This is a genomic window from Planococcus sp. FY231025 (assembly GCF_052078085.1).
Taxonomy (GTDB): Bacteria; Bacillota; Bacilli; order Bacillales_A; family Planococcaceae; genus Planococcus.
The window spans coordinates 1-55,955 of record NZ_JBQJJG010000009.1; the positions used below are offsets into that span (position 1 = coordinate 1).

55 protein-coding genes, 1 pseudogene and 1 other annotated feature (1 of these 57 running past the window's edge) are annotated in these 55,955 nt (G+C 50.2%); of the genes and pseudogenes, 36 read left to right on the top strand and 20 right to left on the bottom strand.

Going from position 1 to position 55,955, the window contains the following annotated elements:
• Nucleotides 1-109: 109 nt before the first annotated feature.
• Genes ACTL32_RS13550 through ACTL32_RS13560 form a run of 3 tightly spaced genes read right to left on the bottom strand, consistent with a single transcriptional unit; the run spans nt 110 to nt 3,086 of the window.
• Nucleotides 110-919, bottom strand: a complete 810-nt coding sequence (locus tag ACTL32_RS13550; RefSeq protein WP_441341986.1) for a carbohydrate ABC transporter permease — start codon at nt 917-919, stop codon at nt 110-112.
• Nucleotides 920-937: 18 nt separating this feature from the next.
• A complete protein-coding gene (locus ACTL32_RS13555) occupies nt 938-1,813 on the bottom strand; it encodes a carbohydrate ABC transporter permease (protein WP_441341987.1) in 876 nt (291 codons plus the stop codon).
• A 4-nt stretch (nt 1,814-1,817) separates the two neighbouring features.
• Nucleotides 1,818-3,086 carry an ABC transporter substrate-binding protein gene (locus tag ACTL32_RS13560; RefSeq protein ID WP_204892857.1) on the bottom strand — a complete coding sequence of 423 codons (1,269 nt, stop codon included), beginning with the start codon at nt 3,084-3,086 and terminating at the stop codon, nt 1,818-1,820.
• A gap of 208 nt (nt 3,087-3,294) precedes the next feature.
• Nucleotides 3,295-3,506, top strand: a binding site (T-box leader).
• 80 nt (nt 3,507-3,586) lie between these two features.
• Here ACTL32_RS13560 and trpE point away from each other — a divergent pair.
• Both trpE and ACTL32_RS13570 read left to right on the top strand, forming a co-directional pair.
• Complete coding sequence (trpE, locus tag ACTL32_RS13565; RefSeq protein WP_441341988.1) at nt 3,587-4,927, top strand: anthranilate synthase component I; 1,341 nt, start codon at nt 3,587-3,589, stop codon at nt 4,925-4,927.
• Nucleotides 4,924-5,514: an anthranilate synthase component II gene (locus tag ACTL32_RS13570; RefSeq protein WP_441341989.1), complete on the top strand. Its 591-nt coding sequence runs from the start codon at nt 4,924-4,926 to the stop codon at nt 5,512-5,514. Before trpE ends, ACTL32_RS13570 begins: the two co-directional genes overlap by 4 nt.
• A gap of 35 nt (nt 5,515-5,549) precedes the next feature.
• On the opposite strand, the gene ACTL32_RS13575 is transcribed toward ACTL32_RS13570, so the two are convergent.
• Nucleotides 5,550-6,404 (bottom strand): dimethylarginine dimethylaminohydrolase family protein, encoded by an 855-nt coding sequence (locus ACTL32_RS13575; RefSeq protein ID WP_441341990.1) that lies wholly within the window; start codon nt 6,402-6,404, stop codon nt 5,550-5,552.
• A gap of 122 nt (nt 6,405-6,526) precedes the next feature.
• On the opposite strand from ACTL32_RS13575, the gene ACTL32_RS13580 reads away from it, so the two are divergent.
• Nucleotides 6,527-6,949 (top strand): GNAT family N-acetyltransferase, encoded by a 423-nt coding sequence (locus ACTL32_RS13580; RefSeq protein ID WP_441341991.1) that lies wholly within the window; start codon nt 6,527-6,529, stop codon nt 6,947-6,949.
• A gap of 38 nt (nt 6,950-6,987) precedes the next feature.
• On the opposite strand, the gene ACTL32_RS13585 is transcribed toward ACTL32_RS13580, so the two are convergent.
• Both ACTL32_RS13585 and ACTL32_RS13590 read right to left on the bottom strand, forming a co-directional pair.
• Nucleotides 6,988-7,368, bottom strand: a complete 381-nt coding sequence (locus ACTL32_RS13585; protein ID WP_441341992.1) for a nucleotide excision repair endonuclease — start codon at nt 7,366-7,368, stop codon at nt 6,988-6,990.
• 93 nt (nt 7,369-7,461) lie between these two features.
• Nucleotides 7,462-8,109 carry an SDR family oxidoreductase gene (locus ACTL32_RS13590; protein WP_441341993.1) on the bottom strand — a complete coding sequence of 216 codons (648 nt, stop codon included), beginning with the start codon at nt 8,107-8,109 and terminating at the stop codon, nt 7,462-7,464.
• Between the two features lie 167 nt (nt 8,110-8,276).
• On the opposite strand from ACTL32_RS13590, the gene ACTL32_RS13595 reads away from it, so the two are divergent.
• Complete coding sequence (locus ACTL32_RS13595) at nt 8,277-8,555, top strand: DUF6509 family protein (RefSeq protein ID WP_441341994.1); 279 nt, start codon at nt 8,277-8,279, stop codon at nt 8,553-8,555.
• Between the two features lie 43 nt (nt 8,556-8,598).
• On the opposite strand, the gene ACTL32_RS13600 is transcribed toward ACTL32_RS13595, so the two are convergent.
• Nucleotides 8,599-9,324, bottom strand: a complete 726-nt coding sequence (locus ACTL32_RS13600) for a SurA N-terminal domain-containing protein (RefSeq protein WP_441341995.1) — start codon at nt 9,322-9,324, stop codon at nt 8,599-8,601.
• Between the two features lie 141 nt (nt 9,325-9,465).
• Here ACTL32_RS13600 and ACTL32_RS13605 point away from each other — a divergent pair, with 141 nt between their 5' ends.
• The 4 genes from ACTL32_RS13605 to ACTL32_RS13620 all read left to right on the top strand — a co-directional run bounded on the left by ACTL32_RS13605 (nt 9,466) and on the right by ACTL32_RS13620 (nt 13,746).
• Complete coding sequence (locus ACTL32_RS13605; protein WP_441341996.1) at nt 9,466-10,347, top strand: DMT family transporter; 882 nt, start codon at nt 9,466-9,468, stop codon at nt 10,345-10,347.
• 114 nt (nt 10,348-10,461) lie between these two features.
• The gene (hisC, locus tag ACTL32_RS13610) at nt 10,462-11,571 is read left to right on the top strand and encodes a histidinol-phosphate transaminase (protein ID WP_441341997.1); all 1,110 of its coding nucleotides are present in this window, start codon (nt 10,462-10,464) and stop codon (nt 11,569-11,571) included.
• 131 nt (nt 11,572-11,702) lie between these two features.
• A complete protein-coding gene (locus ACTL32_RS13615) occupies nt 11,703-12,632 on the top strand; it encodes an NAD(P)/FAD-dependent oxidoreductase (RefSeq protein WP_441341998.1) in 930 nt (309 codons plus the stop codon).
• A gap of 202 nt (nt 12,633-12,834) precedes the next feature.
• Nucleotides 12,835-13,746, top strand: coding sequence for an NAD(P)/FAD-dependent oxidoreductase (locus ACTL32_RS13620; RefSeq protein WP_441341999.1), 912 nt, complete (start codon nt 12,835-12,837; stop codon nt 13,744-13,746).
• Between the two features lie 17 nt (nt 13,747-13,763).
• On the opposite strand, the gene ACTL32_RS13625 is transcribed toward ACTL32_RS13620, so the two are convergent.
• Entirely contained in the window at nt 13,764-14,501 is a 738-nt protein-coding gene (locus ACTL32_RS13625; RefSeq protein ID WP_441342000.1) for a YwaF family protein, read from the bottom strand.
• A 146-nt stretch (nt 14,502-14,647) separates the two neighbouring features.
• Here ACTL32_RS13625 and ACTL32_RS13630 point away from each other — a divergent pair, with 146 nt between their 5' ends.
• The 14 genes from ACTL32_RS13630 to hxlA all read left to right on the top strand — a co-directional run bounded on the left by ACTL32_RS13630 (nt 14,648) and on the right by hxlA (nt 26,681).
• On the top strand, nt 14,648-14,947 hold the full coding sequence (locus ACTL32_RS13630; RefSeq protein ID WP_441342001.1) for a hypothetical protein: 300 nt from the start codon (nt 14,648-14,650) through the stop codon (nt 14,945-14,947).
• 501 nt (nt 14,948-15,448) lie between these two features.
• Complete coding sequence (locus tag ACTL32_RS13635; RefSeq protein WP_441342002.1) at nt 15,449-15,814, top strand: nuclear transport factor 2 family protein; 366 nt, start codon at nt 15,449-15,451, stop codon at nt 15,812-15,814.
• A gap of 147 nt (nt 15,815-15,961) precedes the next feature.
• A complete protein-coding gene (locus ACTL32_RS13640; RefSeq protein ID WP_441342003.1) occupies nt 15,962-16,966 on the top strand; it encodes a LacI family DNA-binding transcriptional regulator in 1,005 nt (334 codons plus the stop codon).
• Nucleotides 16,967-16,988: 22 nt separating this feature from the next.
• Entirely contained in the window at nt 16,989-17,945 is a 957-nt protein-coding gene (locus ACTL32_RS13645; RefSeq protein ID WP_441342004.1) for a sugar kinase, read from the top strand.
• A gap of 13 nt (nt 17,946-17,958) precedes the next feature.
• Nucleotides 17,959-18,504: a 6-phospho-3-hexuloisomerase gene (gene hxlB, locus ACTL32_RS13650; protein WP_441342005.1), complete on the top strand. Its 546-nt coding sequence runs from the start codon at nt 17,959-17,961 to the stop codon at nt 18,502-18,504.
• Between the two features lie 10 nt (nt 18,505-18,514).
• On the top strand, nt 18,515-19,540 hold the full coding sequence (gene allD / locus ACTL32_RS13655) for an ureidoglycolate dehydrogenase (RefSeq protein ID WP_441342006.1): 1,026 nt from the start codon (nt 18,515-18,517) through the stop codon (nt 19,538-19,540).
• A gap of 35 nt (nt 19,541-19,575) precedes the next feature.
• Nucleotides 19,576-20,580: a TRAP transporter substrate-binding protein gene (locus ACTL32_RS13660; protein ID WP_441342007.1), complete on the top strand. Its 1,005-nt coding sequence runs from the start codon at nt 19,576-19,578 to the stop codon at nt 20,578-20,580.
• 66 nt (nt 20,581-20,646) lie between these two features.
• A complete protein-coding gene (locus ACTL32_RS13665; RefSeq protein WP_441342008.1) occupies nt 20,647-21,144 on the top strand; it encodes a TRAP transporter small permease in 498 nt (165 codons plus the stop codon).
• Nucleotides 21,144-22,415: a TRAP transporter large permease gene (locus ACTL32_RS13670; RefSeq protein WP_441342009.1), complete on the top strand. Its 1,272-nt coding sequence runs from the start codon at nt 21,144-21,146 to the stop codon at nt 22,413-22,415. The genes ACTL32_RS13665 and ACTL32_RS13670 overlap by 1 nt, the downstream gene beginning before the upstream one ends.
• A gap of 11 nt (nt 22,416-22,426) precedes the next feature.
• Nucleotides 22,427-23,446, top strand: coding sequence for a zinc-binding alcohol dehydrogenase family protein (locus tag ACTL32_RS13675; RefSeq protein ID WP_441342010.1), 1,020 nt, complete (start codon nt 22,427-22,429; stop codon nt 23,444-23,446).
• A gap of 11 nt (nt 23,447-23,457) precedes the next feature.
• Nucleotides 23,458-24,078, top strand: coding sequence for a bifunctional 2-keto-4-hydroxyglutarate aldolase/2-keto-3-deoxy-6-phosphogluconate aldolase (locus ACTL32_RS13680; protein WP_441342011.1), 621 nt, complete (start codon nt 23,458-23,460; stop codon nt 24,076-24,078).
• Nucleotides 24,079-24,090: 12 nt separating this feature from the next.
• Nucleotides 24,091-25,149, top strand: a complete 1,059-nt coding sequence (gene uxuA, locus ACTL32_RS13685; protein WP_441342012.1) for a mannonate dehydratase — start codon at nt 24,091-24,093, stop codon at nt 25,147-25,149.
• 11 nt (nt 25,150-25,160) lie between these two features.
• Nucleotides 25,161-25,997: an SDR family oxidoreductase gene (locus ACTL32_RS13690; RefSeq protein ID WP_441342013.1), complete on the top strand. Its 837-nt coding sequence runs from the start codon at nt 25,161-25,163 to the stop codon at nt 25,995-25,997.
• Between the two features lie 51 nt (nt 25,998-26,048).
• On the top strand, nt 26,049-26,681 hold the full coding sequence (gene hxlA, locus ACTL32_RS13695; RefSeq protein ID WP_441342014.1) for a 3-hexulose-6-phosphate synthase: 633 nt from the start codon (nt 26,049-26,051) through the stop codon (nt 26,679-26,681).
• 64 nt (nt 26,682-26,745) lie between these two features.
• Here hxlA and ACTL32_RS13700 read toward each other — a convergent pair whose 3' ends face one another.
• Genes ACTL32_RS13700 through ACTL32_RS13710 form a run of 3 tightly spaced genes read right to left on the bottom strand, consistent with a single transcriptional unit; the run spans nt 26,746 to nt 29,169 of the window.
• Nucleotides 26,746-27,321, bottom strand: coding sequence for a 5' nucleotidase, NT5C type (locus ACTL32_RS13700; protein WP_441342015.1), 576 nt, complete (start codon nt 27,319-27,321; stop codon nt 26,746-26,748).
• On the bottom strand, nt 27,318-28,421 hold the full coding sequence (gene ribD, locus ACTL32_RS13705) for a bifunctional diaminohydroxyphosphoribosylaminopyrimidine deaminase/5-amino-6-(5-phosphoribosylamino)uracil reductase RibD (RefSeq protein ID WP_441342016.1): 1,104 nt from the start codon (nt 28,419-28,421) through the stop codon (nt 27,318-27,320). The genes ACTL32_RS13700 and ribD overlap by 4 nt, the downstream gene beginning before the upstream one ends.
• Nucleotides 28,408-29,169: a GTP cyclohydrolase II gene (locus ACTL32_RS13710; protein ID WP_441342017.1), complete on the bottom strand. Its 762-nt coding sequence runs from the start codon at nt 29,167-29,169 to the stop codon at nt 28,408-28,410. The genes ribD and ACTL32_RS13710 overlap by 14 nt, the downstream gene beginning before the upstream one ends.
• A 255-nt stretch (nt 29,170-29,424) precedes the next feature.
• Between ACTL32_RS13710 and ACTL32_RS13715 the strand changes: the two genes are divergently transcribed.
• The 3 genes from ACTL32_RS13715 (at nt 29,425) to ACTL32_RS13725 (ending at nt 31,461) form a co-directional block, all read left to right on the top strand.
• The gene (locus tag ACTL32_RS13715) at nt 29,425-29,922 is read left to right on the top strand and encodes a ferritin (protein ID WP_441342018.1); all 498 of its coding nucleotides are present in this window, start codon (nt 29,425-29,427) and stop codon (nt 29,920-29,922) included.
• A 61-nt stretch (nt 29,923-29,983) separates the two neighbouring features.
• Complete coding sequence (locus ACTL32_RS13720; RefSeq protein WP_441342019.1) at nt 29,984-30,715, top strand: ABC transporter ATP-binding protein; 732 nt, start codon at nt 29,984-29,986, stop codon at nt 30,713-30,715.
• Complete coding sequence (locus ACTL32_RS13725) at nt 30,712-31,461, top strand: ABC transporter permease (RefSeq protein WP_441342020.1); 750 nt, start codon at nt 30,712-30,714, stop codon at nt 31,459-31,461. Before ACTL32_RS13720 ends, ACTL32_RS13725 begins: the two co-directional genes overlap by 4 nt.
• Before the next feature lie 27 nt (nt 31,462-31,488).
• Here the strand turns inward: ACTL32_RS13725 and ACTL32_RS13730 are convergent, their stop codons facing one another.
• Entirely contained in the window at nt 31,489-32,550 is a 1,062-nt protein-coding gene (locus ACTL32_RS13730) for a saccharopine dehydrogenase family protein (RefSeq protein ID WP_441342021.1), read from the bottom strand.
• Between the two features lie 178 nt (nt 32,551-32,728).
• Here ACTL32_RS13730 and ACTL32_RS13735 point away from each other — a divergent pair, with 178 nt between their 5' ends.
• From ACTL32_RS13735 to ACTL32_RS13745, 3 genes are all read left to right on the top strand, one after another.
• A complete protein-coding gene (locus ACTL32_RS13735; RefSeq protein ID WP_441342022.1) occupies nt 32,729-33,736 on the top strand; it encodes a S8 family peptidase in 1,008 nt (335 codons plus the stop codon).
• Nucleotides 33,737-33,923: 187 nt separating this feature from the next.
• Nucleotides 33,924-34,334, top strand: coding sequence for a DUF485 domain-containing protein (locus ACTL32_RS13740; protein WP_441342023.1), 411 nt, complete (start codon nt 33,924-33,926; stop codon nt 34,332-34,334).
• Nucleotides 34,331-35,866 carry a solute symporter family protein gene (locus ACTL32_RS13745; RefSeq protein WP_441342024.1) on the top strand — a complete coding sequence of 512 codons (1,536 nt, stop codon included), beginning with the start codon at nt 34,331-34,333 and terminating at the stop codon, nt 35,864-35,866. Before ACTL32_RS13740 ends, ACTL32_RS13745 begins: the two co-directional genes overlap by 4 nt.
• Nucleotides 35,867-35,921: 55 nt before the next feature.
• On the opposite strand, the gene ACTL32_RS13750 is transcribed toward ACTL32_RS13745, so the two are convergent.
• The 5 genes and pseudogenes from ACTL32_RS13750 to ACTL32_RS13770 all read right to left on the bottom strand — a co-directional run bounded on the left by ACTL32_RS13750 (nt 35,922) and on the right by ACTL32_RS13770 (nt 42,945).
• Entirely contained in the window at nt 35,922-37,643 is a 1,722-nt protein-coding gene (locus ACTL32_RS13750; protein WP_441342025.1) for a helix-turn-helix domain-containing protein, read from the bottom strand.
• A gap of 447 nt (nt 37,644-38,090) precedes the next feature.
• Nucleotides 38,091-39,308, bottom strand: coding sequence for a M20 metallopeptidase family protein (locus ACTL32_RS13755; RefSeq protein ID WP_441342026.1), 1,218 nt, complete (start codon nt 39,306-39,308; stop codon nt 38,091-38,093).
• Nucleotides 39,271-40,479, bottom strand: a complete 1,209-nt coding sequence (locus ACTL32_RS13760) for an amidohydrolase family protein (RefSeq protein WP_441342027.1) — start codon at nt 40,477-40,479, stop codon at nt 39,271-39,273. The genes ACTL32_RS13755 and ACTL32_RS13760 overlap by 38 nt, the downstream gene beginning before the upstream one ends.
• 18 nt (nt 40,480-40,497) lie before the next feature.
• On the bottom strand, nt 40,498-42,045 hold the full coding sequence (locus ACTL32_RS13765; protein ID WP_441342028.1) for an AbgT family transporter: 1,548 nt from the start codon (nt 42,043-42,045) through the stop codon (nt 40,498-40,500).
• 285 nt (nt 42,046-42,330) lie between these two features.
• Nucleotides 42,331-42,945 (bottom strand): annotated as a pseudogene (locus tag ACTL32_RS13770) (chloramphenicol phosphotransferase CPT family protein).
• Between the two features lie 169 nt (nt 42,946-43,114).
• Between ACTL32_RS13770 and coaW the strand changes: the two are divergent.
• A complete protein-coding gene (gene coaW, locus ACTL32_RS13775) occupies nt 43,115-43,918 on the top strand; it encodes a type II pantothenate kinase (RefSeq protein WP_441342029.1) in 804 nt (267 codons plus the stop codon).
• A 36-nt stretch (nt 43,919-43,954) separates the two neighbouring features.
• On the opposite strand, the gene ACTL32_RS13780 is transcribed toward coaW, so the two are convergent.
• Entirely contained in the window at nt 43,955-44,515 is a 561-nt protein-coding gene (locus ACTL32_RS13780) for a nitroreductase family protein (protein WP_441342030.1), read from the bottom strand.
• Nucleotides 44,516-44,670: 155 nt separating this feature from the next.
• Between ACTL32_RS13780 and ACTL32_RS13785 the strand changes: the two genes are divergently transcribed.
• On the top strand, nt 44,671-46,074 hold the full coding sequence (locus ACTL32_RS13785) for a protoporphyrinogen oxidase (protein WP_441342031.1): 1,404 nt from the start codon (nt 44,671-44,673) through the stop codon (nt 46,072-46,074).
• A gap of 628 nt (nt 46,075-46,702) precedes the next feature.
• On the opposite strand, the gene ACTL32_RS13790 is transcribed toward ACTL32_RS13785, so the two are convergent.
• Nucleotides 46,703-48,169 (bottom strand): catalase, encoded by a 1,467-nt coding sequence (locus ACTL32_RS13790; RefSeq protein WP_441342032.1) that lies wholly within the window; start codon nt 48,167-48,169, stop codon nt 46,703-46,705.
• A 281-nt stretch (nt 48,170-48,450) separates the two neighbouring features.
• On the opposite strand from ACTL32_RS13790, the gene ACTL32_RS13795 reads away from it, so the two are divergent.
• Nucleotides 48,451-49,959, top strand: a complete 1,509-nt coding sequence (locus tag ACTL32_RS13795; protein WP_441342033.1) for a class I adenylate-forming enzyme family protein — start codon at nt 48,451-48,453, stop codon at nt 49,957-49,959.
• Nucleotides 49,960-49,961: 2 nt separating this feature from the next.
• Nucleotides 49,962-50,864, top strand: a complete 903-nt coding sequence (locus ACTL32_RS13800; protein ID WP_441342034.1) for an NAD(P)H-dependent flavin oxidoreductase — start codon at nt 49,962-49,964, stop codon at nt 50,862-50,864.
• Between the two features lie 93 nt (nt 50,865-50,957).
• On the opposite strand, the gene ACTL32_RS13805 is transcribed toward ACTL32_RS13800, so the two are convergent.
• The gene (locus tag ACTL32_RS13805; protein ID WP_441342035.1) at nt 50,958-52,457 is read right to left on the bottom strand and encodes a LysM peptidoglycan-binding domain-containing protein; all 1,500 of its coding nucleotides are present in this window, start codon (nt 52,455-52,457) and stop codon (nt 50,958-50,960) included.
• A gap of 324 nt (nt 52,458-52,781) precedes the next feature.
• Here ACTL32_RS13805 and ACTL32_RS13810 point away from each other — a divergent pair, with 324 nt between their 5' ends.
• The 4 genes from ACTL32_RS13810 to ACTL32_RS13825 all read left to right on the top strand — a co-directional run.
• A complete protein-coding gene (locus ACTL32_RS13810; RefSeq protein WP_441342036.1) occupies nt 52,782-53,177 on the top strand; it encodes a PaaI family thioesterase in 396 nt (131 codons plus the stop codon).
• Between the two features lie 174 nt (nt 53,178-53,351).
• Nucleotides 53,352-53,945, top strand: coding sequence for a DUF4825 domain-containing protein (locus ACTL32_RS13815; protein ID WP_441342037.1), 594 nt, complete (start codon nt 53,352-53,354; stop codon nt 53,943-53,945).
• Between the two features lie 226 nt (nt 53,946-54,171).
• Entirely contained in the window at nt 54,172-54,942 is a 771-nt protein-coding gene (locus ACTL32_RS13820; protein ID WP_441342038.1) for a glucose 1-dehydrogenase, read from the top strand.
• A 19-nt stretch (nt 54,943-54,961) separates the two neighbouring features.
• Nucleotides 54,962-55,955, top strand: the 5' portion of a protein-coding gene (locus tag ACTL32_RS13825; protein WP_441342286.1) for a long-chain-fatty-acid--CoA ligase. 584 nt of this gene lie beyond the right edge of the window; only the first 994 of its 1,578 coding nucleotides appear in the window; it begins with the start codon at nt 54,962-54,964; its stop codon lies off the right edge, out of view.

Here is a 55,955-nt window from a genome sequence, read left to right on the forward strand (position 1 = left end):
GAAATGACAGGATTTCTGTCATCTCGGCTCTTTTGATGCCTCCCGGTGATGTAGAGGGAGGGTTTTTCAGTGGCCTCGGATTTTCCCGACAGCCTTTTTCATATGATCTTTAGCCTTTCACCGCACCTGCAGTCATGCCGGCAACGAAGAAACGCTGCAGGAAGACATAGGCGACGACCATTGGCGCCGATGCGATGATAACTCCGGTGAAGAGCATCGGGTAGTTGGTCGAATACTGCCCTTGGAATTCAAGCAAAGCAAGAGGCAAAGTTTTATAGGCATTGTCTGTGATGAAGAGCAATGGGTAAAGCAAGTCGTTCCAGTGCATGACAAAAAGGAAAATGGCTGTTGCTGAAAGGGATGGTAAGGACAGCGGAATCGCGATTTTTGCAAACATCTGCCAGTTGCCCGCACCGTCGATTGTAGATGCCTCAAACAATTCCCGCGGCAAGGTTTTCATAAAGCCGGTCAAAATGAATACGGCAATCGGCAGTGTCGATGAAATGTTTACAAGGATCAAGCCGACCAAGCTGTTGGTCAATCCGAAATCGAGCATCAACGAATAAAGCGGCACCATGATCACTTGTGCAGGAATCATCATCCCGAGCGTGAACAGGGCGAAAAGGACATTGCCCATCCAGCTGTTAAGGCGAGTGATGCCGTAAGCGATCATCGAAGCAAACAACAGTGTAAGGACCACGGAAAACAGCGTGACGATCGTACTGTTCATGAAATAGCCAGCCATGGTCTGCTCTTGGAAAATAGCTACGTAGTTCTCGAACTTCAATCCGTCCTTTGGAAAGCCGAGCGGGTTGGCGAATGTTTCCTGAAGCGTTTTAACAGATGTCAGCAAAACGACAAGCAACGGAATCAATATTAACAAAGCATAGACGATGAGGGAAAACCTTCGGAAAAGCAAACTGTTTTCCTCCTTTCTTTAATAAGAGACCCGATCCGATCGCAATGCTTTGAATTGCAGGAACGTGATAAAGGCAATAATCAACATGAAAATGACGGAAATGGCGCTGGCATAGCCAAATTGATAGCCATTGAATGCCACACCAAAAATATAAGTGGCAATGATTTCAGTCGAATAGTTCGGTCCGCCGCCGGTCATCGCAAATACCAAGTCGAATGCCTTGAACGATTGGATGGTGGTATACGCGACAACGATTGTGGCGGAAGGGGCAAGCAGCGGCCAGGTCACCTTGCGGAAAGTCTGCCACTTGTTTGCACCTTCGATTTTGGCCACTTCATACATTTCCTGCGGAATCGCCTGAAGTCCAGCGACAAAGATGATGAGCATCTGTCCGGCATGGAACCAGATCTGCGTGATGGCCAAGGAGTAGATGGCGATGTCGGAATTTCCAAGCCAGTTTTGGGCAAGGAATCCAAGGCCGATTGCTTCCATGCCGCGGTTCAAGATGCCCAGAGAAGGGTCATAGATGAACGCCCAGATAAAGGCCACGGAAACAGATGACAAAATCGTCGGGAAAAAGTACAAAGCCCGCAGGAAAACGGTCGTCTTCGTATTTTTCAGGACAATCAGTGCAAACGCGAGCGCAACGAGCGTCTGGAAAATCACCACGACAAACATGAATTTCAAGTTGTTGCCGACGGTTTTCCTGAAAATCGAATCGGCTGTAAGCGCCCGTTCATAATTATCAATTCCTACAAACTGGAACGCTTCACTAAAGCCGTCCCAGTCGGTGAAGGAATAGAAGATTGCGCTGGCTGTCGGATACAGGAAAAAGACGCTGTATAACAGAAGGCCAGGCAAGAAGAATAAATAAATGGTCTTTGAAGTTCTCATGACATCATTCCCTGTTTTCGTCTACGATTTTTTGGGCAGCTTCGGCTGCAGCCTTCGGATCTTCTCCGCCCAGAACGTTTTCAATCGAGCTAAGCACGGCTTCTTCGATCTGTGCATTGGTAATCAGGAAGCGCGGCTGGAAACGTGTTTTCTTTTCATCGATCCAGTAAGCCGTATTCTTCAACGCATCCGATTCGTACGCCACGTCTTTCACCGTTAAATGCTGGCCGGTTTCATTCGCATATTTCGATGCGATTTCGGGCTGGCTTAGGAACTCGATGAATTTCTTGGCTTCTTCTTTTTTCTCCGACTTGCTGTTGACGGCAAGCATGAATGTAGCGGTGTTGATGCCTTCGTAAACCGCTTCACTTTCTTCGACAGTGATCGGAGCCAGCAGATCAAGCTGTAGGTCCGGGTTCAATTTCAATAGGGAGGCCATATGGTAGGAACCAGTCGCAAGCATCGCCGCTTCTTCGTTTGCTACCATCGACATAGCCGCATCCTGGTTGGTGCCGAGGGCATTTTCCTGAATATAGCCTTTGTCCGCCAATAATTTAAAGTCTTCTAAGGTTTTGACCCACCATTCGTTGGTCAAGGATTCCTCGCCGTTCTGAAGCTTCGCAAAAACTTCTTCGTCTGGTGCATTGTTCATCATCATGCTGTTCATGAATTGGTTAGGGCCGATGTCCGCGCCTGGGAAAGCGATTGGCGTTATGCCGTTCTCAAGCAATGTGTCCGCCATTTCCTGGAACTCGGTCCAGCTTTTCGGCACTTCCAATCCAAGTTCTTCGAACATGCCTTTGTTGTAGATCGGCATATTGAAGACCAGCTGATACGGTACAGCAAATTGCTTGCCGTCTTTCTGGCCGACTGAGATGAGGTTTTCATCAAAGTTCGACAGGAATTCTTCGCCGCTCAAATCTTCAAAAAGTCCGGCTCCTTGAATCGATTCGAATTGGGCTCCCGGGAAAGAGGTAAAGACGTCGCCGGTCGCACCGTCTGCAAGCATCCGCTGTGCAGTCCCTTGGTACTGGTCGGAAGGATAGACGTTCATTTCCACTGTGATGTCGGGATTGGCTTTTTCGAATTCGCTGATGATTTCATCGAAAACCGCCTTGTCCTCACCGCGCCAGTGGATAAAGCTGATTTGCGTCTTATCGGCGGAATCGCCGCTGCTGTCGCTATCGCTGCTGCCGCCGCTTTCGCCTGCACACCCCGACAGGATCAGCAATAAAGCCAAAATTCCTACCATCAAAAAAGAATACTTCTTCATCTTGTCTTTGCCCCCTTGTTAAGTGATGGTATTACTTACTACTAGATTACCTTAAAATCACATTCAAAAACAAATTTTCATACTATTTATGCTTTGAGTTGACAAAATCCCGGGGATTACATAAGATAGGAGCAACCTTTTTGTACGGAATAGGGCAGAAGGCGCCGGGAGCGGCGCCGCCTTAGTACAGCAGAGCCGAGCATAGCAGAGCAAATCGCCGAGTAAGAAGAGTAGCGCATACCGACCTCTCAAAGAGAGCCAGTGGCAGGTGGAAACTGGTGGGGTGTATGTGTGAATGGGCTTACGAGTGGCCTTCTGAAATTGGAGTAGGAAGGCCCGTCTCCCCCGCGTTATTGGGGGCCGAGTGGAAGCTATGGCAGCTTTAACATGAGGTGGTACCGCGGTCAATCCGTCCTCTGCAAGGAACAGTCCTGTTCTTTGCAGAGGCTTTTTTATTGGCTGGCGGTGCAGTAGTTGGAGAATAGAGGAGATGAGCAGAGATGGAGATCAGAAAAGTTGAAGGAGATTCACTGACGCCGATTGCTGTGTTCAACCGGCTCGAAGGCCCGAGGAAGTGCCTGCTGGAAAGTTCGTTGAAAACTTCGCTGACAGGGCGCTATTCCTTTATTGGCGCTGATCCGGCAAAGACGTTCATCGGATCCGGTGATCGACTGAAGGAAATCGATTTCAGGACCGGAGAAGAGGCAGTCCATACAGGAAAGCCGCTGGAACTGCTAAAAGAGCGTGTGCCGGTCCGGAAGGCCAATATAGAGAACTTGCCGTTTACGGGCGGAGCGCTCGGCTACATCGGCTATGATGCCATTAGCGCATACGAGCCGATAAAGGCTGCAAAGGAAAATAGCCTGCAGATGCCGGACATTCATCTGCATTTATACGAAACGATAGTGGTGTTCGACCATGTGAAAAATGATGTGACCATCATTTCGTTTGAAGGCAAAGCGGAGGAAGTCGAAGCGCAGCTGCGCGTGCCGGAACCGGCAACGGAACAGGAAGGGCAGCGCCCGCTCGTCTTCCGGTCAAAAACAGATGCTGATTCGTTTAAAGCCAAGGTGAAGCAGGCCAAAAACCATATCGAAAACGGCGATATCTTTCAAATCGTTTTATCGCAGCGCCTGACGGCTGACTATGCGGGCGACGCCTTCAGTTTGTACCGGAAATTGCGGAAGCAGAATCCCTCGCCTTACCAGTTTTACGTCGATTTTACGGATTACGCGGTTGTCGGAGCATCGCCTGAGAGTTTATTGACCATACGGGACGGCCATATGGTGACCAATCCGATTGCAGGTACGCGGAAGCGCGGAAGGACAGAAGTGGAAGATGTGCTGCTGGCCCGAGATCTCGAGCAGGATGAGAAAGAACGGGCTGAGCATCAAATGCTGGTGGATCTGAGCCGCAACGACGTCGGGCGTGTAGCCGCGGTCGGTTCGGTGAAAATCCCGAAATACATGGTGATTGAGCGCTATCAGCACGTCATGCATCTGGTGTCTGAAGTGACAGGCGAACTTGGCGAAGCGATGCATCCGCTTGACGCGCTGGTTTCCTGCTTGCCGGCAGGAACCGTTTCAGGCGCGCCGAAAGTCCGGGCGATGCAATTGATCCAGCATTTTGAAGAAGAACGGAGAGGCGTCTACGGGGGCGCTGTGGGGTATCTCGGATTTAATGGCAACCTGGATGTGGCGCTCGCCATCCGGACGTTCGTCGCGAAGGATGGGCAGGTCCATGTCCAGGCGGGTGCCGGCATTGTCTATGATTCCGACCCGCAAGCGGAGTTTGAAGAGACGCTGCATAAAGCGCGTTCTTTGACGGAGGTGTTCGGATGATCCTCCTGATCGATCATTTTGATTCATTTACTTATAATATCTACCAAGCGGTGGCGGAAATGGGGCAGGATGTAGAAGTCGTCCGCTACGGAGTATTGTCAGTTGAAGAGATTCTTGGGAAACAGCCGGAGGCCATCATCCTGTCTCCCGGACCCGGTCATCCTCAGGCAGTGCCCGAGTCCATCCGGCTTGTCCAGGAAGCCTATCAGGAGATTCCGATTCTTGGCATCTGCCTCGGCCATCAGCTGATCGGTACAGCTTTTGAAGGAAGTGTTGTCCATGCACCGGTCATCCGGCACGGAAAAGTATCGGAAATCTCCCATGGCAATAAAGGCCTTTTTTCTGAAATGGCGGAACCGTTCCCTGCCATGCGCTATCATTCGCTGGTGCTGGAAGCGGAAACGCTCCCGGCTTGCCTCGAAGTCCAGGCTGTGTCAAAGGATGATGGCATGATCATGGCAGTGAAGCATAGAGAGCATCCGGTATACGGCATCCAGTTCCACCCCGAATCGATCGGAACTCCGGAAGGCGCTAAACTGATTGAGAAATTTTTTGAAACTGCCAAGAAAGAAAAATCTTCCCTTTAAAAAAGGATGAACCGCTGAGGCGGTCCATCCTTTTTTTATTTCCGGATCAAGGGCATCGTGCAGCAGCGGAACGCTCCGCCGGATTTAATGATCTCAGAGAAGTCCACTTCGATAACATTAAAGCCGTGGCGCTCCAATTGCTGATTGACGTTTGTGTTCTGCGGCTGGCTGAAGACGCGTCTGTCGCCGATCGATAGCACATTGGTCCCGAGTGCAAACTGCTCTTTCGCATCGACCCGGATCAGGGTATACCGCTCAGCGAGCATCGCGACCGTTTCCGGATTCAACGCCTCCGGGAAAATCAGGGCTTCGGTCGGCGATAAAATATTGAAAACACAGTCTAAGTGAAGGTATTTTTCATTGAACGCGATGGGGACGATTTCAAAATCCGGCAATTTTTTGCGGAGTTCCTGGATGGCATGGCGGGAAGTCCGCGAGCTGATGCCGACAAAAATCGTATCCTGGTCGATGATGACATCACCGCCTTCAACCCGGTGGCTGCCAAGCTGTTGGGAGCGGATGTGCTGGCTTTGGAGCCATTTCTGCAGTTCCACTTCTTCGCCTTGGCGTATGTCAGAAGCCATTTCGCCGATGAATACCGTATCGCCGACTGTAAAACCGATGTCCCGGGTAAAGACTTGCTCAGGGAAATGTTCCGAAGGATTGATCAATGCCGTTTCCACGCCATTCTCTTGCAAGGCTTTGACAAATTGTTCGTGCTGCTGCAACGCTTTATCAACATTTATATTTTCCTTTAGGTACTTTTTCTGGACGTCGTTGATCACTTCTTTGATCTCCATATAATGAGGGGGGCATAACAACACCATTTGAAGCGGATCGTATTCACTCCGGCACCAGGCAGAAGGCGTTTCTTTTGCATAAGACGACATGTTGTTTCCTCCTAAATTCCTAATAATTATTACAGTATTCCCGTTTTGCTGTGGGCTTAAAACATTAAGGCGGCGTATAATAATTTAAGAAAAGGCAATCCTATTTTCAGAGGAGGCACAATATGAAAATCATCCAGCAAGACGGCCAGGAAAACCGGGACTTCATCCGGCAGAAAGTGATTGAACATAATATGGCGAGTTTAGCCGATCAGCCCAAAACACCAAAAGAGGAAGTCGGTTTTATCGCGTACAGCGACGAAGGAGAAATCATTGGAGGCATTACGGGGACTGCCTACTGGGGGCATATGCACATCGATTTCCTGTGGGTGGCCACGGATGCGCGGGGACAGCGGATTGCCGAACAATTGATGCAGCAGATTGAAGAGCATTCACGCATCAGGAAATACCGCCTGATTGTGGTCGACACGTTCAGTTTCCAGGCGCCGGATTTCTATCGGAAGCAAGGGTACCAGGAATACGGCGTGCTCGAGGACCATCCAAAAGGCCATACCCGGTATTTCTTTGAGAAAAGGCTGGCCGACTGAAAAATGCACAATAAAAAAAGGCGCCGGTTGGGCGCCTTTTAATCTTCTTTATAAAACACTTTGTCGACATTGTATTTCGCTTTTTGGGTATTGATCAAATACGTTTCGTAGATGTCGCGTTCCATCGGATCTTCGACAATCGAAACCGTAATGCGGTAAACCTCTTCGCGGTGGTTTTTCAACGGTGATACGTTGTCTTCAAAATGCTTTTTCACGCGCTGGCGGAGCTTGCGGGCTTTGCCGACAAACAAGAGCTCGCCGCTGTGGTTGAAGAATTGGATGATGCCGCCTTTGTCGCGCGGAATCTCATGCAGGTCGATAAATCCGTAAAGCGGCTTGATGATCGCTTCGTCGCCTGTGGTTTCCTGTTTGCGCTGTGTAATGGTGACATCAGCTTTAGGTGGTTGAATATTAATCATGCTTATCACGTCCTCTATTATCGTAAAGCTTATTTTACCATAAAAAAGAGCAAAAAACCATGGGCTCTTTTTTCGTTGATTGCTTACTCAGGCCTATAAGGAGTCAAGCTCTGCGCCGGCTTCATTCTTGCCTTGCAGGACTTCAAATGTTTTCCCGTAGGTGTTCGGGCGGTCAAGCACTTCGACCAGGATATGGGCTACGTCTGCACGCGGGATGGACCGGTCGCCGATAGAAGAAAAGCCTTGGGCTGAAACTTCGATCTGGGCAGTTTTCGCTTCATCGGAAAGCGGGCCGGGGCGGACAATCGTGTAATCAAGCCCTGTTGCCTGCAGCAATTCATCTGCTGTGCGTTTGGCAACCAGGTAAGGCTTCATTTCCTCACCGCCGGAATCGGGGTCTGCAGAACCCATCGAACCAAGCTGCACAAATCGTTTGACGCCTTTTTCTTCCGCGTATTTCGCCGCTTTCGCCGCGCCCCATAAGTCGATGGTCAAGGTTTTGTCAGCCCCTGTAGATGGACCGGAGCCGGCAGCAAAAATGGCTGCATCCACACCGTCAAAAGCAGAACTGAAATCCTGTTCCAAATCGGCAAGGACAACATCTGCAGCCCCCAACTCTTTCAATTTATCCACTTGTTCTTCCTTGCGCACCATCGCAATCGCTTCATGCGGCGTATTGGCCAGCTCCTGAACGATCTGCTTGCCCACTTGCCCATTTGCACCAATTACTAATACTTTCATGTTTTTCCACTCCTCAAATTTTGTCTCTTTTAAGAGTATTCCCCCGAGCAGCATCGTTAAACGGCCACAAGAGGAAAGAACCCTCAACTAGCGTCAGTGTTCCGTTTTGGGCTTAAGCTATCCAAAACCGAGCAGAAAGGCTAAAATAGAAACATGGAGGTGCACTTATGGACATTACAAATTATAGTTTTTTCGCAATAAAAGACCCTACCGGCATCATGGTAGGGGACCGGTATGAGTTTCTGCTTGATGTAGAAGTGGATGAAGAAGATGAATTGTATACCTCTGGCGGGCTTGAACTCCGTGTTATTTTAGCAGTGGACGAAAACGGTCCGCGCATTGCCCACTATAACTTCGCTGACAAATTGTCGAATGAGATTTTGGAATTCGGCCTTGAAGAAGATGAAGAAGAGGAAGTGCTGGCATACTGCCAGAGCAAATTGTAACCAAGCAGAAAACCCCGGCTAAGTGGCCGGGGTTTTTGCATTTTTAGATTTTTACGTCGATTTTCGCTTCTTTTTTCAGTTCTTCAATCCGTTTCGATACGGCTTGCTGGGTCTTGTCCTGTTCGAGCGACTGGCGGATAGCTGGCTCCATTTCTTCCAAAGCCGGAGCTTCTTCAGCCGTTGCGGCATATCCGTCGTATGCTTCCTGAACTTCTTTATCCGTCACTTCCGCCGGTTTCAGTTCTTTGGCGATGTAGTTCTCGTAAGTTACTTGGTCATGGAGCTGTTCTTCCATGTCGTCCAATGTAAAGCCGCTTTGTTCAAGGGCTTCATTCATGGCTTCTTCGCTTTCGAATTGGCCTTTCAACTCTTCGAGCCGTTCTTTAACGGCGGCGTCATCTGCAGTATGGCCTTTTTCTTCCGCATCCTGAAGGATGAGGCGGTTGCCGACCAGGACTTCCATCGCCTGCTCTTTCAGCATTTTGGCATTTTCCGGCGTAGTCGGGTCCTGGCCCTGCGATGTCAATGTGCTTTCCATCTGGCGAGCCACGCTATTGTAGACGTTGCCCAGTACCTCTTCATCGTTGATGACAGCCACTACATCTTTTTCTTCCGGCAACTCAAGTGCGGTTTGCCGCTCGCCCGCTGTCTCTTCCGTGGTTTCTGCTGTCTTCTCTTCTTTTGGTGCTGCCTCTTCGCTATCTGAACAAGCGCCAAGTACTGCCGCAATAAGCAGCGGCGCAAATATGAATTTCATTTTTTTAATCATAGGAAAACTCCTCTTCAAGTTGTCTCGTTACAGTTAACCATATTTAGCGGCAGGATACAAATAAGAGCATGCAATCCATATAACACGGCGTCATTCTGTATAATGGATACAAATCGGTTCGAACGGGTTGGAGGGCGATGGATGAAGAAGTATTTTACCCGGTCAATGGGGCTGTTGCTCTTTTTGGTCATCATTTGGGGCCTCAGCTGGTCTATCTATAAAATGGCGCTTGATTACACGCCGCCAATCCTGTTTGCCGGTATGCGGTCATTCTTGGGCGGGGCGTTGCTGGCGCTGGTGCTCCTGCCGACATGGAGGCGCATCAAGTGGCGGCAGAACTGGCAGGCGTATTCGATTTCCGCTCTCCTGAATGCGGTGCTGTTCTACGGCCTGCAAACTGCGGGGCTCGAGTACCTGCCTGGAGGGCTGTTTTCTGTTGTCGTCTATTTTCAGCCGGTGCTGATTGGCATATTCGCCTGGCTGTGGCTCGGCGAAAAAATGACGGCGTTCAAAATTTCGGGGCTGCTCCTGGGGTTTTCCGGCATTCTGGTCATAAGCGCGGATAGCCTGACAGGGACGATTTCCATAACGGGCCTCGTCATGGCGCTGTTGGCCGCACTCAGCTGGGCGCTAGGGGTCATCTATGTAAAGAAAATCGGCAGCCGTGTCGATTCGATGTGGATGGTAGCGCTGCAATTTTTGATCGGTGGAGCCGTTTTGATGGCAGGCGGAAGCGTATTCGAAAACGGATCGGACATTACGTGGAATGTGCCGTATCTCATCGGCCTCGGGTTTGGGGCAACATTCGGGGTGCCGGTCGCTTTTGTCATCTATTTTCATCTGATGAATCACGGGGAAGCGAGCAAAGTGGCAGCGTTTACGTTCCTTGTGCCCTTGATCGCGGTACTTGCCGGAGCTGTTTTCATGGAGGAGGACGTAACTGGGACGCTCGCTGCGGGATTGGTGCTGATCGTTTTTAGCATTTACCTGGTGAATAGGCGCCCGAAAGCTGCCCCCTATTGAAAAACAAGCAATTGAAGATTTTATGGGTGCCGCAACGGCAGCCGGACTGGTATAGTAAGAAGGTAGTTAAATAAAAATTCAATCAATGATCTCGATCATAATGGAGGCGCTCATATGGAAAACCGCAGAAATATTCAGCCGCGCAGAACTTTGGATATTATCCAACCGTATTCCCCCGGGAAACCGATCTGGGAAGTGCAGAAAGAACTGGGCTTGGACCGTGTCATCAAATTGGCATCAAACGAAAATCCGCTCGGGCCATCGCCTAAGGCGGTAGAAGCGATCAAAAACAGCCTGTCGGAATTGAACCGCTATCCGGATGCGGACGCGACGGCTTTGAAAACGGCCATCGCTGAGCAGTACGGTGTGACGCCGGCGCAGATCATCCCGACGAACGGGGCGGACGAATTGATCACGCTGGTTTCGGAAGCGTTCTTGGAACAAGGGGACGAGATCATCGTCCCATCGCCTTCATTCAGCGAATATGATTTCGGCGCACACATCATGGGCGCGAAAGTGGTGCCGGTGCCATTCGCGGAGAACTTCGAATTCGATGTTGATGCGATTTTGGCGGCTGTTACGGATAAAACCAAAATCATCTATATCTGCACGCCGAACAATCCGACCGGGACGATTATGGCTAAGGCGGATATCGAAAAAGTGTTGAACGCTGTAAATGACATCCTGGTCGTTATTGACGGAGCTTACAGCCATTTCGCCGATTTGCCGGAATATACAGCAGGCGTCGAATTTGCAAAAGCGGGCCATCCGGTCATCGTCTTGCAGACGTTCTCGAAAATCTACGGCATTGCCGGCCTGCGCGTCGGTTTCGGCATTGCACCAGAAGAGATCATCCAGTCGGTCCTGAAAGTGAAGGAGCCGTTCAACGTCAACGCGTTGGCGCAAATAGCCGCTACAGCTGCCATTACGGACACCGAGCACGTGCGCGCTTCCCGTGAAGCCAATAAAGCCGGGCGCGAGCTTTTCTATAAAACGTTTAAAGAACTCGGCTTGAAGTATACCGAAAGCGAGGCGAACTTCGTCTTGGTGGAAGTCGGCCCGAACGGCGAAGAAATCTATAAAGCCCTCATGGCGCAAGGCGTCATTGTCCGCTATGGAAAAACATGGGGCTTGCCGGAATTTATCCGTGTATCCGTCGGGACACCTGAAGAGAATACATTTTTCATTGAAGTGCTGAATGGCTTGTTGGCCAAGCAGGCATAAGTCGGCGGCGCTGAATCTAATGGGATTCAGCGCCGTTTTTGGATTCAGTGGATGGCGCCGCGCCGTTCAGTTTATCAGCAGCCCAAACCGGGAAAATTCATGGAATAAGAAAGTGATGGAGGATGGCTGACATGCGATACGATTGCGTAATAATCGGCGGCGGGCCCGCAGGCTTGAATGCCGCTTTAGTGTTGGGGCGGTCGAGGAGGAAGACGTTGATTTTCGATGACAATCATGGCCGCAACCTGGTAACCCGTGCCTCTCATGGATTTATTACCCGCGACGGCGTCCAGCCTTCGGAACTCAAGCGGCTGGCGTATGAAGAACTTGTTAAATATGAAAGCGTCGAGGTGAAGAAAGACCGCATCGCAGATATCGAACATGTAACGGATACCCATTACAAGCTGACAACGGGAAAAGGGGAAGTCTATCACAGCATCAAAATTCTGATTGCCACAGGGCTGAAAGAAGAACTGCCCAATATACCGGATATTGAACATTATTACGGCACCAGTTTGTTCAGCTGCCCTTATTGCGACGGCTGGGAGCTTCGGGACAAGCCGCTTGCAGTCATAGCGGATAAAAATGTATTTGAAGTGGCCAAGAAAGTCTTTAACTGGAGCAGGGATCTGATGGTTTTCACGGATGGGGAAGGGCGGCTGGAGCTGGAAGACCGCGATAACCTGGAAGCGAAGGGGATCATCGTATACGAAGATGTGATTGACGGCCTCGAAGGGGAGGACGGGCAATTGCGCAGCGTCCGGCTCGAAGACGGCACGCTCATTGACCGGACCGGCGGCTTTGTGACGCCGCATTGGAGCCATGCAACACCGTTTGCCAAGAAACTCGGCATCCGGTTGAACGCACACGGCGGCATTCTGACGGACGGCTATGGGCGCACCAACGTCTGGAACGTCTATTCCGCGGGCGATGCTTCTTTGATCGTCCCTTCACAGCTCATCATCGCGGCAGGCGAAGGAAGTGCCGCCGCCATCGGAATCAATGGAGACTTGACGAACGAATACTTCGATGCCGAATTCCCAAGGGAAGACTGGGATTGAGCCGGTCGGGTTGAAGGCGTAGGCAACAGAGCTTTCCGCAGAAACAGGGATGGATCAGCCGGACATTAAATAAGAAGGAAGGCCTCCGCGGCGGGGGCCTTTTTCTGATGGATCCATGAACAGCGCTGCATTTTCCGGAACGTTTACACTGGCCCCGAATCGGGAAGGTTTAGGGATAATCTCAAAATAAAGGATGGATGATATGCGATATGATTGCGCAATAATCGGAGGAGGTCCGGCTGGCTTGAATGCCGCTCTCGTGCTGGGGAGATCGAGGCGGAATGTGATTCTTTTTGACGATGACAACGGGCGGAATCTTGTGACACGGGAATCACACGGTTTTCTAACCCGGGATGGCATCACCCCCACAGAGCTCAAACGCTTGGCGCATGAAGAGATAGCCAAATACGACTCGGTCACGATCAAGCAGGACCGCGCTTTGACGATCAACCGGGTGTCCGATACCCATTACGAACTGACAACGGCAAGCGGTGAAACGTACCATAGCATCAAAGTGCTGCTGGCAACCGGCTTGAAGGAAGAGCAGCCGAATATTCCAGATATTGAAAAGTTCTATGGCACCAGCCTATTCAGTTGCCCTTATTGCGACGGCTGGGAAATGCGCGATCAGCCATTGGCCGTCATCGCGGACAAAAACGTCTACGAGTTGGCCAAGAAAGTCTACAGCTGGAGCAAGGATCTGGTCGTCTTTACAAATGGGGAAGGCCGCTTGGAGCTTGAAGACCGGGACAAATTGACAGCGAAAGGCATCCAGGTGCGGGAAGAGGCGATCGACGGTTTAGAAGGCGAAAACGGACAATTGCGCAACGTCAGACTTGAAGACGGGACGCTCATTGAGCGGATAGGAGGATTTGTCACGCCGCTTTGGCGGCACGCAGCGGATTTCGGAAAAGAGCTGGGCTGCGAGGAGAATGCATACGGCGGCATCAAAACGGACGGCTATGGCAGGACCAGTGTCTGGAATGTCTATGCTGCAGGGGATACTTCGCTGATCGTCCCGTCTCAGCTAATTATTGCAGCAGGAGAAGGAAGTGCAGCCGCTATCGGCATCAACGGCGATTTGATCAACGAATACTTTGAAGCTGACCTGTAGAAAAGAAGGCTGCCGCTTTAGCGGACAGCTTTTTTTTCTGTGCCGATGAAAAACTTTTTCCAAAAAAGATACTGCCCGGCAAAAAGGAGAAAAGCGGCAATTCCAAGGTTCAGGTAATACCAGATGCCGCTTCCGAAGAAACTTAAAGGCGTAGCGGCCTCCGGCAATCGGGAAAGGTATAAATAATTGGCCCCGGCAGCCGGATTGACGAGAAAACCGATAATGAGTGCATAACCGACAAGCAAGGAATAAACCAGAAACAGGGACCGCAACGAAATGACAGCCGGTTTCCGCAACGCCAAAAATAGACAGGCCCAGGGGATTGCCATGTGGTGAATGAAAAATTTCCAGAACCGGAAATGCTGAAAATCATGGGGCAGCTCGGGCGTGATAAGCGTTAGAACAGCAGGCAGGATGCCGATGAAGAAGGAAATTTGGATCCATAACGGGCGCAGCGTCAAAAGACCGACCATCGCTGTGATCGAGGCGATGCCGCAGAGATGCAAGGGGACGTGTCCACTGAAGCTCCAGACGCCATTTGAAATCGCCCATGCCTGATAGGAGGTTTCTGAAACGAGCAGCAGGACGAACAAGGTCCAGCGGAGGCGCGAGAAAAAAAGCGGCGATTCACGGAGCTGGTTTCTTTGGGCCAATAGGAAAACAAAGCCGCCGATCGCCGCGACGAGCATCAATAGATGACTGATTGAAAAAGGCACAAAAACGGAAGGGGAAGTGGCGCCGAACCAATTGTCCATCAAGACCGCTCCTTTACGGTATATATAAGTACGAAAAGTGTACCATTCTGCTGTTTTACCGTCTAATTGGCAAAGGCCGGACTTTTGCATGCAGAAAGGGAAATGGGCTATACTCAGGGCAGCGCAACGGAAGGAGGAGAGCCGGCATGCACCATTCAACGTTGCTGTCATCGATCACATACACGGACACCGAACGGCTTATTGAAGCAGGGGAAATGAAAATCATCCACCGTGAAAGCCGCCTTCAATTGTTCGAGCACGGGGTAGCCACGCCGGAATCCGCCTTTCCGTTATCGGCTGTCTGGGATGTCTCCTATAAATCGCTTTCTACAGACGCCAACATGCTCTACTTGCATACACACCGGGGAGTCATTACGTATCAAGTATATGAAGATCCGGCGCAGTTCGTTAAGGCATTTAAAAAACTGAAAAACGTCCATTACTAAAAAGCCCATTTGCCAATGAGCTGAGCTTGTAGAAAAAAGAATAAATAAGTTTTAAATTTTATAAATATGCATGAAATAAAAGAAATACCGAATCCTCCACTTCAGGCGGACGCTTTCCGCGGGCTCGCGCCGAACTAACTAAGAACCTGTGCTCCTGTCTCTGCATCGCTGCGCTAGCTTCGAGACATGAAAGGGCGTTGCATCGCTTCGCTGCTTCGTCGCAAACAAGTTGGCCGCCTTCCGTTCCGGATCCTGAAGCTAGCAGCTTGTTCCCGGGAGATTAAAGCAGGATCAGCGTCCTTATCTTATCTATTAGATACAGATGACGCTCCCGGTCGGGCTAATGCATCCCTATTCATGATATTTAGACTTTGTTTACAGTCTGAGCCCATTTGCAAATGGGCTTTTTGTTTTGCCGCAAAAAATTGCTGAAAATCCCATTTTATTGTGTTAAAATTCAGAAAAGATAATTTATTCAAATTGCGGAGGAGGGTCCAAGACGTGGAAAATATCATTGAAACGGCAGATGCCTGGACAGAGCGGGTAAATGCAAAAGATGTAGAAGGCGTCCTCAAAGTGTCCGATCACAATATCGAACTGATCGGCCCGCAAGGCACCGGAGTAGGCCATGACACATTGCAGCAATGGGTGGAAAACTCGGGCATTCATCTGGAAACCCGGACCCGATACCGAAAAGCCGACAAAGTGGTTTACGAGCAGCAAGGCACCTGGCAAGACCAACGCGGCGAAGTGACCATCTACACCTACATGGAAATAAAAAACGGGAAAGTGTGCGAGATTGCCCGGTATGATACGCTGGATGATGCTTTCGGCAGCTCCGGATTAAGTGAAAAAGATAAAATATGAGCAATGAAAAGACCTTTTGTCTGCACGGCAAAAGGTCTTTTTTTATAAACATAAAATTTTCTGAATAAAGGGTTGATTTTGGAAGGGCTTTCATTTATACTTTCACTAAACCGATTTACTAAACCGGTTTAGTAGCGAGGTGAACCGTTGAAAAAGATAACAATGCAAGATGTAGCAGAGAGAGCTGGGGTTTCAAAAAGCACAGTTTCCCAGTATATAAACAACCGGTTTGAATTTATGGCAGTCCCGACAAAGTTGCGGATCGAACAAGCTATCAAAGAGCTGGATTATATTCCAAACTATGCAGCTAAAAGTTTGAAGCAGAAAAAGTCCGGCACCATCGGCGTCATTGTAGCAAATATTCTTCACACCTTTTCAACTGAAATTATCCGGGCGATTGAAGATTTCTGCGGGAAAAGCGGGTTTCATTTATTTGTCTGCAATGCAGATGACCAGCCGGAAAAAGAACGAGCTTATATCGATATGCTGATGGCGAAGCAAGTCGATGGGCTGATCATCTTTCCGACCAATGGCAACGATGATTTATATAAGCAATTAAAGAAAGCTGGCTTTCCGATTGTTTTCGTCGACAGAAAGATCAATCAGCCGATTTTCCCGATGCTTCTTCTGGACAATGAAAGCGCTTCACAGATTGCGGTTTCCCAGATTGAAAAGAAGGGCTATAAAAAAATCGGCCTTGTGTCCACTTCGATTGCCAAAAAAGTGACGCCGCGGGTAGAACGCATTAATGGGTTCAGGAAAACGGTCCGGGAACTTGGCCTTGTTCTTAGGGAAGACTGGATCATCGCTGAAGAGCGCAACCGCATCGGGGAAAAGCTGCAAGCGATCTGGGATTCGAAAGACCGGCCGGACGCCTTTTTTGCCACAAATGATTTGGCGCTGATCGAATTGCTGAAATTTGTGAAAAAAAATCAATTGTCGATTCCGGAGGATGTCGGCGTCGTTACTATCGATGATTCGCCTTTCTTGGAAATCGTCGCCACTCCGATCACAGTCATCAAGCAGCCGACATTCGAAATCGGGAAAGATGCAGCGGAAACGCTTTTAAAACTGATCGAAAGCAAGTCGTTTGAAACGGAATATGAAGCACGGCGGTATTCTCCGATTTTAGTCGAAAGAGAATCCATTTAAAGCAAGCAGGGAGTGTAGCAAAGTGTCAATGGAATTTGGAGTGTTAACAATAGGCGATGCCATGATTACGATGAACCCCACATCAACCGGGCCATTGAGGTATGTCACCCATTTTGAACGGAAAGTCGGAGGGGCGGAACTGAATTTTGCCATCGGCTGTGCCCGGCTGGGCCTCAGAAGTAAATGGATCAGCCGCTTGGGAAAAGATGATTTCGGCAAAGTGATCTACAATTTTGCGCGCGGCGAAGGAGTGGATGTAACGGCGGTGGAATTCATCGAAGGCATACCGACTTCGTTGAACTTTAAGGAAATCCATGAAGGCGGAGCCGGCAAGACTTATTACTATCGCGAGCCGTCGCCAGTTACCGCGATTACACCTGAAGACATCACAGAAGAGCTTTTTGACGGCATACAAGCAGTCCATCTGACAGGCGTCTACTTGGCCATCAACAAACAGCACCTTTCAGTCGCCCGAAAAGTGATCGAAATTGCTAAGCGAAAAGGGATCCTGGTCGCGTTCGATCCGAACATCCGGCTGAAGCTTTGGAGCATTGAAGACGCCCGTGCCGCCTATGAAGCAATATTCCCGGATATTGATATCTTGCTGACGGGCATGGATGAACTCCGGATGATTTCCGGAAAAGAATCACTCGAAGATTTGGCCGGTTATAGTGAAAGTTTCCATATCAGAGACCTGGTCATTAAAGATGGCGAGAATGGTTCACGGCTTTACCGGGACGGCAAATGGATCGCAGCTCCAGGATTTTCTGTCAAGCCGGTGGATACGGTCGGCGCCGGAGACGGGTTTGATGCCGGTTATATCTATGGGGTATTGAACGGGCTGGATGCAACGGCGCTGCTGCAATTTGCCAACGGAGTCGGAGCACTCGTGACAACAGTATCAGGCGATAACGAAGGCCTTCCTTATTTGGAAGATGTACAGGATTTCGTAGCGAATAAAAAAGCCGTCGAGCGGTAAGGGAGGCTGAGTGATGAAGACGCCTTTTACGGTGCTGGAAGAAATGGAACGGATCCTGAAAGGGATCGATGCCGAACAATATGATTCTTTGGTTCAATTGCTCTCGAGGGATTCCCGCTTTTTCATTTTCGGCGAAGGGCGTTCAGGTTTGATCGGCAAGGCGATTGCGATGAGGCTGATGCATTGCGGCAAAAATGTCTATGCGGTTGGCGAAACCATCACCCCTCCCATCCGAAGAGAAGACGTGCTCCTGCTAGTTTCAGGATCCGGAAGTTCTGCCCAGCTGGATGGCCTTTGCAGGAATGCGGTGAAGCAAGGCGCCCATATCGCGCTGGTTACGGCAAACAAAGAGAAGTTGCAAGAAGAGTGGTGCAGCAGCGGTCTCTTTGTACCCGCAGCCACGAAACGGCGGAGAGCAGAAGAGCCTTCTACGATCCAGCCTCTGGGCAACCAGTTCGACCAGGCAGTGCATCTGGTACTCGATGCTGCAATCATCGACGGACCCTATGCAGGCCTCGCAAACGACAACGTCATCGAGAACCACACCAACCTGGAGTAGGAGGAACAGAATGGCGACTGTAACAGTTCCCCATCAAGAAGTTGAAGAGTTGATTGGAAATAAATTAATTTCTGCAGGTGTCCGGAAAGAACATGCTGCCAAAATAGCCGAAGTCCTGGTCCATGCCGATCTAAGAGGAGTCAACTCCCACGGTGCCCTTCGGACGGAGCATTACGTGAACCGCCTCCAGGCAGGCGGCATCAATCCGGATCCTTCAATCTCGTTTAAAGCCACAGGGCCGGTCACCGGCGTGGTGGACGGCGATGATGGCTTCGGCCATTTGGTCGGCGACGCTGCCATGGGACATGCCATTGAAATGGCCAAAGCGAACGGGGTCGGCATGGTCACCGCGATGAACAGCAGCCATTGCGGAGCGCTCAGTTATTTTGTCCAGGAAGCGGCGCGGCAAGGCCTGATCGGCATTGCCATGACGCATACCGATAAAATCATGGTTCCTTTCGGCGGGAAAGAGCCGTTCCTCGGCACCAACCCGATCGCGTACGGCGTCCCGGCAAAAACCGAAAAGCCGTTCATCCTTGATATGGCGACTTCGACTGTCGCTTTAGGGAAAATCTTGCAGCATAAAGAAGAAGGCAAAAGCATCCCTGAAGGATGGGGTGTCGATGAATCTGGAGAAAGTGTAGCGGACCCTTCAAAAGTGGTTTCCCTTACGCCGTTCGGCGGGCCGAAAGGCTATGGATTGGCCATGATTGTCGATATCTTCTCCGGCTTGCTGGCCGGCATGGCTTTCGGCCCGCACATCAACCAGATGTATGGGGACCTGGATCAGAAAAGAAAGCTTGGTCATTATTTCTGCGCCATCAACCCGTCCTTTTTCACGGACCCGGACCAGTTTTTGGAGCAGATGGACCGCATGATGAAAGAAGTCCGGGAAGTCGAGCCGGCAGAAGGGTTTTCCGGGGTGCTGGTGCCCGGTGAAATCGAGCAGAAGAACGAAGAGCGGAATTTGGCCGAAGGCATCAGGATTGCTGCGACAACGTATGATTACTTGAAGGCTGCGGCTTCCAAGAAATGATAAAACAAAAAATTACATTCAAAGGGGAGAATAAAATGAAGAAAAAGTGGTTAACAGGAATTTTCGCGTCAGTTTTGGTTTTGGGAGCATGCGGATCAGATAATGCAAGCGAAGGCGGAGGCGAATCAGCTTCAGGCGAAACAATCGAATGGCGATTCGGTCACTTGGCGGATGAAAATCATATTTGGCACAAAACTGCACAGAAATTCGAAGAGCTAGTAGAAGAGAATTCCGACGGGCAGATGGAAATCACGATTTATCCGAACAACTCATTGGGCGGGGAAACAGATACGATCAACTCGATCCAAGCCGGCACGGCTGATATGGTAATTTCAGGCGAAACCTTGCAGAACTGGGCACCGAATGCTGCATTGATGGCTGTGCCTTATGCGTTCCGTGACCTCGAACACGTCCAAACGGTCGTAGAAGGGGAAATCGGAGAGCAGATCAAACAGGAAATCAGCGATGAAGCAGGATTGACGGCGCTTTACTACCACACACGCGCACCGCGGAACTTGACGTCAAATGAACCGATCGAAACTCCGGAAGACCTTAAAGGATTCAGCATGCGTGTACCGAACGTTCCATTGTTCCTGGATGTTTGGCAAGCAGCAGGCGCGTCTCCACAAGTAATGGACTTTAACGAAGTGTTCACTGGCTTGCAGCAAGGGGTGATCGACGGACAGGAAAACCCGGTTGACTTGATCCAGAGCGCGGGCTTGTCGGAAGTTCAGGATTACGTGAACCGTACAGAACACGTTTACTCTTGGATCTACATTTTAGTCGGCAATGAGCAGTACAATGCCCTTTCAGATGAATTGAAAGAAGTGGTGCAATCGGCTGCCGAAGAAGCACAGGTATTCGGTGAAGAATTGTACAATACAGAAATTGAAGCAATCGAGCAGGAATTGATGGATTCAGGCATGGAATTCGTGGATGTTGACCAAGACGCGTTCCGCGAAGCGATGACGCCGGCAGTTGAATCTTCTTTGACACCTGAACAATTGGAATTGTACGAAAAGATTCTGGCTGTAGAATAACATGGGCATAAGGCACTTTTGGCCATCCGGCCAAATGTGCCTTTCCATTAGGAAAGGATGAATCGGATGTCGCTGTTCCGAAAATTGATCGATGGGACGCTCGCTTTTTTGACAATTGCCAGCTTCTCGGGAGTCATTATAATTGTCACTGTTCAAATTATCTCGCGCTTTGCTCCATTTTCTTTTATTTGGACCGAAGAATTAACGCGTTATTTATTCCTATACGGCATCGCTTTTGGAGCGCCGCTGGCTTTGATGCGAAACGAGTTTATCAATGTGGATATGATTCTTAACCGGATGCCCGACAACTTCCGGAGATATTACGAAGTGGCCATCTATTTAACCATCATCTTGCTGAGCTTGATCATGGTGAAAGAAGGGTACAGTTTCACGCTGCTTGGTGAAAACCAGCGGTCGGCAACCATGCCGTTCCAAATGTCGGTAGTCCATGCATCGCTTTTAATCATGGCTGTGTTTTTAGTGTTCTATGCAGTTTTGAAAATCATCGATTTAGTGAAAAACAAACAAGATTACAGCCAGAACTACGGAGGCGATGATTACTAATGGCTACTCTGTTATTTGTTTCGTTCATAGTACTTATCTTTTTAGGGGTTCCGGTGGCGTTTAGCTTGGGGCTTGCCTCCTTGCTGTACCTTTTCCTTGCCGAAATCCCGCTCAATATCATTCCGCAACGCATGTTCGGCGGGTTGAACTCGTTCGTGCTGCTTTGTATTCCAGGATTCATCCTGGCGGGGAACTTGATGAACGCGGGCGGCATCACTGAACGCATCATTAAATTCGCCAATGATTTATTCGGCCATATCCGCGGGGGCCTAGGTCTTGCAAACGTCGGAGCCTCGATGGGGTTTGCGGGGATTTCGGGAACGGCTTTGGCTGATACAGCAAGCATCGGGTCGATATTGATTCCGGCGATGAAAAAAGAAGGTTACGGCGCCGGATTTTCCGCTGCAGTCACGGCTTCTTCTTCAACAGTAGGGCCAATCATCCCGCCTTCATTGCCAATGATCATTGTCGGAACCCTTGCTTCGCTATCCATCGGAGACCTGTTTTTGGCCGGAGCGGTTCCGGGCATCCTATTGGGCCTAGGATTGATGATTCCAACATACCTGATTTCCGTTAAACGGAAATATCCTAAAGGTGAACGCCAATCAGTGAAAACGATCGGCAAAAGTTTCATCGGCGCTTTCTGGGCGCTCCTAATGACCGTTATCATCTTGTACGGCATTTTGGGCGGATTCTTTACGCCGACAGAAGCTTCCATTATTGCCGTGCTTTATGCGTTTGTCATCGGCATTTTCGTTTATAAAGAACTGCCGATCAAAAAGATTCCTGAGATCATGCTTTCCTCGATGACAGCAACCGCTTCGATCATGCTCCTTGTCGGGTTTGCGAACTTGTTCGGTTGGATCATGGTGCGCGAACAAATTCCGCAATTGGTAGCAGAATCGATCCTTGGCATTTCGACAAATGCCATCATCGTCATCTTATTGATCAATCTGCTTCTGCTTTTTGTCGGAACGTTCATGGAGACGATTGCGGCACTGGTCATCTTGTTCCCGGTATTGCTTCCGGTGGCACTGACTGTGGGAATGGACCCAATCCAGTTCGGGGTCATGATGGTATTGAATCTTGTCATCGGTCTAGTGACTCCGCCGGTCGGCGTCTGCCTCTTCGTTGCTTCCCAAATCGGGAAAGTGTCTATTGGCAAGACGGCGCGCGAACTTCTCCCATTCCTGGGTGTAAGCCTCGTGGTCTTAATGCTAGTCGCCTTTGTTCCGCAAATTACATTATTCTTGCCAAGTCTATTTGAATAGGTGGTTATATGATGAAAGCAGTACAAGTTCCAACAGCGCACGAATTACGGATTATTGAACAGGAGCGCCCGGCTGTGGTGAATGCTGACGACGTCTTGGTGAAAATCAAGCGCGTCGGCATCTGCGGCTCGGATATGCACATTTACCATGGCACCAATCCTTTAGCAACCTATCCGCGCATCGTCGGCCATGAAGTGGCTGGTGAAGTGGCGGAAGTGGGCAGTGCAGTAACAGGCCTTCAGCCTGGCGACCATGTAGTAGTCGAACCGATCAATTATTGCGGCGAGTGCTATGCCTGCCGCAAAGGCCGCCCAAATGTTTGTGAGAAACTCTCTGTCTTTGGTGTCCACGAAGACGGTGGCATGCGTGAATATGCCGTGCTGCCTGAAAAACAACTCCATCCGGTAAATAAGGACTTGAGCTGGGATGAAATCGTTTTGGCGGAACCATACACAATCGGCGCACAAGCAGTATGGCGCGGGAACGTCGAAGCGGGGGACACTGTCCTCATCCAAGGCTGTGGGCCTATCGGGATCTGTATCTTGAAGCTGGCGAAAATTGCCGGTGCTCACGTCTTTATGACAGACTTGAGCGAAGAGCGCATGGCGTTCGCCAAAGAAAGCGGCGCGGACGAAGTCATCAACGCCGGCAAGGAATCTGTTAAAGATCGCATCCTGGAATTGACGGACGGATCAGGCCCGAACGTGGTCATCGATGCAGTAGGCATGCCAGCTACAGTGGAATTGAGCATCGATCTGGTCTCTCCTGCAGGGTATGTAGTAGTACTGGGCTTCGATGAACGCCCGTCAGCCATCCCGCAATTGCCTATCACGAAAAAAGAGATCACGATTGTCGGTTCGAGGCTCCAGACCAACCAGTTCGGCAAAGTGGTGGATTTATTGAATAGCGGCGAACTCCGGTCCGACGGTTTGATCACCCATAAATTTGCGCTGGATGATGTACAGGAAGCTTTCAGTTATGTAGAAAACAATCCGGACAAAGTGCGTAAAGCATTGATTGTCTTTGAATGAGGAGCAGTGACATGATTCCAAAAATGGAAATTTATCAGCAATTGCTCGATTCGAAAGTAGTTGCCGTCATCCGCGGGAAAGATGCAGCAGAAGCGATGGCTGTTGCGGAAGCTGCCGTAGCGGGAGGGTTGCGGGCAGTTGAATTGACTTACACAACACCGAACGTAGCCGAAGTGTTCGGGCAATTGAGCGGTTCGGAAGCGCTTGTCGGCGCCGGGACGGTGTTGGACGCTGAAACAGCCCGCCATGCGCTGCTGCACGGCGCCAAGTTTGTCGTCAGCCCCCATTTTGATGCGGAAATCGCCGTCATGTGCAACCGCTATAATGTGCCTTACCTTCCGGGATGCATGACCATCAAGGAGATGGTGCAAGCTTCGGAGGCGGGCTGCGATATCTTGAAGCTGTTTCCGGCCAACGGTTTTGAGCCGTCGTTTATCGGCTCTGTCAACGGGCCGCTGCCGAACGTGCGAATCATGCCGACTGGCGGCATCAATATCAACAATATGAATGCCTGGCTCGATGCCGGGGCAGTCGCAGTCGGAATCGGCAGCGATCTGACAAAGGCCTACCGGTCTTCCGGCAAAGAAGCCGTGGTCCAGCTCGTGAAAGATTACCTTGGCAAATTAGCATAAAGGAGGATCCATATGAATATTACGTTCCGTTGGTATGGACGCGGCAATGACAGTGTCCAGTTAGAGCAGATCAAGCAAATTCCAGGCACGAAAGGCATTGTATGGGCACTCCACCATAAACCTGCTGGAGAAGTCTGGACCAAAGAAGAAATCCAGTCTGAAGTCGAGTACATCCAATCATTCGGATTCCATGCGGACGTTGTTGAAAGCGTCAATGTGCACGAATCCATTAAACTCGGCGACGCGGAGCGCGACCGCTATATCGAGAATTACAAAGAAACAATCCGCAATTTGGGCGAAGCAGGAGTGAAAGTCATCTGCTACAATTTCATGCCGATTTTCGACTGGACGCGCACTTCGCTCTACCACCCGCTCCCTGATGGCTCGACAGCGCTGTTTTTGGAAAAGGAGAAAATCGCATCATTGGATCCGGCTGAACTGATCGAGACGGTCGCTTCGGCTTCGGATCTGACCTTGCCGGGCTGGGAGCCGGAAAAAATGGCGCGCATCCAGGAATTATTCGCGGCATACGATGGAATGGACGAGGAGCAGCTATGGGGAAATCTCGAATATTTCCTGAAGGCAATCCTTCCGACTGCAGAAGCAAGCGGCATTCAGATGGCCATCCATCCGGATGATCCGCCGTGGTCGATCTTCGGGCTGCCACGCATCATGACCGGCGAGAGGAGCTGGGAACGGCTGCTTTCCATTTCGGATTCTCCGTCAAACGGCATTACCTTCTGTACCGGCTCGATGGGGGCGAACCCTGAAAACGATATGGTGGATCTGGCTTCGAAATATGCGAAGCATTCGCCTTTTGCCCATTTGCGCAATGTGAAAATATTCGATAACGGGGATTTCATCGAAACTTCCCACTACACGCAAGACGGCTCAATCGACTTGAATGGCGTCGTAAAAGAGCTGTCTGACCAGAATTACACCGGCTATGCCCGTCCAGATCACGGCCGCCACATTTGGAACGAAGAATGCCGCCCGGGCTACGGACTTTACGACCGCGCGCTGGGCATCATGTACTTGTTAGGGTTATGGGACGCACATCAATCGAAATAAAGGAGGACGCTATGTTTTCTTCTCATGAAAATCTCGCAGGGCGAACAGCCGTCATTACCGGAGGCAGTGGCGTACTATGTTCTGAAATGGCGCGCCAATTGGCCGCCCAAGGTGTAAAAGTCGCCGTCTTGAACCGGACAGCTGAAAAAGGTCAGGATGTCGCAGACGACATCCGCGCCAATGGCGGGGAAGCGATTGCCGTTGCCGCCGATGTGCTCGACCGTGCCTCGTTGGAAGGGGCGAAAAAGCAGATCTTGGAAGCTTACGGCCGCATCGACATCCTGATCAACGGCGCTGGAGGGAACCATCCGGATGCCATCACGGATATCGAAATCCACGACGAAGAGGCAGAAGGAAAGACGTTCTTCGATTTGCAGGAAGACGGTTTTTCACGTGTGTTTGCCAGCAACTTCAACGGCTCTTTTCTTGCGAGCCAAGTATTCGGAAAAGAACTGTTGAAACAGAATGCTCCTGTGATTTTGAACATCTCTTCGATGAGCGCATATTCTCCGATGACGAAAGTTCCGGCCTACAGCGCAGCGAAATCAGCCATCAATAATTTTACGATGTGGATGGCTGTCCATTTTGCTGAGCAAAATCTCCGGGTCAATGCCATCGCGCCAGGATTTTTCCTGACGGCGCAGAACAAGGACTTGTTGACGAATGCAGACGGGTCACTGACGCCGCGTTCTGGCAAAATCATGAACAGCACGCCGATGAAGCGCTTCGGCAAGCCTGAAGACCTGATCGGCACTATGCTTTGGCTCCTTGATGAAAACTACTCAGGATTCGTTACGGGCATTACCGTGCCTGTCGACGGCGGATTTCTGGCGTATTCAGGGGTCTAATAAAAAAACCACATTCTTTTGGATGTGGTTTTTTCTATAAGGGGGTAAAAGATGAAAATCCAGCTCGCGTTGGACCGTTTGCCGAAAGAGGACTGTTTTCGGCTCGTCGGAGAAACATTCGATTTTATTGATTTGATTGAAATCGGGACCGGGGTCATCAAAGAATATGGAATGGACATTGTCAGGGAAATGAAGCAAAGGCATTCCGGGAAGCTGCTGCTCGCCGATATGAAAACCTGCGATGCCGGAAAAAGTGAAGCAAGCCAGGCCTTCAGCGCCGGAGCGGATATTGTAACCGTCATGGGTTTTGCGGGGGACGCTACGGTGAGCGGCGCCTTGGAAGCGGCAGCACAATTCGGAAAAACAGTCATGGTCGATTTACTGGAAGTCCGGGAACCTGCACGGGTGAAAGAGCTCAGCGATTTGGGAGTGGACTTGTTCTGCATCCATATCGGGAAAGATAACCAAGAAAAAGGGCGGACAGCCGGAACAGCATCTTTGGACTTGATGGCAGATGTGCCTTCGGCCAGGATTGCAGTGGCAGGCGGGTTGGACAAAGAGGCGGTGAAAGGGCTTGCTGGCAGTCGGGTCGAAATAGCGATCGTCGGCAGCGCCATCACCGGCAGCCAAAACCCAAAAGAAGCGGCGCGGCAGATCCGGCAAGCCATTGATGCTGCCCACTGACGCTGAACCGTTGAAAAAAAGCCCAGCCGGAATTTTCCGGCTGGGCTTTTTAACGCATGAGTGTTTATGATTTCGTTTTGCTTTCAATCAGTCTTTCCAATTCATCCCATTCTTTGATGCGGGGATGCGCCAAATGGCGGTTATAGGATTGATCCTTCATGATGACTGTCAGCGAGTCGCGCGTCAAGTGCTCCACAACTGCCGGCTTGTCGTCAAAATAGTAATCGAGCCCGAGCTCTTCGATGATGTGCACTTTTTCGGCATCTTTCATCCCGCAATAGAAACGGCCGTCTGCAACAGGGAACCCTTGCTGTTTCATCCACAATTTCGTGCGCTTCGCATGCTTGCCGGGACGGGCAGTCAAATAGTAGATTTCATGGCCTTGCCGGGCGAGCTTCTGCAGCAGCTCGACTGCTCCTGGGTAAACCGGGCATTCCGTAAAATACAATTCCTCAAGAACACTATTCCACATCTGATGTCCCTCTTCATCCGTCATGCCGAAAAGGCTGTGGATTTCCACGCGGTCAAGCCGGTGGAAATGCTCCGCTTCGACAGACTTGCCCAGCTTTTCCTGGTAGAGGCCAAAAGCATATTCACGCAAGTTGATCAGTGTATCGTCTATATCAAATCCGAATTTCATTTTGTAAACTCCTTTTTCACCGGGTAGCCCGTGAACTTAAAGTCTTTCCCGACTTTTGTGAATTCTCCCCGCTCCAAATCGACTGCATCTTTCATCAGATCAAAGCCGGAACCTTCAAGGAATGTCGGTGCATTTTTTCCGCCGACCAATTTCGGCGCAAAATAGAGGACCGCCTTATCGACAAGGCCTTTTTCGAGAAAAGCTGCATTGACGGTTCCGCCGCCTTCGATAAAGAGGGAAGAGACGGATTTTTCGCCGAGGATCCGCACAACGTCGGAGACATCGGTCTGCACTGCGCCGCTGGTTTCGAATACGGATACGCCGAGGCGTTCAAGCGCCGCCTTTTTGTCGGGATCTGTCTGCCGGCTGGTGAAGATCCATGTTTCGGCTTGGCCGTCCGTCACCACTTTGGCATCGAGCGGAATGCGCAGCGATGAATCGAGGACAAGACGGATCGGGTTGCGCCCGTTCGGAATGCGTGATGTCAATTCCGGATCGTCCGCTAACACTGTGCCGAGGCCGACAAGAATGGCCTGGTTTTCGCTTCGGAGAACGTGCACATCTTCGCGTGCTTCTGCCGATGTGATCCACTTCGAGTCGAATGTATGCGTGGCGATCTTGCCGTCCAGCGTCGCTGCTGCTTTCAAGGTGACGAAGGGGCGACTTTCAACGATGAATTTATTGAACACTTCGTTCATCTGGCGGGATTCTTCCTCGCGGACTCCTACCACCACCTCGATGCCGGCTTCTTCGAGCATGGCGACCCCATTGCCGGATACGACGGGATTCGGGTCGAGTGTCGCAATGACTACTTTCTTCAGTCCGGCTTCAACAATGGCTGCCGCGCACGGGCCCGTACGGCCGAAATGCGAGCAGGGCTCAAGGGTGACGTAGATGGTGCCCCCTTTGGCAGCTTCCCCAGCCATCCGCAGGGCGTGGATTTCCGCATGCGGTTCGCCCGCTTTCATATGGGCGCCGATGCCGACAATCCGGTTGTCATTGACAATGACGGAGCCAACTAGCGGATTCGGATCGGTCTGGCCCTTCATTGTCCGGGCATTGTTCAATGCCAGGTCCATATAGAAACTATCGTGCGGCATGGACAGTATCCTCCTCATCCTCCAGGTGGCCAGAACGTTCGATTTTCGTCTGGAGGTACTTCTCGTTGAATTCCGACTTGTCACCCCATAAAGCGACTCTGCCGGCAATCGCCAAATCGGAATTTTCAAGCGCAGACAGTTTTTTCGGGTTGTTGGTCATTAACAGGACCGGCTTTTGGCGCAGCTGCTGAAGCACTGCAATTGCATCGGAATAATTCCGTGAATCGTCGACAAAGCCCAGGCTTTCATTGGCTTCGACCGTATCGTATCCGTTTTCTTGCAGGACGTAGGCCATCGCTTTGCTGAAAAGGCCGATGCCGCGCCCTTCATGATTGGCCAGGTAAAAAAGCGCTCCGGCTCCATGGTCGGCGATTTGCTGCATCGATTGTTTCAGCTGGAATCCGCAGTCACAGCGTTTGCTGCCGAAAATATCACCGGTGTGGCAGATTGAGTGCATGCGGATCAAAGCTTCTTCCGCATTTTCAAAATCGCCGTAGACAAGCACGCTTGATTGTTGGTATTCAGCCAAGTTGGACGACGACAAAGTTTCAATGATGGCTTCGTAATTTTCGGTCACTTGGTCTTGCTTCAGCCAGCTATACCACTGGAAGACCGCGGTCTCGCCGTTCAGATTGACCGGCAGGCGGATCGGCCCTACCAGGTAGATCGCCTGGTCTTCGACTTTTATCAATTGAATTTTATCTTTTAAAACCGCAAATACTTCCGGTTCCAGTTTCATTGCTGCCATTGGATTTCCCCCTTTTAACCTTCTGCAAGTTATTATACTACAACTAGTTACTAAAAGTAATCAAAAAAGATTTGCGTTTTTAAAAAGGAAGTATAAATAATAATAATTATCAATTAGAATAAACAAAAAGCTTTTATTAATGAACATCATTCTCAATTAGATCCAATATTCTCATTATCTTTGCCTTTTTAAAAGGAGTGTGTTATATTGATCTATATTAGAATGATTCTAAATAAGGAAGAGGAGGAATGTACGATGTTACCAGCAAAACTGACGTTAGCGTTAAATGACCAGTTCAACAACGAATTGCAAGCAGCCCATGCCTACACAGCAATGGCGGCCTATTTTTCGAAAAAAGGGTATCACGGATTCGCCAATTTTTATTTAGTCCAATCACGGGAAGAGCATCAGCACGCCATGAAATTCTATGAGTATTTGGTGACAATGGACGAAAAGCCGGTGCTCCAGGCGCTGTCCGAACCGAAAAACCATTTTAGCAATGCTTTGGATGTACTGGAAAGTTCATTGGCGCAGGAAAAGGACGTCACCAGCAATATCTACGCACTGGTCACACTGGCCGATGAATTGCAGGAACACGCCACACTGTCCTTTCTGGACTGGTTTATAGAAGAACAAATGGAGGAAGAGAAATCTTTCCGCGATATAATCGTCCGCATGCGGCACATTGAAGAAGGCGGCGAGTATTTCTTGAAAATGGACGATGAGTTCGCTTCAAGAAAACTGGAAGGCTGAATGTTTTGAAACAGCACACGGAACAATGTGTGCTGTTTTTTGTGGAAAGGAAGTGTAGGGAATGGCAATCGATTACAAACCGGCTATCCACTTTAACCATATCGGCTACAGCGTGGACAGCCATCCGATTTTGAAAAGCATTACGGGCTCGTTCCCTGAAGGCAAGATCACGACGCTGGTCGGGCCATCGGGCGCCGGCAAGACGACGTTGTTGAAACTTTGCAACGGCCTGATCTCGCCGGATGCGGGCGAACTTTACATTAAAGGGGAAGCGGTTGACAGCTTCAACCCGGTCGACTTGCGCCGGATCGTCGGCATCGCCCTGCAAAGTGCACCAATGGTCAGCGGCACGGTCTACGAGAATTTGAATCTGCCGCTGGAACTCCAAAGCAAAAAATTGCCCAAAGAAGAAGCGGAGCAGCTCCTGCACGATGTCGGGCTAGATGGCGATTTCCTGGACCGCAATGTCAAGGACCTGTCAGGCGGACAGCGTCAGAAAGTATCCATCGCCCGCACGCTGGTCAATCAACCGGAAGTGCTGCTATTAGACGAAATCACTTCTTCGCTCGACCGGACATCGCTCCGGGAAATCGAAGAACTGATTGTGAAAATCAATAAAAAATACGGGACCACCATCATCTGGATCACCCATAACCTGCAGCAAGCGCTTGATATCGGTGATTATACCTGGGTCATGATGGACGGGGAAGTTATGGAGACCGGCGAAAGCGCGCTGCTGAATGATCCGGTCAATGAAAAAGTAAGGCGTTTTGTGAGGGGGGAAGTCGAATGAGTTATTTTACATTATCGCTCACACTGATTTTTGTACTGATTCCGCTCGTCCTCTCCAAGACGTTCAATTTGGGATTAGGAAAAGACACCATGATTGCGACCGTCCGTTCAATTATCCAATTGCTGGCGGTCGGCTATGTACTCAAATTCGTCTTCGCCTCTAATAGCCTGATTTATATCTTCCTGATGGTGACGTTGATGATTGTCGCAGCTACTCATAATGCGCAGAAAAAAGGCGCCGCCATCCAAGGCATCACTTCAAAGGTTGCCGCAACGTTGGTGTTTGTCGAAGTATTGACTCAAAGCATCTTGATCGGCTTTGATATCACTCCGGCAACCGCCCAGTACATCATTCCGATCAGCGGCATGGTCATCGGCAACTCAATGGTGCTGTCAATCCTGTTCCTCAACCGTTTTACTGCAGAAGTGGAATCCCAACAGGACCAGACCGAATTGATTCTGTCGCTTGGCGGAACGCCGAAACAGGCGATCCACCGCCAATTGATCCGATCGATCAAAGCGAGCATGATTCCGACCATCGAAAGCCAGAAGACCGTCGGCCTCGTCCAGCTTCCGGGCATGATGAGCGGGCAGATCATTGCCGGCGCCGATCCGATCCAAGCGGTGCAATTCCAATTACTGATCATGTTCCTTCTTCTGACGACCGCCGCGGTAACGAGCATTTCGCTCGGCTTCCTGTCCTATCCGACACTCTTCAACCGGCGGATGCAGATTGTAAAAAGCTGACCTCAAAAAGGCCAGCTTTTTTGCGTATCAAGGATAAAAGGTTTCGACCTCGAACTTCCCTGAGCCCGGAAGCCCTTCGACAAGTTCCGCGCCGAATAGTTGGGCCGGAGTCCAGCTCCCCGGTGCATGTTCTTCTTCAAGCAAACGCCTGCAGACTTCCAAGGCGCCGTATACTGTCAGATCATAGACGTTTGCAGTTTGGATGCGCACTGTTTTACGGATGCCAGCCGCATTGGCGGCTTCGCCCCAGATATAGGCAGGCGCGTTCGCCCGAAGTTCCTCGTCAGGGCCAGCGACTTTCTGTTCCACCCATCTCCGCAGCATTTGTTGAACGGCAGGCGCAGAGAGTACGGGGCGCAAAATGCCCGATGCGCGTGCGGCAACCGCAGCAGGCTTCGCCATCGGGATCCACGTGGAAATGTCCGGAATGCGGGTGGTGTAGAAAGCGGTTGCTACGTCGCCCCATGGAATGCCCATGGCAGACCGGCTTCCGCGGCCAAAGTCGATGGTCCGCTGTTGGCTGCCGAGCGGAACGGCAACGAGCTTGCCTTCCCGTCGGACAGCGCTCCCGGAACCGAGCCCTTGGATCATCGTCTTGAATGTGCCGGGCGAAATACCCGAATCCGAATCAAAGCCCAGCGCCAGACGAGTGGCGTCCGGCAGCAGCTCCTTCAGCCGCAAGGCCGTGCAATCAGTGGGGATGACATCAAAACCGACACCTGAACAAAGCACAATGCCCGCATCCACTGCGCGCCCGTGCTGAGCGTGTGTGTGTTCAAAAACGGGAATCTCCCCTGTGATGTCGAGATAATGCGTGCGGGCCTCGAGGCAGGCTTGGATCATCGGTCCGCTTGTTTCACTGAATGGCCCTGCGCAATGAAGCAGGACATCGATATCCCGAAGATGTGAGGCAGCAGCTGCCTCTGCCGGGAAAACGCGCATTTCAAGGCCGAGTTCTGCGGCAAGGACTTTCACTTTCTGTTGGTTCCGTCCCGCGAGTACAGGCGTTAGCCCTCTCCGGACAGCTTCTCTGGCAATCAATTCCCCCGTATAGCCGTATGCACCGTAAATCAGCCATTTGCTTCCCATTCCCAGCACTTCCCTTCTTATAAAAAACCAGCTGTTCAGACAGCGGCATATCCTTTAATAAAAGAATGCTACTGAGATTCGGAAAAAGCGAGCGGCACCATGTTTCCTAAAATTTTAAAAGGGAATTCTATTGAATAATAGTCGAAATCATCCAAAAGATGATAGAGGAGGAATAACGATGCAAAACCATGACATCCACCTGATTCCGTTCCGTGTTGAAGAAATCGTTTCGGCTCCGCCGCAGATTCCGGAAGGGGTGCGTATGATCCAGGCACCGGCCGTCTGGGAAGAAGCGGAGCACGGAAAAGGAAATGTAGTGGCAATCCTTGATACGGGCTGCCAGCCGGATCACCCCGATATACAAGGCCGGATTATCGGCGGCCGGAACTTTACAGCAGATTTTAATGGGGATTCCGCGAATTTCGATGACAATAATGGCCACGGCACCCATGTCGCCGGAACCGTGGCAGCTGCTCTCCGTGCAGGCGGCGGCATCGCCGGAGTGGCGCCGGAAGCCAAAATGCTGATTGTCAAAGTATTGAATGGCGAAGGAAGCGGAGACTATGCAGGCATCATCAGCGGCATTCATTATGCCATCGATTGGACGGGTCCGGCGGGCGAGAAGACAGACGTCATTTCAATGTCACTGGGCGGCCCGGAAGACGTCCCGGAGCTGCACGAAGCGGTAAAGCGCGCCGTTGATGCGGGAATTCCCATCGTCTGCGCAGCAGGCAATGAAGGGGACGACAGCCATTCGACCGACGAGTTTGCCTATCCTGGTGCATATGGGGAAGTGATTCAAGTTGGAGCAGTCGATTTCAACCGAAAAATGGCGCCTTTTAGCAATACGAACAACGAAATTGATTTGGTGGCGCCGGGCATCAATATTTATTCGGCTTATCCCGGCAGCCAATACGCCACGCTATCCGGAACTTCCATGGCTACACCTCATGTATCGGGTGCCTTGGTGCTGATCAAGAATATCGCTGAAAAGGAATTCGCCCGCAGCCTGACAGAAGCCGAGCTTTATGCGCAACTAGTGCGCCGCACTGTGCCGCTCGGCTATCCGAAAACGGCGGAAGGGAATGGATTGCTGGCTCTTGATATCCTCAGCAAGTTCGAACAATTGTTCAAGCTGTTCAATTCCACTTTCCATGAAGAGCTTTCGGTTAAGAAAGAAGTATGAAATCCCTTTATCCGAACCCGATGCTGTAATTCACAGCATTCGGGTTTTTTTGGGCACTGGGACTTTTGACTTTAGTCTCTTCTGGTATTTAATTACATATATTCTAATTGCCTTATTGACGGAAGAAACAGGAAATGCTTTAATTGTTCTTAGATTCTGAAAATATCGAAAACAAGGGGTGGGGAGAATGGCTAAAACGGCAGCGGAAACGAATGCGGCAACGGTTCAAAGACAACAGGAAAGACAGGCGGTGCAAGCCGAACGCCAACGCGAAGGAGAGGGGCATGTCCCGGATTTCCAGGCAATTGAAGCGTCTGCAGGGTTCCGGGAGTTGATGAAGAAGAAGAAAGCATTTCTGATTCCGACGACGGCTTTATTTTTAGGTTTGTACTTATTATTCAATATCATCATTTCTTATACCGACTTGCTGGATGCCCGATTTATCGGCGATATCTCGTGGGTATGGGTATTTGCATTCGGCCTTTTTGCAATGACGTGGATTCTTGTAACCGTCTACATGAAGCGGGCGGCGAAATTCGATGAAATGGCCAATGATACGTTAAAAGAATTCCATTACGGTGAGGAGGAAAGCCGATGAATGCTACGGTAATCAGTATATTTTTAGTAATTGTGGCAATGACGCTTGTCATCACCTATTACGCGGCAAAGCGCACAAATAGTGCAAGCGACTTCTATACAGCGGGCGGCGGGCTGTCCGGCTGGCAAAACGGTCTGGCGATTGCCGGAGATTACCTATCCGCTGCCTCGTTCCTGGGGATTGCAGGTTCCATCGCGCTTTTCGGGTTTGACGGATTTTTATTCTCCATCGGCTATCTGGTTGCCTATTTAGTGGTGCTTTTCGTGGTGGCAGAGCCGCTTCGGAATTTGGGCAAATACACGCTGGCGGATATGATCAATGCTCGATTCAATGCCAAGAAAGTGCGCGGAGCGGCAGCGCTCAGCTCCATCACGATCGTCATCTTCTATATGATTGCGCAATTGGTTGGGGCGGGCGCGCTGATCCAGCTGCTGTTCGGCATCGATTACCTTTGGGCTGTCCTGCTCGTCGGAATCATGATGACAGTTTATGTCTTGTTCGGCGGAATGACGGCCACAAGCTGGGTGCAGATCATCAAAGCTGTGCTCTTGATGGTCGGAACAGTGATTTTGTCTTTCTTGGTGCTGCAGCGTTTCGGCTTCAGCATTCTGGAGATGTTCTCTCAAGTGAAATCTGCTACGCCGCACGGGGAAGCGTTCCTGAATCCGGGCGTCAAATACAAGATTCCATTGGATACGATTTCCTTGATGCTCGCTTTGGTTCTTGGTACGGCAGGCTTGCCACACATTCTGATGCGCTTCTTTACCGTTCGGGATGCTAAGACAGCGAGAAGTTCCGTTATGTGGGCGACATGGATTGTCGGGATTTTCTACGTCATGACCATTTTCCTCGGTTTCGGGGCAGCAGCATTTGTCGGCTCAGAAACCATCATCAGCACAAACGCAGCCGGGAATATGGCAGCGCCGCTGCTCGCACAAGCGCTGGGTGGAGATATTTTAATGTCGTTCATCTCGGCTGTGGCATTCGCAACAATCCTGGCCGTCGTGGCAGGGCTCGTTTTGACCGGTGCATCCGCATTTGCCCATGATATTTACGGACAAATCATCAAAAAAGGCCAGGCAACAGAGCGGCAGCAAATGCTCGCAGCCCGTTATGCTTCTGTCGGGGTATCGATATTCTCCATTATCCTCGCCATTTTTGCCCAGAGCCTAAACGTGGCGTTTTTGGTATCACTGGCTTTCTGTATCGCAGCCAGTGCCAACCTGCCGGTTATCGTCTATACGATTTTCTGGAAGAAATTCAACACGACCGGAGCGGTTTCCGCCATCATCACCGGCCTTGTTTCGGCACTTGTTCTGGTGTCCATCAGTCCGAGCGTCATGAATCCGGAAGCAGGAGCGGCCATCATTACCGGAACTCCGCTATTCCCGCTGACCAATCCGGCGATCGTGTCAATTCCGCTCGGGTTCCTGGGTGGAGTAGTAGGGACGCTTCTTTCGAAAGAAGCCAACGAGAAGAAGTTCTCGGAAGTCAATGTCCGCGCAAATACGGGTGGATTCAGACAGCTATAAGGTTGAAATGAGAAAAGCCGCTTTCCTGAAATTCAGGAAAGCGGCTTTTTTTCGCTTAGAGCGAAGAGTTTCGCAAAAGTTTGCAGGCAAGCTGGATATTCAGCAAGTCATCCGGATTGTGCAAGTCGACTTCGAGCAATTCAGCAGCCCGTTTCAGCCGATAATGCAATGTATTCAGATGAATATGCAGCTCTTTGGCCGCTTGGCCTGGAAACGAGATGGATTGGGTATAAGCGACCAGCGTTTTCAGCAATTCGGAATTTTTTTGGCGGTCATGTTCAATGACAGGGCCTAGTGTTGAATAAATGAAGGCCTCAATATCTTTTTCTTTATTCGGGACGAGCAGGCGTTCAAAGCCAAGCGATTGGTTATCGATCACTTGGTCTTTGACATTTGAAGAACGCATAAAGTGCAGGACTTTCATGGAATCTTCAATGGAACCCGGCAAGTCATCAATTTTGGAGACGCATTGGCCGACTCCAAGTTTAAAGAAGGCGTCCAGCTGCTGGTGTGTGATGGCAGCTTGCAATTCCTCCGCCATGCGCTTGATTTTCTCAAGTAAATACTGTTTGGGCTTCTTGTCCCTTACAGAAAGCAGAAAGATGAAGTACTGCTCTTTTGATACGATCAGGCTGCCGGGAAAACGCCGATTCACTTCAACTTGAAAGAGGTGTGCTAGTTCCCGTTTGGCCATCAGTTCTGCCAGTGCATTGTCGTTTGCCTCCATTATCGCTTCAGCCGCTACCGGCAAGAGCTGATGGCGTGTATCCAACCCGAGATCCTTTGCCCGTTTGATAAAATTCTCGGTCAGCATGCCATTCATCAAGTCATCCATCAGTTCTGATCGGAAACGATGCTCCATCTCCCGGAAGGCGGATTCCCGGTTGATTTCAAGCGTGAAGTACAGTACGCTCTGTTGGATAAAATAAAGATCGGTGTCAGAAAGCTGTTCGCCTGCTTCCGTAGCAACCAGCAGTTTGCCCAACAAAAAACGGCCGCTTTGTATCGGGAACTCATGCCGATGATTCTGCTCTATCAGTTTTCCTAATTGCAGATCTTCGCCGTATATCGTCAATAGCGACAGCGGCTTTTGAATCTGCTTGGCGAGTTGTTCGAGCATCTGCAAAAGGCCGACGCCCTCGCTCATCTTCAATAGCAGCTGCTGCTGGTATTGAATGATTTGCTCGAACTGCTCATTTTTCTTTTTTAAATCCTGATGAAGATGGGCTTTGGCAAGCGCAATGGCTGCCTGTCCGGCGATTGCCTGAAGCAGCCGCAGATCTTTTTCTGTAAACGTGCCTTCTTCTGCAAAGCCATTGAGCGTGATGACCCCAATGCAGTCGTCATTTTCAGTTACAAGAGGAACACACATTGCGCGGTAAGCATTGCTGCCACTGTGCTGGGACATTGAGGCGTTTAACAGCTCTTTGTTTTGGTGGCTCATGGACTCAGTTCCGACTTGAAGGCCGGAAGCGGATGTGATGAGCACCGGTTCCCGAGTGGAAAAGCATTTACCGGTGAAAGATTCGTGAGGGTCAAGGTAGATGTCTTTGACGGCGCTATTGAAATTGACAAATGATAAGCAGACGAGTTTCCCAATTTGTTCATTGTATAAGAATAAAACGCCGCCATCGGCGTTGGGAATAGCTTGGATCGATTCTTTCAAGGTGAGTTGGAAAAGCTCATCCAAATTCAATGTCGAGTTGACGGCTTCCGCCACCCGGATGAGCGCTTCCATTTGAGAGGGGGAAAAGGTTTTCTCAGGCATCGGGTTCATCGAAAAACCTCCACTTTTTTCACCTATTTTAGCATATAAGCTATAAATGCAGGAAGATTCAAAAAAACGGTTCCCGTGGAGGAACCGTTTTTTTGATTGTTGAGAAAGATTTATAATACTTGTCTCTTAACCGATATTCCGCAAAACCGCTGCGCTTGCCGCGGGCTCGCGGCTAAGCCTCCTCAGTCGCTCCGCTCCCTGCGGGGTCTCAGCCGTCTCGCTATCCCGCAGGCGTCTCCGCTGTTTTACTCCATATCTCAGATAGTGCTACTAAAACGGATAAAGTTATCAGCATTTGAAGAGCGAAACCAGCGCCGGCGCGGCCAGGGGCTAGGCGAAGCAATGAGACGAGTGGTCTTCTCGGCTTATTGCGTGAGCCATGCCCAAAGCGGCCGAAGCGGCATAACTACTTTCTTCTATTCGTTAATCAGCCTCCAAGAGGTTTTTTTATTCCGCCAGACTGTATTCAAAAAGAATGGCAGCAAATGATTTGGCTGTATTGAGCATGGCCGTTTCGTCGAAGTCGAACATGGCGTGATGGTGCGGGTATACTTTTTCGGCTTCGGCCAGCTGGGCGCCAGCGAAGATGAAGGTGCCGGGCACGTGCTGTGTATAATAGGAAAAATCTTCTCCAGGCATGACGGAAGGGGTTTCCACAGCCGCTTCGTTGCCAAGGACGCCTTGGATTGCGCGTTTCGCTATGTTGGTTTCCTCTGGATGGTTCCAGAGCGCATCATATCCTTTTTCAAGAACAGTGTCTGCTTCCGCGCCAAATGCTTTGGCCACTTGCGAAGCAATGCCAGCCAGTCTTTCACCAGCCAAGCTGCGGACTTCCGGTTCATAGGAACGGATGGTGCCGGTCATGACTGCGGATGTCGGGATGACGTTATTGGCCTTGCCGCTATTGATCGAACCAACAGACACCACCAGCTGTTTCAAAGGATCTGTATTTCGGCTGACAATCGACTGCAGGGCAGTGACGATATGGGAAGCGGTGACGATAGGGTCGACCGTTTCCTGGGGAATAGCGCCGTGTCCGCCTTTACCGTTGACAGTAATGGTGAACGTATCAACTGCCGCCTGAATATAACCTTCTTTGTAAAACATCGTTCCTGCCGGCATGGTGCTTTGGAGATGGCAGCCGTAAATTGCATCCACCCCTTCAAGGCAACCATCCGCAATCATGGCTTGAGCGCCGCCGGGATATTCTTCTTCGCCAAACTGGTGGATGAAAACGGCGTTGTGGTCGATATGTTCGGCATTTTCAACCAAGCTTTTAGCGAAAATCATGAGTGCTGCGGTATGTCCGTCGTGTCCGCAAGCATGCATGGCGCCGGGAACTGTTGACTTGTACGGAACGTCTTTTTGATCCTCAATTGGCAATGCGTCGAAATCTGCGCGGAAGGCAATCGTCTTTTGGGCCTTAGGGGCCTGGAATTTAGCGACTACCCCGCGGCCGCCGACACCGGTTCTGACTTCCAAGCCCAGTGCATGGTAATAGTCTGCAATGTATTTCGGCGTTTCCACTTCTTGGTGGGAGAGCTCCGGATGTTGGTGCAGGTGACGGCGGATGCTGACCATTTCGGGATAAAGAGATTCCAGCGTGTTCGCCACCTGTTCAAGCCTCTTATTTTGTATAGATGGATTCTTTGTGCTGATTGCCATGGATAAATTCTCCTCCTTTGTAAACAGCTTCAACTGCTCGGAAAGCAGAAAGATTTTCTTCCGGGTCCGCCGACAAGACAATGAAATCTGCCGTTTTCCCTTTTTCCAGTGAGCCTGTTTCGGCTTGGACATTCAAAACGGCAGCTGCATCATAGGTAGCGGAAGCGATGATGTCACGGATGCTCATGCCGCCCTCATGCATCAATTCAAGCTCCTTGGCAAAATCGCCGTGCAAGTTGAAAGGAGTCCCAGCATCAGTACCGGCTGCAATCTTCACGCCCGCTTCCACCGCTTTTCGGAAACTTTCTTTATGGGCTTCATAGCAGTAAATGGCTTTTTTGACTGCATGCGGCGGAATAGCGCCGGAATCAGCATTTTTCACAATGTAATATGGCGCAGCAAGGGTAGGGACCAGCACAGTTCCGTACTTGATCATCAATTCAATCGTTTCATCATCCAGGAAGATGCCGTGTTCGATTGTCGTAATGCCTGCACGTACTGCATTTTGAATACCAATCGTGCCTTGTGCATGCGAAGCGGTTGTTTTTCCGGCGTGGAGCGCTTCTTCAACAGCTGCACGCATTTCTTTTTCGGAAAGCTGAGGCGATCCCGGATCGACACCCGGCGTCATGACGCCGCCAGTAGCCATCAGCTTCAGGACATCAGCCCCTTGTTTCAATGTTTGGCGTGCGGCTTTGCGGACTTCCTCTTCGCCATCCGCTTCAGAAGCGAGAGGGTATCCGTGGCCGCCGGTCATCACGATGGGTTGGCCGGAACCGTAAACGGTCGGCCCAATCAATAGTCCCGAGTTGACTGCATCACGGTAGGCCAGATCAATATGCCATTTCGATCCCAGATTTCGGACGCTGGTGACACCAGATTTGAGTTGCTTCTGCGCATTGGCTTGATGGCGGTACGCGGAAGTCGCTTGGCTGTCCGTGGCAATTTGAGCGAATGGATCAGCAATGCCATCCATCCCAAGGTGAATATGCATATCGAAGAAACCGGGCAATATGGTTTTTCCGTTTCCATCAATCACAACCTCCGCATTACGGTTTGCTGCTTCTTCACCGACAGCAACAATTTTGTTTTCTTCAATGACAATGGCAGACTGTATGAATTTCTCGCCTCTGCCGGTATAAATCGTGGCATTCTCTAATTTTAAAGACAATGTAATTCCTCCTTTGAATTATGGCAAATAGATGTTTCCTCCGGGACCAAGCGGCAATCCGAGCAAGAACCAGATTGTGAACAGGAGCAGCCAGAAAATCGCGAATGCGATCGAATATGGCAATAGGGAAGCGAGCAGTGTTCCGATTCCGATGTTTTTGTCGTATTTTTTCGCGAACGTCAACAGGATGGCAAAATAGGCAAGCATCGGTGTAATCGGATTCGTAATGGAGTCGGCAATGCGATACGCCACTTGCGTCACTGCCGGGTCATAGCCGAGCAGCATGAACATTGGCACAAACACCGGGGCCAGCAAGGCCCATTTGGCAGAAGCACTTGCAATCAGCAAATTGATCAAAGCGGCAATGACGATGAATCCAAGAATCAATGGCAGCCCTTCAAAGCCGATGCCTTTTAGGAAGCCGGCCCCTTCAATCGCGATGATCGGGCCCAGGTTGCTCATGCCAAAGAAAGCGATCATTTGAGCGGCAACAAAGGCTAGGACGATATAGCCGCCCATACCGGCCATTGATTTGGTCAAATGCTCGGCAACATCTTTATCACTCTTCAGGACTTTCGCGCCAAACCCATAGGCAAGCGCAGGGAGCAGGAAGCCGAACAGCATAATCGGCACAATGCCGGTCATAAATGGCGATACAATGATTCCGCCGGTTTCCTGGTTGCGCAGGACACCATTTTCCGGAAGCACCAGAAGCAAGATGGCAACTGTGTACAATGCAAGGGCAATGCCCGCCCACAGCAATCCGCGCTTTTCTTCAGGAGTTGTTTTCTCCAGTTTTTCAACTTTGCCGGTATAAACGCCGAGGCGGGGCTCGGTGATCTTCGTTGTTACGAACATGGAAACCGGAATAATGACAAAAGTGGAGGCAATCATGAAATACCAGTTGATGGCGGGATTGGCGACATAATTCGGATCGATCAAATTCGCTCCCGCTTGGGTAAAGCCGGATAAAAGCGGATCGAGCATGCTTACGATCAAGTTCGCGCTGAATGCTCCGGTGACCGTGGCATAGCCTGCAATGAGCCCAGCAATGGGATTGCGTCCAAGCGCTGCAAAAATCATCGCTGCAATCGGAGGTAGCACAACCTGCGCCGCGTCAGCTGCCGTATTCCCCAAAACGGCAATCAGCAGGATGGTCGGCAGTATGACTTTTACTGGAGCATTTAAAATGGTTGTTTTCATAAACGTGGTCACAAGGCCGGTAGACTCAGCAAGGCCGACACCCAGCATAACCACTAAAACAAGTCCGAGCGGGGGGAAACCAGTGAAGTTGGGCACCAAGGTTTCGAAAATGGTCCGAATACCTTCACCGTTTAGCATGTTGACTACTTGGATTTCTTCTCCGGTTCCAGGGTGGGTTGATTTGACTCCTAATGATGCGAAAATCGCAGAGGCTACCAGAATGATGAGTGTAAAGACAGCAAAAAGGGTGACAGGATCCGGCAGCCTATTTCCATAGACTTCTACTTTATTTAGGACCTTTTGAAAAAAGCCAGGCTTTTCGCTTTTTTGCTGTGAAGCTATTGTTTCAGTAATTTTAGTCATAAATCAACCCTCCATAATTTGAATTATTAAAATATTATTATTTTTATGTCTTTCACTATATAGGAGAAGTTACAAAAAGATTGAAATTCTTTTGTGATTATCTACAAATAAAGTTTAGATTCTTACTAAATGGGTAAAAAGAAGAAGTTAAACCGCCTTAAAAGTTCAAGTTGCTTAAATAAATTACAACTAACTAATTTGAATAATAACTTCATTGCTTTAATAGCATCTTCCCGGCTGCTGGTCCGCTAATGGCAAGTTTGGCTGTGGCAGGAGTACATTGGATCAAATGGGGACCGGGGTAAAAAAGAATAAAACAAGCTGCAGATGAGGTCTAGTACCCTTTCTGCAGCTTGTTTTATTTTGGCTGATCGAGCGAGCCCAGCCGTTTGTTGTCTTGCGGTTCATAAGGGCGGCCGTTAGCAATTGGACGCATTCTCCAATTGTATTTTCAACGGTGTCGACTTCCATGTCGTAAATTTCTTGTTGTTGATGGACAAAACCGAGCTGCGCTGCCGCTTGGCCAATCCGCCGGTCTCCGCGTGCTTGCTCCCGTTGTGCAAGGACCTCCGCCGGACAATGCACTCCGACGAACAGCACCGGATAATCCCGAAGAACTGCCATGCAATCCTGCATCGTTGGGACGTCGTGCCAAATCTAGTCAACGATCAAATGAATTCCGCTGTCTGAGAACATGGCAATAGACCGATGGAAAAAATGCTCTGTCGGAACAGGGATCAAATGCCCTTGCACCCGGTCTTCCATTTGCTCGATCACCAAATCGAAATCATCAATGCTAAGAGGGAAAAATTCCGGGTACTCCTTGCCAAACTCCCGCGAAAACGTCGACTTTCCGGCACTTGAAACGCCGTTCAATAAAATAATTGTTCCTTTTGCCATTTGTGCATCCCCCAAGATTCGTCGTTTAATCCCATCTTAAAAGAGTCATCTTAAATAAGGTAGACGGAGAAGGGGCGATGCGGCAAAAAAATTCCTCCCCTTGAATTATTATGGTAGAATTTCTTCAGATGTGTAAAACTAGCAGCGTTTTAGAAAGTGCAGGTGCGACATGATAGTTGGAATTGATGCAGGAGGCACGCTCGTCAAAGTGGCTTTTTTGGACGGCAGCGGCATCCAGTTCGCTAAATACCCGATTTCGGAAATCGAACGGGTGGCTGAATGGATAAACGGGGTGGACGGCGCTGAAATTTGCGTGACCGGAGGCAAGTCTGAGGTGCTGCGGTCTTTCCTCCACAAAGAGGCGCGCGAGATGGTCGAATTTGAAGCCACGCATCTTGGCGTCCAGTTTCTGCTCGGGCAGATGGGGCGCAGCGATGATGCTTATTTGGTGACCAATGTAGGGACGGGAACTTCCATCCATTGCATCCAGGACAATACCCAGGAACGTCTGGGCGGCACCGGCATCGGCGGCGGAACATTGATCGGACTGAGCCATTTGCTGACAGGCCTGACAGATTTCGAGGAAATCGTCCGCTTGGCAGGCAACGGCTCGCGCGAACGGATCGACCTTAAAGTGAAGCATATATATGAAGGCAAAGAACCGCCGATATCAGGCGAGTTGACCGCAAGCAATTTCGGCCAGGACCTTTTTTCGATCTCGGGCGAACTGTCCAAAGAAGAACTGCTGGCTACAGTCATTGGCCTTGTCGGAGAGACCGTCAGCACCATCAGTGTACAAGCGGCCCGGCAATGCAGAAGTTCCACCATCATCTACATCGGTTCGTCGTTCATCGACAACAGCTTATTAAAAGAAGTGGTGGAGAGCTATACGATCCTGCGCGGTTCAACGCCGCTGTTCCTTGAAAACGGAGAGTTTTCAGGCGCGGTCGGAGCGATGATCAGTTTGCAGTAAAAAAAGAAGATGGCGCAGGTGCCATCTTCTTTTTCCTTATTCGCTGATAATCTGCAATTTTTCCCGGATATCCGTGCGTTCGCGTTTTTCAGGCACGTGCTGCGGATAGCCGATCATCATTGTGGCGACAACCTTTTCACCAGGCGCCACTCCGATGGCTTCCCGGAAGACCGGATTGTAGACCCAATCGTTTGAACGCCAGATCATGCCAATCCCGCGCTCCCAAGCAGCCAGCTGCAGGTTTTGCAAGAGCGACGAGATGGCGCCGTAATCTTCATCCCAGCGGCGCTGACGAGGATCTTCCGGCATGATGGCCACAAGGTGCAGCGGAATGTCCCGGAAATACTGGGCTTTATTCAATGCTTTCGCAGGGATGGAACCATCCCCCAACGTCATAGCGGCCAGGAAGGCTTGGACGAACTTTTCCTTTCCAGCACCCGTATATAACTGGAAGCGCCAAGGCTCATTGACCGTGTGGTTCGGGGCCCATTTGGCGACGTTCAGCAAATCGATGATTTCTTCCGGGGCAATCGGGTCCAGCTTGAATTTCTTGATCGTCCGGCGCTCCATGATGTTCTGGTCGATAGGGTTTAACATTATATTGCCTCCTTTGGTTCTTTACAGCTATTACTTTAATCAAACCAGTAGAGGCGCGGAAACGCAATGAAAGAGTAGCAAAACAGACAAAATATTTCCGGAAGCGGCTTGGAATTATTGCTAAAATGAAGACAATAGTAAGGAGTGGATGGCAGATGGCTAGAGTGGCAGTAATCGGCGGCGGCATCACAGGCCTTTCGGCGATGCATTATCTCGAAAAAGTGAACAAGAAACAAGGGGTCGGTTTGGAACTGATATTAATCGAGCGCGACAACACGCTTGGCGGCAAAATTCGGACCGTGAAACAAGGGGAATTCATCATGGAAGCAGGGGCAGATTCGATTGTGGCGCGCCACGCAAGCGTCATGCCGCTGATTGAGGATTTGGGCCTGCTGGACCGCGTCGTCTATAACGGCACCGGCATTTCCTACCTCTATGCGAACAACCAGCTCCATGCCATCCCGGCCGATACCGTATTCGGCATACCGATGGACAAAGAAGCATTGTTCAGCTCGACGCTCGTTTCGGATGCCGGCAAACAGGCCGCATTAAAAGACTTCGATACCCCGAACGAATCCTTCACGCGCGACAGTTCCATCGGTGAATTTCTCAAGGCGTTCCTTGGCGAAGAGCTGGTGGACAAACAGATTGCCCCAGTCCTCTCGGGTGTCTATTCCGGTAGCCTGGACGAATTGAAGCTCGCGTCGACGCTGCCTTACCTGGTGGACTATAAAAATAAATACGGCAGCATCATGAAGGGCTTTGAAGCGAACAAAGCGCATTTCCAAGGCGCCGCCAACAAGAAATTCCTGTCATTCGACGCTGGCATGGCCGTTTTGATCGACGGGCTCGAAGCCGCCTTGGAAGGTGCAACGGTTCTGAAAGGGGCCGAAACAGCGGCCATCGAAAAAGAAGAAGGGCATTACCGGATCAGATTAGCAAACGGGGAATCCCTGACAGCGGATTATGTCGTTTTGGCTGCACCGCATGAAGCGGCACAAAAGATGCTGGCCCAAAAAGAATTGGACGCGGCGTTCGATGAAATGATGAACTCGTCCTTGATCAGCGTATATCTTGGCTTTGATATTTCAGACGAAGAACTTCCGGCTGACGGCACCGGTTTTATCGTTTCTGAAGGCAGCGATGTCCTGTGCAATGCCTGCACGTGGACCAGCCGCAAATGGGAGCATACATCGGGCAACGGACGGCTGCTCGTCCGTCTGTTCTATAAAAGTTCCAATCCGGCATACGAAAAGCTGGACGGCTTGACGGAGGCGGAGTTGACGGCAGTGGCGTTGGAGGATGTCCGGAAAAGCCTCGGCATCCAGGCGCAGCCTGTAACCGTAGAAGTGACGGGCTGGAAAGGGCTGATGCCGAATTATCATATGGGGCATAAAGCGGCAGTCGATGCACTCGAAGAGAAAATGAAAGAGCTGCTGCCTGGCGTACTGCTCGCCGGCTCCTCTTTCTACGGCGTCGGCATCGGAGCATGCATTCAAAACGGCAAAGAGGTCGCAGAAAAAATCTGCCATGAAATCCTGGATAAAGAACAGAAATAAGAGAAGGGCATCTGCCCTTCTTTTTCAAAACCTTTTATAGATAGATTAATGAAAAGAATACAATAGTTACACCACTCCGGGCGCTTTGGGCAGAGCAAAGACGATTGCTCCTGCGCAAGCTCGTCGCAAAGGCGCTGCCGAAAGTGCCCGGCATCACCTTGGCTCCCGCAATGAGCCGAGAAGGGCACTCGTCTCATCGCAAAACCCTTCTGCTCCTGCATCGCTGCGCTAGCTTCGTCGCAAATAAAATGGCCCAAACTGCTTTTGGGCAATTTTATTGCCTAGCCCGTGGACGCGCCTACACTGGAGAACCTTTCAATCAGGAAAATATTCATGTTACGAAGCTTATTGAGTAAAATTCTCTAAGTTAAGGAGCAAAACAATGTTGCGTGCCCCGTGAAAAGCTGTTTTGCAAAATATTAGTTTATTAATTAAAGCAAAGACAATTTATAGCTTTTTCAACACGTGGAAAAGAGAAGGGCATCTGCCCTTCTCTTTTAATTTTCTCTTCTTTCTTGTTGTAATCGAACCAATATCAACACATCCTATAACTGCCCATTATCTCTACGAAAAAAAGCCGCCATTTCCCGGGAAATGACGGCTAATTGAGAATTAGCGTGCTAATTGATTATAACGTTTCAGTCAGGCTTGGAACGGTGAGGCCCAAACCGGTAGCGACGCGTGTGCCGAGGTCCGCATCCACTTTGTAAAGATGGTCGATCATGCGCAGTTGGATATGCCCGTGTGTCACCGCACTCAAGCCGCCAGTGAATGTTGCCACTAAGCGATCTTGCTCTTCCGGCGTTTGCAGACGGTAAAGGTCTCCCGGCTGTGTATAGTAATCTTCTTTGAAATATGGAACAGAATCCGTTACTCCGGACACTTCAATTGGAGCTGGTTTAGCAGCTGTTGTTTCAGCCGGTCCGCCGAAGCTGTTCGGCTCGTAGTAGACAGAACCGCCGCCGTTTGAACCGAAGTTCATTTGGCCGTCGCGCTGGTAGTTGTTCACCTGGTTTTTCGCTGCGTTGATCGGCAGCATCTGGTGGTTGGCGCCCACGCGGTAACGGTGTGCATCGTGGTATGCGAACAAACGGCCTTGAAGCATTTTATCCGGTGATACATCGATGCCCGGAACCAATGTGCCTGGAGAGAATGTCGCCTGTTCAACTTCAGCGAAATAGTTTTCAGGATTGCGGTTTAAGACCATGCGGCCTACTTCGATCAATGGGTAATCTTTGTGCGACCAAGTTTTGGTTACATCAAATGGATCGAAGCGGTATGTGTTCGCATCTTCCAAAGGCATGATTTGAACGTACATTTTCCAAGCCGGAAAGTCGCCTTCTTCAATCGCATTGAACAGGTCTTCCGTATGGAAGTCAGGGTTTTCGCCGGCAATTTTATCGGCTACGTCCTGAGTGATGTTTTTGATGCCTTGTTCCGTCAGCATATGATATTTCACCCAATGGGATACGCCTTCTGCATTTGTCCATTTGAATGTATGGCTGCCGAATCCGTGCATATGGCGCAATGTTGCAGGGATTCCGCGATCGCCCATCAAGTATGTAACTTGGTGCAATGATTCTGGCGACAATGACCAGAAGTCCCACACTGCGTTAGGGTTTTTTAGATGCGTTCTTGGATCGCGTTTTTGCGTATGGATGAAGTCCGGGAATTTGATGGCATCCTGGATGAAGAAGATCGGCGTATTGTTTCCGACTAGATCGTAGTTTCCTTCTTCTGTATAGAACTTCAAAGCAAATCCACGCGGGTCGCGGACAGTATCTGCAGAACCGTTTTCACCGGCTACAGTGGAAAATCGGGCAAACATATCCGTTTTCTTTCCGACTTCGGCCAAGAAAGCGGCTTTCGTGTATTGGGTCACATCATTCGTCACTTCAAAATAGCCGTGTGCGCCTGCACCTTTAGCATGGACGACGCGTTCAGGAACACGTTCGCGGTTGAAATGCGCCAGTTTTTCCAACAGGTGGACATCCTGCAATAGGACCGGTCCACGCTGTCCGGCAGTTTGCGAGTTTTGGTTGTCTCCGACCGGGGCACCCCAGCTGGTTGTTAGAGCTCTTTTGTCTGTACTCATGAATTCGAACACCTCATTCTCATTATTTATGAAACACTACATCTTTAATGATAACATTAATCAAATTAAAATCAATCCTTAATGATAATCATTATAAATAAAGGGTTAACTTCTATAGAATGACGGGAATTTCATCGTTTGCTGTGGACGCTGAGGGCGCAAAAAGATATTGCAAAATAAAATCGGAATCGCTAGTATTGAAATTAAGTAATAATTTTCAGAAAAATAAATCTTTTGATGAGATCAAGGTATGCGAGGCAACCAACAAGGGGGATGAAGGAATGTTCATTACAGAAAGCATTGCAGAATTTGCGGCGTCCCAGCCGGAAAAAGTGTTCATCAGCTATCAGGATAGAGACACGACGTATGGGGACTTCTACGAAAAGGCGAAGCGCATCGCGACATTTTTCCAGCAGAAAGGTTATCGGAAAGGTGACATTATTGCATTGTATGCCTTGAACTCCGATGTTTTCCTCATCAGCTATTTCGGCATCCAGCTGGGCGGCTTTACGGCGATGCCGATCAACACGAAGCTTGCAGCGCCTGAAGTGGAATATATTTTCTCTAACTCGCAAGCCAGAGCTCTGATCTACGATGTCCGGATCGAAGAGGTCATCCGGAACACATCCCATCACTTTGAAGATGTACTGACAATCGGCGGGGACGATACGCTCGGCCAAGTGATCGCCGACACCTCACTGCAATTCATGCCGGTCCCTTTGCAATCAGACGATACGGCAGTGGTCATGTATACTTCAGGCACTACCGGCAAGCCGAAAGGCGTCATGCTGACGAACGGCAATATCGGTTCGACGGCTGACATCTGGGCGGAAGCGATGGACATCAGCGGCGACGATCGCATGCTGGTCTCGACTCCCTTGTTCCATTGCGCGGCCAGCCATGTCTTCGTGGTGCCCGTCACCAATAAAGGCGGTTCCATTGTCATTGAAGAAGCCTTTTCACCCGATCAGACGCTTGGCATGCTGAAGTCGTCACGGCCGACGATGTTCTTCGGCGTCCCGGCGATGTACAGCATCCTGCTGAACCGTCCGGACATCAAAGACGCTGAATTATCTTCCTTGCGGCTGTTCTGCTATGGGGCAGCGCCGATGCCTTACGAGCTCGTTAAGCAATTGAAGGAGACTTTCCCGGACGTGAAGGTGCAGAATTGCTATGGCCAGACTGAAAATGCGCCGGCTGCCTCCTCGCTGAAAGACCATTTCGCCCTTGAGAAAATCGGTTCTGTAGGCGAAGTGCTGCCACAGACGGAAATCCGGGTGGTCGACGAATTCGGCGAGCCGCTTCCGGAGGGCCAAGTCGGCGAAATCGTTGTCAAAGGCCCTCAGGTGATGAAAGGCTATTTGCGGAACGAGGAAGCCACGCGCCAGGCAATCAGAAACGGTTGGCTTTACAGCGGCGACCTGGGGAAATTCGATGGCGACGGTTTATTGTATATTGTGGACCGGAAAAAGGACATGATCATCCGCGGCGGAGAGAATGTCTATCCGGTGGAAGTCGAAGAAGTGCTGTACCAGGTTCCGCAATTGCTGGAAGCGGCAGTGGTCGGCGTCCCGCATGAGGTATACGGGGAAGTCCCGAAAGCTTATGTGGTCTTGAAAGAAGGGCAGTCGGCCACGGAAGAGGAAATCCGCGATTATTGTGCGACGCAGCTCGCAAAATACAAAGTGCCGCTGGAAATCGATTTTATGGACGAATTGCCGCGGAATGCATCCGGCAAAGTACTGAAGCACACGTTACGCACAACAGCTCAGGAAGCAGGAGGGAAATGACCATGCTGAAACTGCCTTTGATCGTTTCGCCGATGTTTCTCGTTTCGACTCCGGAATTGGTCATTGAATCCGGAAAGGCGGGAGTTATCGGATCGTTTCCGCTGCTGAATGCACGTCCAGCGGAAACCTGCGCCGAATGGCTCAAGGAAATAAAAGCGGCGCTCGGAGACATCCCGTGGGCCGTCAACTTCATCAGCCATAAGGGTTCGAACAAACGGTACGATGAAGATGTCGAATTGATCCGCCGATACGAACCGCCGATCGTGATTACGTCGCTCGGCTCCCCGGCGGCCATCCTTGAAATCGTCCATGCCTACGGCGGATTGGTGTATTCCGATGTGGCGAATGTCCGCCATGCGAAAAAAGCCGCCGAAAGCGGCGTTGATGGCCTGATTCTGGTATGCGCCGGAGCAGGGGGACACGGCGGGACGCTCAATCCGTTCGCTTTTATCGCAGCGGTGAAGAAATTCTACGACGGCACCATCATTCTGTCAGGCGCGCTGTCGACGGGAGCGGATATTGCAGCTGCACGCCTCATGGGAGCGGATTATGCCTATATGGGCACCCGTTTCCTGGCGGCGGAAGAAAGCAGCGCTCCGGAAGAATACAAGCAGATGGTCATCGATTCGACAGTCGAAGACGTGCTTTATACCGATTCATTCAGCGGGGTGCCGGTCAATGTGCTGGTTCCGAGCCTCATCAAGCAGGGCATCGACCCGGCCGGCTTGAAGCCGAAACCGGAAGTGGACCTCTCCCACTTGGTTAATGCAAAGGCATGGCGCGATATCTGGTCAGCCGGCCATGGCGTCACGACGGTGACGAAAAAGGAGACGACCAAGGAAATCGTGGACACGCTCGTTGCTGAATACGAATCAAGCCTGGCAGAACTCAGTTCAATAAAATAATAGAGACGAACGTAAAAGAGGCGTCGCCGGTTCACCGGCGTCGCCTCTTTGTGTGAAAAAACCTGCTGCTCAAAAGAGCAACAGGGGTGTTAGTCAATTCATAGTGTAAAGGCGCTTGAATCCGTCAAAATGCTTGCCCCAGTAAACGTCGTCTAAGCTGGTGATCTGAACCTGGGTGCCTCCGGCATGGACGAATTTATTGTCGCCGATATAGATGCCCATATGGGAAATTCCGGCTTTATAAGTGTTGGAGAAGAACACCAAATCGCCTACTTGAGGAGTATCGACGTCATAAGAGCGTGCTTCGAACCCGACTGTATCAGTGCGGGAAACTTGTACCCCCGCCTGGTTGTATACGTAATAAATATAGCCGCTGCAGTCGAATCCGTTGATGGACGATCCGCCCCAGACATACGGCGTGCCGACCAGGGAAAGGCCGAGCGATACGACTTCCCCTGCAGTACCTCTGCCTGTTGAAGCCGGTGCAGAAACGGGCGCCGCCTGAGATTGGGGAGCTACCGCCGTGTTTTGGACTTTCAGAACTTGGCCGACGCGGATATTCGTCGAAGTCAAGTTGTTCCAATTCATCAGCTGGGTCATGGAAATGCCGTGCCGCACTGCGATACCCGACAATGTATCGCCTTTTACGACCTGATAGCTGCCGTTTGTCTGGATTGGAGAAGAAGCCGGAACAGGTGCCGGTTTAGCTGCTGGCGCCGGCTTGGCTGGAGTCGCTGCTGCCGTTTTTACAATCAGGAGTTGGCCGACATAAATATTCGTAGAAGATAAGCTGTTCCAGCTCATCAACTGGGCAAGCGTCGTTCCGTTGCGCTGGGCAATGCTTGATAGAGTATCACCTTTTGCAACTTTATATGATTTGGCGGCTTGTGCAGGAGCGGAAGCAGGTACCGGTTTCGCAGCCGGTGCCGTTTTTGCCGGCGCTACCGCAGGAGCTTTTACTTTCAGGACTTGGCCGACCCGGATATTGGCGGTGGCCAGGCTGTTCCAGCTCATCAGCTGGGCAGCGGTGATGCCGTGGCGCGACGCGATGCCTGAAACAGTATCGCCTTTTGCGACTTTATAAGTAGTAGGGGCGGCGACAGAAGCAGGTGCCTGCTTGGCAGGCGGTTTTGCAGCAGCTGCAGGGGCAGTCCCCCCGACTTTTAATTGCTGGCCAGCAAAAATATGGGGTGTCGCCATATTGTTCAATTTCTGGATTTCCCCGACTGATGTTTTATGTAAGAGGGCAATGCGTGAAAGCGTATCGCCGGATTTAACGGTATATGTAGTGGAACCGGCGGCAGGCGTTTGTGCCGGCTTAGCGCTTTTTGCTGCCGGCTTAGCGCTTTTTGCTGCCGGTGCCGGTTTGGCTGCTTGAGGCGGTGCCAGTTTCAGTACTTGGTTGGCGTAGAGAGTGTCGGACTTTAAGCCGTTCCATTTTTTCAGATCTGCTACAGAAATTTTATTGGATGAAGCGATTTTCCAAAGGCTGTCACCAGGTTTTGCTGTGTATGAGCTTGCTTCTGCATCTGTAACATTTAAAAGCAGTGCCAAAGAACCCGTTGCAAGTACCGAAAAAGCCATTTTCTTCATCTTTTATCCTCATCTCATTGTAGAATTTACTAAAAAAATAGTAAGAAAATACTGACATTTTTATGCTTATTTAATTGTATAGGTATTAAAAAGAATAGGCAATATGATTTAATATTACAATTGTGTTACAAATCGATGTGAATTGGTTTAATTGTAATTAATGTAAAAAAGGACAAAATATGATGCAAGGGTATTTCCGTCATGGAAGGTAGAAAGAGAGGGAAAGGTGTTTTTAACAAGCACCAAAATAAGGTTGAAAAATTTCCAGGCAATGGACATACTGAATGGTATGTAAAATGATTTGAAAAAGGAGGAACTTCAAAAATGGAAATGAAATCGAAAGAAGAAACGATTATCGGGACGTTGGGGATTGAATTTCTGGAAACGAGTGCGGACCGGGTAGTGGCAACAATGCCGGTCAATTCGGCAACACATCAGCCGTTTGGCTTGCTGCACGGAGGTGCGTCTGTCGTTTTGGCGGAATCGGTGGCGAGCGTCGGAACTTGGCAAGGAATCGATCAAGACAAGGAAATCGCCGTTGGGCTCGAAATCAATGCCAACCACATCAGAGGCAAAGCGTCGGGCATTGTAACGGCGACCGGGACTCCGCTCCACAAAGGGCGCAGTACGATGGTATGGGATATTAAAATTACAGACGAAGAGGACAAACTGATTTGTGTTTCAAGGTGCACCGTGGCTATCGTAAAAAGGACCCGTTAAAATCTTTAGAAGAAATGCACGTAGAACCTACTTGCAGCCGATAATCCAATGGCTCTATAAAATCTCTCGCCTTGCCAAAAACAGAGCGGGAGATTTTTTATGGAATTTTCAGGAACTTTTTCCCATTTCAAACGTACAAATAAGTACTGAAGAAATTGGAGAAGGAGGGAGACGATGAAAAAGCTGGTCTATGGGATCCTAATAATGGGAATTTTGCTGATGGCAGCCTGCTCGGCTGAAGCGACAGGAGAAATCAGAAAAATTGGGGATACGGATGCGGAGGCATTCGCGGAACTTGCCGGCACCCAAGTAGGGGACAATTCCAAAGTGATTGAGATCGTTCAATTGCTGCCGGGAGCGGAAACGATGAAAGAGCTCGATTTGCGTGGAGAGAAAATCAGAGTTTCATATGGCGCAAAAAAAGATTCGATCCCCCAAGAAGAGATTTTTGCATTTTGGTTTGATGAGAATGACGCCATGGAAAAAAACTTTTTTTACAACGCAGTATACCTGACGCTGCTTGTTCCGAACTCCAACAAGTATATTCTGGCTATTGAAGATTTTTCGTTCAGCATTCAGCGGGAAGAGATGTTGGCGGCGTTGGCTGAAAGATTTCCGGCGTTCCCGGCAGGCGAAGCTGCGAATGAGGAAGCGGCAATCGCGGAGTTCATTCATGCCCATGAAGCGGAAATTGAGGAATGGACCAGTGCGAATGTTTCCCGGAACAAGTTTTTCCTTGCCCATCCAATCGCTTATACTTCGAGATGAACAAGCCATTATCCAGCTGGCTTGTTTTTCTTTAAGGATTAAATTATCAGAAAAAATAAAATCTTTATTGAAAAATTGGGAAACAGTAGGTTATACTAATTTTCAAGAAAAGATAAAGCGCTTACATCCGGCTTTCGAAAAGAAGCTGGATAAATTTTTACAAATAACATACCGGTCGTTTAGTATTTACATACCGAACGTTCAGTATAAAGTGGAGGAATGATAAATGGAGAAAGCATTGTTTGATTTGAGGGGCCGAACGGCACTCGTCACAGGCGGCGGCAGCGGTCTGGGGCGGGCTATTGCAGAGGCATTTGCGGAATACGGCGCAGACATCGCTGTCTGTTCGCGAAAAGTGGAGAATTGCCAGGAAACAGCTGATTGGATTGAAAAAACCTTTGGAGTCAAAGCGAAAGCCTATCCATGCGATGTCAGCAGCGAAGAACAGATAACAGAAACCGTGGAACGTGTCCTTCAGGATTTTGGAAAAATCGACATCCTAGTCAATAATAGCGGTGCGACTTGGGGGGAATATGTGCAGGACATGCCGCTTGCTGCCTGGCAAAAAGTTCTGAACGTCAACGTCACGGGCACGTTTCTCATGTCCAAGGCAGTAGGCAATCACATGATTTCAAACGGCTACGGCAAAATCATCAATATCGGGTCCGTTGCAGGAATCCGTGCAGAGCCGCCGGAAGTGCTCAATGCTATCGGCTACAGCACCAGCAAAGCGGCGGTGCACCATTTCACAAGAGATCTTGCACGCAAATGGGCAGGGCACGGGCTTTACGTCAACGCCATTGCGCCAGGATTTTTCGAAACGAAAATGACCAAGCACGTCATTGCCCGGAATGCCGAGAAAATTGTCCACAATAACCCGATGAAAAAACTGGGGGACATGAAATCCCTCCAAGGAGCCGCCCTTTTTCTGGCCGGAGCGGCAAGCGATTACATCACCGGACAGGTCATTGCGGTGGACGGGGGAAGTTCACTCTAGAAGGAGGGGAAGAAAAATGATGGAAAGGCCATGGCTGCAGCATGTAGTACCAGGAAATCCGAAAGAAGTGCAGATTCCGGAACTTCCGCTGGCTCAATTTTACAGACAATCGGCCCGGCAATATCCCGGCCATACAGCAGTGACATTTTTTCAGAACACATATACATACAGTGAGCTGTCGGACCGGATTGATCGCGCAGCTCGCCTGCTCTATGCCCAAGGCATCCGGAAAGGGGACCGGGTGGCGATCATGCTGCCGAACTGTCCGCAATACCCGGTCAGCTTTTACGGCGCCCTTGCCTGCGGAGCGACGGTCGTCCAGCTGAACCCAATGTTCCAGCCGGCGGAACTGCTGCATATCCTGAATGATTCCGAAACGAAAATGCTGATCATCCTGGACCGGCTGCTGCCGCTTTTTGACAGCATCAAAGACAAGACGCCGGTAGAGGAAGTCCTCGCAGTAGGATTGGAAGATGATTTCGTCCAAGAAGAACTTTTGGGGGAGATGCCCGAACCTGCAATCAATCCGAAAGAAGATGTGGCGGTCCTGCAGTATACCGGCGGAACGACAGGGCTTCCCAAAGGCGCCATGCTCACCCATTACAACATCGTCGCCAATACGGTGCAGAGTGCTGCAACGGGTCACGTGAAAACCCGGCGCGGCGAAGAGCGGGTGCTGACAATCTCTCCGCTCTTCCATGTGTATGGCATGACGAGCGGGATGTCGGTGACATTCTTCAATGGCGGAAATTTGATCCTCGTCCCGAAATTCGAAGTGGCACAAGTCGTTGAGCTGATCGAAGCGACCAAGCCGACGGCATTTCCGGGTGTTCCGACCATGTATATCGCCTTGCTGAATTATTACAAGACGAAAAGATTCGATTTAAGCTGCCTCTCTACTTGCACCAGCGGATCGGCGCCTTTGCCGCTTGAAGTCATCGAAAAGTTCAACGCCATCAGCGGAACGAAAGTCGCTGAAGGTTACGGCCTATCGGAAGCTTCACCGGTGACCC

What these genes read in the sequence shown, in the direction of transcription:
- ACTL32_RS13665 (WP_441342008.1), top strand. Translation starts at nt 20,647, where the DNA reads ATGTCGCTGTTCCGAAAATTGATCGATGGGACGCTCGCTTTTTTGACA.
- allD (WP_441342006.1), top strand. Translation starts at nt 18,515, where the DNA reads ATGGCGACTGTAACAGTTCCCCATCAAGAAGTTGAAGAGTTGATTGGA.
- ACTL32_RS13620 (WP_441341999.1), top strand. Translation starts at nt 12,835, where the DNA reads ATGCGATATGATTGCGCAATAATCGGAGGAGGTCCGGCTGGCTTGAAT.
- ACTL32_RS13715 (WP_441342018.1), top strand. Translation starts at nt 29,425, where the DNA reads ATGTTACCAGCAAAACTGACGTTAGCGTTAAATGACCAGTTCAACAAC.
- ACTL32_RS13790 (WP_441342032.1), bottom strand. Translation starts at nt 48,169, where the DNA reads ATGAGTACAGACAAAAGAGCTCTAACAACCAGCTGGGGTGCCCCGGTC.
- ACTL32_RS13740 (WP_441342023.1), top strand. Translation starts at nt 33,924, where the DNA reads ATGGCTAAAACGGCAGCGGAAACGAATGCGGCAACGGTTCAAAGACAA.
- ACTL32_RS13805 (WP_441342035.1), bottom strand. Translation starts at nt 52,457, where the DNA reads ATGAAGAAAATGGCTTTTTCGGTACTTGCAACGGGTTCTTTGGCACTG.
- ACTL32_RS13560 (WP_204892857.1), bottom strand. Translation starts at nt 3,086, where the DNA reads ATGAAGAAGTATTCTTTTTTGATGGTAGGAATTTTGGCTTTATTGCTG.
- hxlB (WP_441342005.1), top strand. Translation starts at nt 17,959, where the DNA reads ATGAAGACGCCTTTTACGGTGCTGGAAGAAATGGAACGGATCCTGAAA.
- ACTL32_RS13625 (WP_441342000.1), bottom strand. Translation starts at nt 14,501, where the DNA reads ATGGACAATTGGTTCGGCGCCACTTCCCCTTCCGTTTTTGTGCCTTTT.
- ACTL32_RS13765 (WP_441342028.1), bottom strand. Translation starts at nt 42,045, where the DNA reads ATGACTAAAATTACTGAAACAATAGCTTCACAGCAAAAAAGCGAAAAG.
- ACTL32_RS13600 (WP_441341995.1), bottom strand. Translation starts at nt 9,324, where the DNA reads ATGATTAAAAAAATGAAATTCATATTTGCGCCGCTGCTTATTGCGGCA.
- coaW (WP_441342029.1), top strand. Translation starts at nt 43,115, where the DNA reads ATGATAGTTGGAATTGATGCAGGAGGCACGCTCGTCAAAGTGGCTTTT.
- ACTL32_RS13750 (WP_441342025.1), bottom strand. Translation starts at nt 37,643, where the DNA reads ATGAACCCGATGCCTGAGAAAACCTTTTCCCCCTCTCAAATGGAAGCG.
- ACTL32_RS13810 (WP_441342036.1), top strand. Translation starts at nt 52,782, where the DNA reads ATGGAAATGAAATCGAAAGAAGAAACGATTATCGGGACGTTGGGGATT.
- ACTL32_RS13605 (WP_441341996.1), top strand. Translation starts at nt 9,466, where the DNA reads ATGAAGAAGTATTTTACCCGGTCAATGGGGCTGTTGCTCTTTTTGGTC.
- trpE (WP_441341988.1), top strand. Translation starts at nt 3,587, where the DNA reads ATGGAGATCAGAAAAGTTGAAGGAGATTCACTGACGCCGATTGCTGTG.
- ACTL32_RS13680 (WP_441342011.1), top strand. Translation starts at nt 23,458, where the DNA reads ATGATTCCAAAAATGGAAATTTATCAGCAATTGCTCGATTCGAAAGTA.
- ACTL32_RS13735 (WP_441342022.1), top strand. Translation starts at nt 32,729, where the DNA reads ATGCAAAACCATGACATCCACCTGATTCCGTTCCGTGTTGAAGAAATC.
- ACTL32_RS13745 (WP_441342024.1), top strand. Translation starts at nt 34,331, where the DNA reads ATGAATGCTACGGTAATCAGTATATTTTTAGTAATTGTGGCAATGACG.
- ACTL32_RS13795 (WP_441342033.1), top strand. Translation starts at nt 48,451, where the DNA reads ATGTTCATTACAGAAAGCATTGCAGAATTTGCGGCGTCCCAGCCGGAA.
- ACTL32_RS13710 (WP_441342017.1), bottom strand. Translation starts at nt 29,169, where the DNA reads ATGGCAGCAATGAAACTGGAACCGGAAGTATTTGCGGTTTTAAAAGAT.
- ACTL32_RS13630 (WP_441342001.1), top strand. Translation starts at nt 14,648, where the DNA reads ATGCACCATTCAACGTTGCTGTCATCGATCACATACACGGACACCGAA.
- ACTL32_RS13670 (WP_441342009.1), top strand. Translation starts at nt 21,144, where the DNA reads ATGGCTACTCTGTTATTTGTTTCGTTCATAGTACTTATCTTTTTAGGG.
- ACTL32_RS13725 (WP_441342020.1), top strand. Translation starts at nt 30,712, where the DNA reads ATGAGTTATTTTACATTATCGCTCACACTGATTTTTGTACTGATTCCG.
- hisC (WP_441341997.1), top strand. Translation starts at nt 10,462, where the DNA reads ATGGAAAACCGCAGAAATATTCAGCCGCGCAGAACTTTGGATATTATC.
- uxuA (WP_441342012.1), top strand. Translation starts at nt 24,091, where the DNA reads ATGAATATTACGTTCCGTTGGTATGGACGCGGCAATGACAGTGTCCAG.
- ACTL32_RS13585 (WP_441341992.1), bottom strand. Translation starts at nt 7,368, where the DNA reads ATGATTAATATTCAACCACCTAAAGCTGATGTCACCATTACACAGCGC.
- ACTL32_RS13555 (WP_441341987.1), bottom strand. Translation starts at nt 1,813, where the DNA reads ATGAGAACTTCAAAGACCATTTATTTATTCTTCTTGCCTGGCCTTCTG.
- ACTL32_RS13785 (WP_441342031.1), top strand. Translation starts at nt 44,671, where the DNA reads ATGGCTAGAGTGGCAGTAATCGGCGGCGGCATCACAGGCCTTTCGGCG.
- ACTL32_RS13755 (WP_441342026.1), bottom strand. Translation starts at nt 39,308, where the DNA reads ATGGCAATCAGCACAAAGAATCCATCTATACAAAATAAGAGGCTTGAA.
- ACTL32_RS13575 (WP_441341990.1), bottom strand. Translation starts at nt 6,404, where the DNA reads ATGTCGTCTTATGCAAAAGAAACGCCTTCTGCCTGGTGCCGGAGTGAA.
- ACTL32_RS13595 (WP_441341994.1), top strand. Translation starts at nt 8,277, where the DNA reads ATGGACATTACAAATTATAGTTTTTTCGCAATAAAAGACCCTACCGGC.
- ACTL32_RS13780 (WP_441342030.1), bottom strand. Translation starts at nt 44,515, where the DNA reads ATGTTAAACCCTATCGACCAGAACATCATGGAGCGCCGGACGATCAAG.
- ACTL32_RS13820 (WP_441342038.1), top strand. Translation starts at nt 54,172, where the DNA reads ATGGAGAAAGCATTGTTTGATTTGAGGGGCCGAACGGCACTCGTCACA.
- ACTL32_RS13730 (WP_441342021.1), bottom strand. Translation starts at nt 32,550, where the DNA reads ATGGGAAGCAAATGGCTGATTTACGGTGCATACGGCTATACGGGGGAA.
- ACTL32_RS13720 (WP_441342019.1), top strand. Translation starts at nt 29,984, where the DNA reads ATGGCAATCGATTACAAACCGGCTATCCACTTTAACCATATCGGCTAC.
- ACTL32_RS13815 (WP_441342037.1), top strand. Translation starts at nt 53,352, where the DNA reads ATGAAAAAGCTGGTCTATGGGATCCTAATAATGGGAATTTTGCTGATG.
- ACTL32_RS13675 (WP_441342010.1), top strand. Translation starts at nt 22,427, where the DNA reads ATGAAAGCAGTACAAGTTCCAACAGCGCACGAATTACGGATTATTGAA.
- ACTL32_RS13615 (WP_441341998.1), top strand. Translation starts at nt 11,703, where the DNA reads ATGCGATACGATTGCGTAATAATCGGCGGCGGGCCCGCAGGCTTGAAT.
- ACTL32_RS13590 (WP_441341993.1), bottom strand. Translation starts at nt 8,109, where the DNA reads ATGAAAGTATTAGTAATTGGTGCAAATGGGCAAGTGGGCAAGCAGATC.
- ACTL32_RS13690 (WP_441342013.1), top strand. Translation starts at nt 25,161, where the DNA reads ATGTTTTCTTCTCATGAAAATCTCGCAGGGCGAACAGCCGTCATTACC.
- ACTL32_RS13700 (WP_441342015.1), bottom strand. Translation starts at nt 27,321, where the DNA reads ATGAAATTCGGATTTGATATAGACGATACACTGATCAACTTGCGTGAA.
- ACTL32_RS13570 (WP_441341989.1), top strand. Translation starts at nt 4,924, where the DNA reads ATGATCCTCCTGATCGATCATTTTGATTCATTTACTTATAATATCTAC.
- hxlA (WP_441342014.1), top strand. Translation starts at nt 26,049, where the DNA reads ATGAAAATCCAGCTCGCGTTGGACCGTTTGCCGAAAGAGGACTGTTTT.
- ACTL32_RS13660 (WP_441342007.1), top strand. Translation starts at nt 19,576, where the DNA reads ATGAAGAAAAAGTGGTTAACAGGAATTTTCGCGTCAGTTTTGGTTTTG.
- ACTL32_RS13800 (WP_441342034.1), top strand. Translation starts at nt 49,962, where the DNA reads ATGCTGAAACTGCCTTTGATCGTTTCGCCGATGTTTCTCGTTTCGACT.
- ACTL32_RS13580 (WP_441341991.1), top strand. Translation starts at nt 6,527, where the DNA reads ATGAAAATCATCCAGCAAGACGGCCAGGAAAACCGGGACTTCATCCGG.
- ribD (WP_441342016.1), bottom strand. Translation starts at nt 28,421, where the DNA reads ATGCCGCACGATAGTTTCTATATGGACCTGGCATTGAACAATGCCCGG.